Source organism: Lactobacillus sp. W8174 (assembly GCF_016100975.1).
In the GTDB taxonomy this organism is placed as follows: domain Bacteria; phylum Bacillota; class Bacilli; order Lactobacillales; family Lactobacillaceae; genus Lactobacillus; species Lactobacillus juensis.
Genome location: NZ_JACFRN010000002.1, coordinates 139998 through 197668, shown reverse-complemented (window position 1 = coordinate 197668; position 57671 = coordinate 139998). Strand labels below are relative to the sequence as shown.

The 57671-nt window shown below is 37.3% G+C and carries 52 protein-coding genes (2 of these 52 cut by a window edge); 15 read left to right on the top strand and 37 right to left on the bottom strand.

Annotated features, from left to right (window positions below; genetic code table 11):
• The 4 genes from H3U49_RS03930 to H3U49_RS03915 form a co-directional block, all read right to left on the bottom strand.
• Window positions 1-892, bottom strand: the 5' portion of a protein-coding gene (locus H3U49_RS03930) for a C40 family peptidase (RefSeq protein WP_198179863.1). Its footprint begins 11 nt before the window's first position; the window shows 892 of its 903 coding nt (coding positions 1-892); the start codon lies at window positions 890-892; its stop codon lies off the left edge, out of view.
• A gap of 163 nt (window positions 893-1055) precedes the next feature.
• Window positions 1056-1787, bottom strand: coding sequence for a C40 family peptidase (locus H3U49_RS03925; RefSeq protein ID WP_198179861.1), 732 nt, complete (start codon window positions 1785-1787; stop codon window positions 1056-1058).
• A 201-nt stretch (window positions 1788-1988) separates the two neighbouring features.
• A complete protein-coding gene (locus tag H3U49_RS03920; RefSeq protein WP_198179859.1) occupies window positions 1989-2585 on the bottom strand; it encodes a C40 family peptidase in 597 nt (198 codons plus the stop codon).
• An 87-nt stretch (window positions 2586-2672) separates the two neighbouring features.
• A complete protein-coding gene (locus tag H3U49_RS03915; protein ID WP_198179857.1) occupies window positions 2673-3227 on the bottom strand; it encodes a guanylate kinase in 555 nt (184 codons plus the stop codon).
• 94 nt (window positions 3228-3321) lie between these two features.
• Between H3U49_RS03915 and H3U49_RS03910 the strand changes: the two genes are divergently transcribed.
• Both H3U49_RS03910 and H3U49_RS03905 read left to right on the top strand, forming a co-directional pair.
• Window positions 3322-3636, top strand: coding sequence for a DUF2187 domain-containing protein (locus tag H3U49_RS03910; protein ID WP_198179855.1), 315 nt, complete (start codon window positions 3322-3324; stop codon window positions 3634-3636).
• Window positions 3637-3744: 108 nt separating this feature from the next.
• Window positions 3745-5268 (top strand): O-antigen ligase family protein, encoded by a 1524-nt coding sequence (locus H3U49_RS03905; RefSeq protein WP_198179853.1) that lies wholly within the window; start codon window positions 3745-3747, stop codon window positions 5266-5268.
• 186 nt (window positions 5269-5454) lie between these two features.
• On the opposite strand, the gene H3U49_RS03900 is transcribed toward H3U49_RS03905, so the two are convergent.
• Both H3U49_RS03900 and H3U49_RS03895 read right to left on the bottom strand, forming a co-directional pair.
• A complete protein-coding gene (locus H3U49_RS03900; RefSeq protein WP_198179851.1) occupies window positions 5455-6075 on the bottom strand; it encodes an LVIS_2131 family protein in 621 nt (206 codons plus the stop codon).
• A gap of 121 nt (window positions 6076-6196) precedes the next feature.
• Window positions 6197-6754, bottom strand: coding sequence for a hypothetical protein (locus H3U49_RS03895; protein ID WP_198179849.1), 558 nt, complete (start codon window positions 6752-6754; stop codon window positions 6197-6199).
• A gap of 360 nt (window positions 6755-7114) precedes the next feature.
• Between H3U49_RS03895 and H3U49_RS03890 the strand changes: the two genes are divergently transcribed.
• Both H3U49_RS03890 and H3U49_RS03885 read left to right on the top strand, forming a co-directional pair.
• Window positions 7115-8692 (top strand): multicopper oxidase family protein, encoded by a 1578-nt coding sequence (locus H3U49_RS03890; protein ID WP_198179847.1) that lies wholly within the window; start codon window positions 7115-7117, stop codon window positions 8690-8692.
• A 99-nt stretch (window positions 8693-8791) separates the two neighbouring features.
• Entirely contained in the window at window positions 8792-9502 is a 711-nt protein-coding gene (locus tag H3U49_RS03885; RefSeq protein WP_198179845.1) for a C39 family peptidase, read from the top strand.
• A gap of 175 nt (window positions 9503-9677) precedes the next feature.
• Here H3U49_RS03885 and H3U49_RS03880 read toward each other — a convergent pair whose 3' ends face one another.
• The 5 genes from H3U49_RS03880 to H3U49_RS03860 all read right to left on the bottom strand — a co-directional run bounded on the left by H3U49_RS03880 (window position 9678) and on the right by H3U49_RS03860 (window position 14172).
• Window positions 9678-10154, bottom strand: coding sequence for a threonine/serine exporter family protein (locus H3U49_RS03880; RefSeq protein WP_198179843.1), 477 nt, complete (start codon window positions 10152-10154; stop codon window positions 9678-9680).
• Between the two features lie 3 nt (window positions 10155-10157).
• Window positions 10158-10934: a threonine/serine exporter family protein gene (locus tag H3U49_RS03875; protein WP_198179841.1), complete on the bottom strand. Its 777-nt coding sequence runs from the start codon at window positions 10932-10934 to the stop codon at window positions 10158-10160.
• Window positions 10935-10942: 8 nt separating this feature from the next.
• Window positions 10943-12490 (bottom strand): ABC-F family ATP-binding cassette domain-containing protein, encoded by a 1548-nt coding sequence (locus tag H3U49_RS03870; RefSeq protein ID WP_198179839.1) that lies wholly within the window; start codon window positions 12488-12490, stop codon window positions 10943-10945.
• Window positions 12491-12586: 96 nt separating this feature from the next.
• Window positions 12587-12961, bottom strand: a complete 375-nt coding sequence (locus tag H3U49_RS03865; RefSeq protein WP_198179837.1) for a hypothetical protein — start codon at window positions 12959-12961, stop codon at window positions 12587-12589.
• Window positions 12962-12987: 26 nt separating this feature from the next.
• Complete coding sequence (locus tag H3U49_RS03860) at window positions 12988-14172, bottom strand: LCP family protein (protein WP_198179835.1); 1185 nt, start codon at window positions 14170-14172, stop codon at window positions 12988-12990.
• A gap of 147 nt (window positions 14173-14319) precedes the next feature.
• Between H3U49_RS03860 and pepF the strand changes: the two genes are divergently transcribed.
• The gene (pepF, locus tag H3U49_RS03855; RefSeq protein WP_198179833.1) at window positions 14320-16125 is read left to right on the top strand and encodes an oligoendopeptidase F; all 1806 of its coding nucleotides are present in this window, start codon (window positions 14320-14322) and stop codon (window positions 16123-16125) included.
• 126 nt (window positions 16126-16251) lie between these two features.
• Here pepF and H3U49_RS03850 read toward each other — a convergent pair whose 3' ends face one another.
• The 15 genes from H3U49_RS03850 to H3U49_RS03780 all read right to left on the bottom strand — a co-directional run bounded on the left by H3U49_RS03850 (window position 16252) and on the right by H3U49_RS03780 (window position 32709).
• On the bottom strand, window positions 16252-17394 hold the full coding sequence (locus H3U49_RS03850) for an ArgE/DapE family deacylase (RefSeq protein WP_198179831.1): 1143 nt from the start codon (window positions 17392-17394) through the stop codon (window positions 16252-16254).
• A gap of 14 nt (window positions 17395-17408) precedes the next feature.
• Window positions 17409-18158 (bottom strand): amino acid ABC transporter ATP-binding protein, encoded by a 750-nt coding sequence (locus tag H3U49_RS03845; RefSeq protein WP_198179829.1) that lies wholly within the window; start codon window positions 18156-18158, stop codon window positions 17409-17411.
• A complete protein-coding gene (locus H3U49_RS03840) occupies window positions 18151-19647 on the bottom strand; it encodes an ABC transporter substrate-binding protein/permease (RefSeq protein WP_198179827.1) in 1497 nt (498 codons plus the stop codon). Before H3U49_RS03840 ends, H3U49_RS03845 begins: the two co-directional genes overlap by 8 nt.
• A 169-nt stretch (window positions 19648-19816) precedes the next feature.
• On the bottom strand, window positions 19817-21046 hold the full coding sequence (locus tag H3U49_RS03835) for a lactate oxidase (protein WP_045928621.1): 1230 nt from the start codon (window positions 21044-21046) through the stop codon (window positions 19817-19819).
• 171 nt (window positions 21047-21217) lie between these two features.
• Window positions 21218-22015 (bottom strand): metal ABC transporter permease, encoded by a 798-nt coding sequence (locus tag H3U49_RS03830; protein ID WP_046332611.1) that lies wholly within the window; start codon window positions 22013-22015, stop codon window positions 21218-21220.
• A complete protein-coding gene (locus tag H3U49_RS03825; RefSeq protein WP_198180076.1) occupies window positions 22015-22635 on the bottom strand; it encodes an ATP-binding cassette domain-containing protein in 621 nt (206 codons plus the stop codon). The genes H3U49_RS03830 and H3U49_RS03825 overlap by 1 nt, the downstream gene beginning before the upstream one ends.
• A 54-nt stretch (window positions 22636-22689) precedes the next feature.
• Window positions 22690-23823: an SLAP domain-containing protein gene (locus H3U49_RS03820; protein WP_198179825.1), complete on the bottom strand. Its 1134-nt coding sequence runs from the start codon at window positions 23821-23823 to the stop codon at window positions 22690-22692.
• 13 nt (window positions 23824-23836) lie between these two features.
• A complete protein-coding gene (locus H3U49_RS03815) occupies window positions 23837-24736 on the bottom strand; it encodes a metal ABC transporter solute-binding protein, Zn/Mn family (protein WP_198179823.1) in 900 nt (299 codons plus the stop codon).
• A gap of 244 nt (window positions 24737-24980) precedes the next feature.
• A complete protein-coding gene (locus tag H3U49_RS03810) occupies window positions 24981-25706 on the bottom strand; it encodes an LrgB family protein (protein ID WP_034978143.1) in 726 nt (241 codons plus the stop codon).
• Window positions 25706-26140, bottom strand: a complete 435-nt coding sequence (locus tag H3U49_RS03805; RefSeq protein WP_198179821.1) for a CidA/LrgA family protein — start codon at window positions 26138-26140, stop codon at window positions 25706-25708. Before H3U49_RS03805 ends, H3U49_RS03810 begins: the two co-directional genes overlap by 1 nt.
• A gap of 157 nt (window positions 26141-26297) precedes the next feature.
• A complete protein-coding gene (locus H3U49_RS03800) occupies window positions 26298-27035 on the bottom strand; it encodes a LytTR family transcriptional regulator DNA-binding domain-containing protein (protein WP_198179819.1) in 738 nt (245 codons plus the stop codon).
• Window positions 27036-27048: 13 nt separating this feature from the next.
• Window positions 27049-28749: a LytS/YhcK type 5TM receptor domain-containing protein gene (locus H3U49_RS03795; RefSeq protein WP_198180074.1), complete on the bottom strand. Its 1701-nt coding sequence runs from the start codon at window positions 28747-28749 to the stop codon at window positions 27049-27051.
• 302 nt (window positions 28750-29051) lie between these two features.
• A complete protein-coding gene (locus H3U49_RS03790; RefSeq protein WP_198179817.1) occupies window positions 29052-31022 on the bottom strand; it encodes a fructose-specific PTS transporter subunit EIIC in 1971 nt (656 codons plus the stop codon).
• A 17-nt stretch (window positions 31023-31039) separates the two neighbouring features.
• Window positions 31040-31954, bottom strand: coding sequence for a 1-phosphofructokinase (gene pfkB, locus H3U49_RS03785; RefSeq protein WP_198179815.1), 915 nt, complete (start codon window positions 31952-31954; stop codon window positions 31040-31042).
• Window positions 31954-32709, bottom strand: coding sequence for a DeoR/GlpR family DNA-binding transcription regulator (locus H3U49_RS03780; RefSeq protein WP_198179813.1), 756 nt, complete (start codon window positions 32707-32709; stop codon window positions 31954-31956). The genes pfkB and H3U49_RS03780 overlap by 1 nt, the downstream gene beginning before the upstream one ends.
• 284 nt (window positions 32710-32993) lie before the next feature.
• On the opposite strand from H3U49_RS03780, the gene H3U49_RS03775 reads away from it, so the two are divergent.
• A complete protein-coding gene (locus H3U49_RS03775) occupies window positions 32994-34349 on the top strand; it encodes a threonine/serine exporter ThrE family protein (protein WP_198179811.1) in 1356 nt (451 codons plus the stop codon).
• A gap of 179 nt (window positions 34350-34528) precedes the next feature.
• On the top strand, window positions 34529-35548 hold the full coding sequence (add, locus tag H3U49_RS03770) for an adenosine deaminase (protein WP_198179809.1): 1020 nt from the start codon (window positions 34529-34531) through the stop codon (window positions 35546-35548).
• A 102-nt stretch (window positions 35549-35650) separates the two neighbouring features.
• On the opposite strand, the gene H3U49_RS03765 is transcribed toward add, so the two are convergent.
• The 6 genes from H3U49_RS03765 to H3U49_RS03740 all read right to left on the bottom strand — a co-directional run bounded on the left by H3U49_RS03765 (window position 35651) and on the right by H3U49_RS03740 (window position 44862).
• Complete coding sequence (locus H3U49_RS03765; RefSeq protein WP_198179807.1) at window positions 35651-37096, bottom strand: FAD-dependent oxidoreductase; 1446 nt, start codon at window positions 37094-37096, stop codon at window positions 35651-35653.
• A 65-nt stretch (window positions 37097-37161) separates the two neighbouring features.
• Window positions 37162-39027, bottom strand: coding sequence for an FAD-dependent oxidoreductase (locus H3U49_RS03760; RefSeq protein WP_198179805.1), 1866 nt, complete (start codon window positions 39025-39027; stop codon window positions 37162-37164).
• Between the two features lie 29 nt (window positions 39028-39056).
• Entirely contained in the window at window positions 39057-40277 is a 1221-nt protein-coding gene (locus tag H3U49_RS03755) for a nitrate/nitrite transporter (protein ID WP_198179803.1), read from the bottom strand.
• Between the two features lie 30 nt (window positions 40278-40307).
• On the bottom strand, window positions 40308-41792 hold the full coding sequence (locus H3U49_RS03750) for an FAD-dependent oxidoreductase (protein WP_198179800.1): 1485 nt from the start codon (window positions 41790-41792) through the stop codon (window positions 40308-40310).
• 205 nt (window positions 41793-41997) lie between these two features.
• On the bottom strand, window positions 41998-42909 hold the full coding sequence (locus H3U49_RS03745) for a LysR family transcriptional regulator (RefSeq protein ID WP_198179798.1): 912 nt from the start codon (window positions 42907-42909) through the stop codon (window positions 41998-42000).
• A gap of 150 nt (window positions 42910-43059) precedes the next feature.
• Window positions 43060-44862 (bottom strand): FAD-binding protein, encoded by a 1803-nt coding sequence (locus H3U49_RS03740; protein ID WP_198179796.1) that lies wholly within the window; start codon window positions 44860-44862, stop codon window positions 43060-43062.
• Window positions 44863-45063: 201 nt separating this feature from the next.
• Between H3U49_RS03740 and H3U49_RS03735 the strand changes: the two genes are divergently transcribed.
• The 5 genes from H3U49_RS03735 to lepA all read left to right on the top strand — a co-directional run bounded on the left by H3U49_RS03735 (window position 45064) and on the right by lepA (window position 49501).
• Window positions 45064-45477, top strand: coding sequence for a cupin domain-containing protein (locus H3U49_RS03735; protein ID WP_198179794.1), 414 nt, complete (start codon window positions 45064-45066; stop codon window positions 45475-45477).
• A gap of 2 nt (window positions 45478-45479) precedes the next feature.
• Window positions 45480-45797, top strand: coding sequence for a carboxymuconolactone decarboxylase family protein (locus H3U49_RS03730; protein WP_034978182.1), 318 nt, complete (start codon window positions 45480-45482; stop codon window positions 45795-45797).
• A 144-nt stretch (window positions 45798-45941) separates the two neighbouring features.
• Complete coding sequence (locus H3U49_RS03725) at window positions 45942-46910, top strand: asparaginase (protein WP_198179792.1); 969 nt, start codon at window positions 45942-45944, stop codon at window positions 46908-46910.
• Window positions 46911-47022: 112 nt separating this feature from the next.
• Window positions 47023-47685 carry a TetR/AcrR family transcriptional regulator gene (locus H3U49_RS03720; RefSeq protein WP_232347617.1) on the top strand — a complete coding sequence of 221 codons (663 nt, stop codon included), beginning with the start codon at window positions 47023-47025 and terminating at the stop codon, window positions 47683-47685.
• 1 nt (window position 47686) lies between these two features.
• Window positions 47687-49501 (top strand): translation elongation factor 4, encoded by a 1815-nt coding sequence (lepA, locus tag H3U49_RS03715; protein ID WP_198179790.1) that lies wholly within the window; start codon window positions 47687-47689, stop codon window positions 49499-49501.
• A gap of 162 nt (window positions 49502-49663) precedes the next feature.
• On the opposite strand, the gene H3U49_RS03710 is transcribed toward lepA, so the two are convergent.
• The 3 genes from H3U49_RS03710 to H3U49_RS03700 all read right to left on the bottom strand — a co-directional run bounded on the left by H3U49_RS03710 (window position 49664) and on the right by H3U49_RS03700 (window position 52248).
• Window positions 49664-50428 carry a hypothetical protein gene (locus H3U49_RS03710; RefSeq protein ID WP_198179788.1) on the bottom strand — a complete coding sequence of 255 codons (765 nt, stop codon included), beginning with the start codon at window positions 50426-50428 and terminating at the stop codon, window positions 49664-49666.
• 2 nt (window positions 50429-50430) lie between these two features.
• The gene (locus tag H3U49_RS03705; protein WP_198179786.1) at window positions 50431-50973 is read right to left on the bottom strand and encodes a Panacea domain-containing protein; all 543 of its coding nucleotides are present in this window, start codon (window positions 50971-50973) and stop codon (window positions 50431-50433) included.
• Between the two features lie 582 nt (window positions 50974-51555).
• A complete protein-coding gene (locus tag H3U49_RS03700) occupies window positions 51556-52248 on the bottom strand; it encodes a 2,3-diphosphoglycerate-dependent phosphoglycerate mutase (RefSeq protein ID WP_034978190.1) in 693 nt (230 codons plus the stop codon).
• Between the two features lie 158 nt (window positions 52249-52406).
• On the opposite strand from H3U49_RS03700, the gene H3U49_RS03695 reads away from it, so the two are divergent.
• From H3U49_RS03695 to H3U49_RS03685, 3 genes are all read left to right on the top strand, one after another.
• On the top strand, window positions 52407-53204 hold the full coding sequence (locus tag H3U49_RS03695; RefSeq protein WP_198179784.1) for a DUF6612 family protein: 798 nt from the start codon (window positions 52407-52409) through the stop codon (window positions 53202-53204).
• Window positions 53205-53508: 304 nt separating this feature from the next.
• On the top strand, window positions 53509-54279 hold the full coding sequence (locus H3U49_RS03690) for a hypothetical protein (RefSeq protein WP_198179782.1): 771 nt from the start codon (window positions 53509-53511) through the stop codon (window positions 54277-54279).
• A gap of 150 nt (window positions 54280-54429) precedes the next feature.
• Window positions 54430-55401, top strand: coding sequence for a Gfo/Idh/MocA family protein (locus H3U49_RS03685; protein ID WP_198179780.1), 972 nt, complete (start codon window positions 54430-54432; stop codon window positions 55399-55401).
• A 189-nt stretch (window positions 55402-55590) separates the two neighbouring features.
• Here H3U49_RS03685 and H3U49_RS03680 read toward each other — a convergent pair whose 3' ends face one another.
• Window positions 55591-56409 (bottom strand): SLAP domain-containing protein, encoded by an 819-nt coding sequence (locus tag H3U49_RS03680; RefSeq protein ID WP_198179778.1) that lies wholly within the window; start codon window positions 56407-56409, stop codon window positions 55591-55593.
• A gap of 401 nt (window positions 56410-56810) precedes the next feature.
• Window positions 56811-57671, bottom strand: the 3' portion of a protein-coding gene (locus H3U49_RS03675; RefSeq protein ID WP_198179776.1) for a cation:proton antiporter family protein. It continues 969 nt past the right edge of the window; 861 of the gene's 1830 nt are visible here — the last part of the coding sequence; its start codon lies beyond the right edge, outside the window; its stop codon occupies window positions 56811-56813.

Here is a 57671-nt window from a genome sequence, read left to right as displayed (position 1 = left end):
CGCGCTTTGCTACACAAGGATAAAAATATGAGCTGATTGATTGCAACACCACACCTTGTTCAGGAGTTGCAGCACTGACGTACTGGTTATTTCCAACATAGATGCCAACATGATAAGGAGCATCTGGCGAGCCCCAATATAACAGATCTCCAGGCTGCAACTGGCTCATTGCCACTGTTTGCCCAACTTTTACCTGGTCAGTGGTTATTCGTGGTAATTTTATACCACCAGCTTGATTATAAACATATTGCACCAAACCAGAGCAATCATAATTATCTGGACCGTTGCCACCCCAGGCATAGCCTTTACCTAATTGACTTTTAGCTAAATTGACTACAGCCTGGGCACGCTTTGAAACATTGTCAGAAATACTATTATTAGCTACATTAATTGTACTTACGTTATTTTTATTGCTCTTTTTATTAATAACATTGTTTAAACTAGGAACAACTACTTTTTGTTTTTGAACCTTTTGTTTTTTTGGTATTTTTAATGCTTTCTTAGGTTTTATCTGTTTATTTTTCTTTTTTGTTGCAGCAGGTTTTACTTGTTCATGAGCAGTTCTGGCATCAGCTTTAGTTTCCAGGTCCTCAGTGTAGCGAGCTTCAATCCACTCACTATCACCAATCATATACCATAGCTTGCCCTTGCGATCAACCGCTGTTTTAGCAACATTCCACTTGCTCTTATTTTTGGCACGAAAACTTATTAGTTGTCCACCTTCATAATTCGTCCAAATTTTGACATTTTTATTGGGCAAACAACTAATTTGCACCCGCTTGACAGGTTCTTTTAATGTAGCAGCATCCACGGCTTTTTGTGGAGCAGTCACACCAATTCCAGTTAGCGTCAATGCTGCAGCAAGTCCCATTTTCCAAAAGTTACACTTCATCAGATCGGTTTCTCCTTCAAAATAGCAAAAATGTGATCATAAATCAGTATTCAATTTTTATTTTAGACGCTTTAAATATTTAATCAAGTTACACTAATCAAACAGTACTAAAAAAACACTTAGAAATTTTCCAAGTGTTTTAATTTATTCAAAATATCTTCTTTCATTCAAGAACACGTTTTGCAACTGACGGATAGAAATAAGAACTTAAATTTTCTTTCACAACCCCTTGAGCCGGAGTAGCAGCATGAACATATTGATTGTCACCAACATAGATACCTACATGATATGGTGCTGTTGAGGAACCCCAGAACAAAAGATCACCCGGTTTTAAATTTTGCAGGGAAACCTTTTTGCCCTGCTTAACTTGTGAATAAGTTGTACGGCTTAAATTTACGCCAGTAGCCTTGTTATAAACATATTGAGCTAAACCAGAGCAATCAAAACCTTGTGGTCCGTTTCCACCCCAGGCATAAGATTTACCAACCTCGGCTTTTGCCAAATCAGCAACTTTTTCTGCCTGCTTTACACTCTTTTTCTTAATAGTTCTAGCTTGAACTTTCGCAATTTTAGTTCCCGGCTTGACAGTATAACGAGCCTGAATCCATTGACCCTCACCAATTTGATACCAAGTGTTGCCTTTTTTATCAATTGCTCTGCTCAAAACCCGCACCGTTTTACCATGCTTAATTCTTTTACCAGTAAAAGCCGGATTTTCATAATTATCCCAAACATTAATGCCGTATCCAGGAACATAATTGATTTTTAGCTTGTTTGTAGCTGCTTTAACATTAGTAGCCGCAGAACTAGTATTAACTGCATTCGCAATTCCAAAGCCAGTAATAGTCAAGGCCGCAGCAGTAGTAAATTTAACCAGATTACTTTTAACTTTCAAAACCAAAATCCCCCCGTATTAGCATCAAGTTATTTTAAAATTAAGTTCTATTTCTATGTTACAAAATCAATTTTACACGCATATTGTTACAATATGGTTACAATAATAATACCGGTAAGTAAAAAAGCCCTTTCAGCTCACTGTAACTGAAAGAACGTACCTACAATTTTTAAAATTTTAAAATACAGAATCAGAGTTTAATTAGTCTAATATACGCTTTGCAGCGGAGGGATAGAAATATGCACTAAGTGATTGTTTTAAAACACCTTGACTTGGTGTAGCTGCATGAACAAATTGGTTATCTCCAACATAAATGCCAACATGATAAGGGGCAGCGGAAGAACCCCAGAAAAGTAAATCGCCCTTCTTCAATTTTTTTAATGAAACTTTTTTACCTTGTGTTACTTGAGAATAAGTAGTTCGTGGTAAAGTTTTATTTCCAGCTTTTTTATAAACATATTGTACTAATCCAGAACAATCAAAAGAATAAGGACCTGTAGCACCATATACATATCCTTTGCCAACCTGTTTTTTGGCTAATTTAGCTACGGCTGTCCGCTTTTTGGTCACTGCACTGGCACTGACATCATTCACTGTAGTAGCACTAACTACTGTTACACTAGTTGCACCAGTGAAAAACAAAGCTATGACAGTTATTAATCTAATTAATATCTTTGAATGTCCGTGTTTCAAAATTAAACTCTTTTCTAATTCATATGCGAAAATTGTTCGTAAATATAACAAATGATAGTTGGAAATCACTCGTCCTATTTCTTCGACATTTTCTATAATACTCATTCAATGTTACACGTTTGTTTCAAACGAGCTACAAAACGTTAAGAATTTTATTTTTGAAATAGAGACTTTTTTACAAAAGCAATTTAATTAGTTCAGTGTTTTTCTGAGGCCTGTGACAATGGTGAGGAGTTTTTTTTCAGTCTTCTGCCAGTCATCATTAATTAATACGTGGGCATCTTTTTTAAGGTTATCAGGTAACACATTTAGTTCACTGCCGCTTAATCGCTCTTTAATTTTATGAGGGTCATCGCCTCTGTTTAGTAAACGTTCCGCAAGCATTTCTTTAGAGCTGGTAGTAATGTATAAAAAATAAACTTGACTATTGATTGCAGCTAAATATGAAGCAGCTCCCTTAATATCAACAATCAAAGATACTACATCATGGTCCAGCCAGGCATTTTCTAACGCTTCTCTGCTTGATCCATATTGGTATGAGCCGTATTTAACGTGCTCAAAAAAATGTAGTTTTTTAAAACTGGCATCAGTTTCAAAATGATAAGAATTTTCGGCACTTTCTCCCGGTCTAATTGGCCTAGTTGTGTGAGTCAAAACTCTGGGAATATCGAACTTATTTGCTAAATATTCTGAAATAGTTGTTTTACCGGCTCCACTCGGCCCGGCAATTAAAATTAATTTTTGCAAAATCCAAGCTTCCTTTACTTGAAAACAATTCGCTTTTATAATAATATCTTTCTATTATAATGAAACATGGGTAAGAGAGGAAGTAAAATTTATTATGAAAAAAGCAGATGTGAAAGCAGATGACATTCTTAGCGCCAAATCTGAAGAAGAGCTGACCAAGCCATTTCTTGGTAAAGTGGAAAAAATTTACGAAAATTCTGCCCTGCTAAAAATTATTGATTATGATCCGACTGATAAGACTGCAGTTAGTGACTTAAATCAAAAAATAGTAGTCAATTTTAAGAATTTAAAGAGTGTTCCTAAAAAGAAAATTAAGGAAATTCAGGCTTTGGCCAAAAGCGATGTTAAAGTAGAAAAAATCAAAAAAGCTGCTAAAGAAAAAGCAAATACTGATAAGAAGAAAGATTAATAGCTATTTTTAATTAAGAAACAGTGAATAAAGATTCACTGCTCTTTTTTTTTGCTGCGTTTTTGCCTAAAATTAAACCATGAAAATATTTATGATATGGAGAAAAAAGTGAAAGAAAAAGCAAGAACTGTCTTATTTTGGTTCATTTTAATTCAACCTTTTTTAGATTTATATTGGTTTTATCACGGCACTCTAGCCAATATTTTACCATTTACTCTGCCTACCATTATTCGTATTTTAGCTGTGGCAACTTTAGTTTGCCTTTATTTTAGTTCGAAAAATTCCTGGCAGAAACTATCACGGGAAAAGTGGCTGCTATTTTATATTGTTCTTTTAGCCATCTATTCAGCACTGCATTTAGTGCATGTGCAACACTTTACCAGTGTCAGCCCCAACAATTATGGCTACACTGCCAGTGGAGAAATCTTTTATTTAATTAGAATGATGCTGCCCTTAACAGTGCTTTATTTAACTGATGAATTAGATTTTAGTCAAAAACAATTGCAACTGGTGATTGAAGGCATTTCAGGACTGTTTTCAGGTACTATCGTTCTTTCCAACCTTTTTGTCATATCCCTTAAATCATATGAAACGGGAACCATCAGCGCCAACATTTTTGAATGGTTCTTTAATCCAAATATTGGTTATTCGCACATGGCTTCTAAAGGTTTCTTCAACTTTACCAATATGATCTCAGCCGTCCTCTTTATGTTGCTGCCACTTATGCTTTACTATCTTTTCACTTCATTTAACTGGCACACCATTATATTAAATGTAGTGCAGGCTCTGGCAATGATCGAGATTGGCACTAAAGTGGCTACTATTGGTCTGATCGGAGGAATAATCATTGGTCTCATTCTGTTTGGCCTACATAAATATTTGATTAAAGATATAAAAAACGGTGGCAAGGCGTTTTTAGTTGCATGCTTAATTGAAGTAGGATCACTAGTGATTTTACCTTTTGGTCCTGCAATTCAGCGTTACAATTATGAAATTTACCTGGCCAAGCAGTCCGACCACGACTTAACTGATGAAAAAAAGGAACTAGCTACAGGCTTACAAAAATATCCTAGTGGTGAAAAAAGGGCTGATTTTTTACGTTACTTTATCAAGAAAAATTATCAGGAATATGCTCTTAATCCCAAGTTTGTCTTTAAAAGCTATCCTTACCAATACGACCCCGAATTTTGGCTTAAAATTATGAATGAACCGGGCCAAGCGCGAATGGAAAATCGTCACATTGAAAAGGCAATGCTTAATCAGGTAGTGCGGACAAATAATAATAAACTAGATAAATTTTTGGGCATTTCATACATTCGAGAAAACAACATCTTTAATTTAGAGCGCGATTTCGCCGCTCAAATATATTCTTTAGGCTGGCTGGGAATGCTCTTGTTTGTCGGACCATATTTGGCAGTACTAATTTATGGAGCATATAGATGGCTTAGATATAAGACAGCACGAACCTATTTAGCCAGTTCTTTAATTGTTTCCAGCATCTTTATCCTGCTTGCCGCCTTTTCTTCTGGTAATGTAGTCGACTTCTTAACAGCCAGCTTTATTCTCGCCTTTGTCGAAGGTAATCTATTAGTTCAAGTTCGTAAAAAGGAAACAATACAGTTTGTCCACTAATGTAAAATTTTATTTTTTAATAATTTCAATTTAAAAGGCCCCTTGTCAATTCTTTTGGCAAAGAGCCTTTTAAATTCATCAGTTATACTAGTAGTCTCGCCTAATTGCTAGTAACTATCTACTTAAATTTTCAAAGTAAAAGAAGCACACTTTTAAAATTATGCAAGCGCTTTATTTAAGTTAATTCTACTTTTCTTTGATAAATGATGAATCCGGAATCCTAATTAAATAGTAGCGCGTAGCGTTATGCCCAGCGTGCATTCCGATCCCATTCTGCCAAACTTTTTTATAGTCGGCTGTATAGATAGCAACATAAGCACGCTGATATTTACGATCCATTTTCTGCAACTCTTTTTTATCATAGGGAATTTTTGCGGCATTCAAATCCAAGGGGCTTTTGCCATATGCAACGGTAGCAAAATCGCTGGATACCTTAATTTTCTTACCTGGTCTGTAATAGGTAAAAGTCTGAGTACTAATCCTTTTCTTTTTCGAATTAATCGTTACGTAACTCGAATTACCTTCCCCAGTGTTCATGACAATGGGTTCGTAAGTAATGTGCGCTGTTATTTTGCTGGTATCTTCAAGGTCAGGATTATCCAGCATCGTTTTGTTAAAAAGCCAGCCAATACCGACTATTAAAACAACTACTTCAATAACATCGACTAGAAAATTAGGCCAGCTAAACTGCCTGTGCTTCTTGATAATCATAGTAATTCGGCGCTTGCGAATATTTTGCACAACAAAAACTAGATACAGAATAATAATTACCCATAACAAAACTCCAAGTAGATTCCAGCTAACCATAACGGACCTCCTGCTTCTTTCTCCATTATATTGTAAAAAGTATCTTTTGAATAGCTGAGCTTAAAAATAGCATTATTAAAGCAATAATTAAAAACCGTTCCCTATTAAAAAATAAGGATTTCTATTTAGTCTTTTTGGTAGTTTTTTTCTTAGTTTTATCAGTTTTCTTAGCAGCTGGCTCTTTAGTAACCGACTTCTTTTTGATTGAAGTCGAAGGCTTTTGGTATTCACGTACCTGCTTAATTTTTTCCTGCATTGCATTTGTCAGTCTGTCTACAATAACCGTTTCATCTTGTTCAATTTCTTCTTCTGTTGCTATCTGGTCAATTCTAAACCCTGATGCATTTAAATATTCTGATTTAGTTTCAAAATAAATGGCCACAGGATATTCTTTACCTTCTTCGAAAAAATTAGCAATCTTTTTGTAGTTACTATAAGGCAAATTAATAATATTACTTTCTAAAGCAAAGGCAACTGGTCTCTGCCCGCTTATTTCAAGTGCAACATGACTTAATGAGCTATGCTTAAGCGCAGCTCTGGTTTCTTCAACTAATTTAGCCGCTAACTCTTGTATTCTGGCTTTTGACTTACTAATTTCTGCATATTTAACAGTTTCTAAGTCTTCAATATAATCTTGTTTTTCTATTTTTGTAGTTAAATCTGTTAAGCTTATTTTCAAATTAAAAACCCTTATCTAAATTTATCAAATTTTATCAGTCTTTTATACGATACAAAAAGTTTTGTTTAAAAACAATTTTTTTATTTCTTTTAAAAATATTTTTTTAAAAAACACTTTTGCTATTCAATGTTAACAAAAAATGGTCAAATGCTGTTTTTATTCAAAGAAAACCACTGTTTAAGCAGAATTTTTGCCAATATTAAATAACACTTTGCTCTATGAAATTTTGAAAAAGCGCTTTTATAAATTATTATTAAAAAAACTTAACTTTATCTACTTTACAAGCGTTTTCACATAGAGTAAATTTAACATGTAACTAAAAATTTTTCACTAAATTTTTTAACTGAAAGGTAGACGAATATGTCAGATAAAGTTTACACAGATTATTTCTATAATTCCGAAGATTTTGATAAAAATCACGAAATGGGATACAAGGATCTTCACATTCCTGAAGGTGTTGAAGCCCAACCTTTAATTGTTCCACCAGTATTAGAGCCTGATAAACAAGAAAACAATGATGTTTGGTACACAATTGATTCCCAGGAGGGTGACTTCCAATTTTTGCCAGGTAAAAAGACTCATACTTGGGGCTACAACTTCCCAGTTCTTGGTAAAACTATGGTTTTGACCAGAGGTCAACACGTTCACGTAACTTTGAAGAACAGCTTGCCAGAATTAACTACATACCACTGGCATGGTATGGAACTTCAAGGTCCTGGTAACGATGGTGCTTGCCACTCACCAGTTTATCCAGGTGAAGAAAAGCAAATTGACTTTACTGTTAAGCAGCCGGCAGCCTTAACATGGCTTCACGCTCACCCATGTCCATCAACAGCCATGCAAGTTTGGATGGGGCTAGCAATGGGTGTCGTTATTACTGACGCCAACGAAGCTAAGTTACCAATTCCTAAGACATACGGCAAGGACGAGTTCCCAATTATTTTGCAAGACCGTATTTTCCACGAAGATAACCAATTTGACTACAAGGCAGACTATAACGCAATGGGTATCTTTGGCGACACTCCAATTATCAATGGTGTTGTCCGTCCATACGTTGATGTCACTACTCAAAAAGTACGTTTGCTCTTCTTAGGTGGTTCTAACCGTCGTGAATGGCGCCTGCACTTTAGCGATGACTTGGTAATGACCCAAATCGCCGGTGATGACTCATTCTTGGAGCACCCAGTTAAATTGACTAAGGTTTTAATCGGACCAGGTGAGCGTCAACAAGTAGTTGTTGATTTCAGCAATTACAAAGAAGGCGATGTTGTCAACCTTTACACTGATGACTTCAAGTTGGTTGAATTCAGAATTCACAGCTATGAAAAAGATGACAGCGTAATTCCTGACACATTGTTCAAACCATACGATCCAGTTGTTAACCCTAACTCACCAATTCCTCATGTTACTATGGACAACCACAACATGATCAATGGCAAGTTGTTCTCAATGGAAAGAATTGACATGAAGCAGGAATTGATGAATGCTGAATACTGGGATGTAACTAACACTAACGATAAAGTTAACGGTATGTTGCACCCATTCCACACTCACGGTGCCCACTTCTTGGTTGTATCACGTAACGGTAAAGAGCCATATCCAAACGAAAGAGGCGTTTACAAGGACACTATCGAAGTAGCACCTCAAGAAACGGTTCGCATAAAGGTTTACTTCCAAAACACGGGTGTCTTCATGTACCACTGCCACATTATCGAGCACGAAGATGCCGGTATGATGGCGCAAATTCAAATTGTTGATCCAAAAGAACCAGACAAGAAATATCATTTGATGGACATGGAAACTTTGACTAAGGCTTTTGCTGAAGAAAGAGGAGTACCTGAAGACGAAGTCTTCTGCCCAGGAATGGACGTTGAAGGTATGGCAGTTAAGGGTGAAGATCACAGTCTTGATGCTTTATCAAGCGCAACTCACCACTAATTACCGCTTTCAATAAAGAAAAAATAAAATTTAGCAAAATCGCTCATTAATTTGAGCGATTTTTTGCTTTTAATAATCATCCTATGTTTAAATAGGTTTATGAAAAAGAAAAGATTTTCCATTAAAGCAATTTTGATACTACTACTGGTTATTTTTTCTCTAGGTTTAGTTTTTACAATCTTTAACTCGGCTGATTTTAAAGACCGTTATGACTGGTTAACCTTGAAATCATTCCAGAAGCTAGATGTTCCCCTAGAAAATCAATATCCAGATCTGCCTAATGGTTGCGAAGTAACTTCTCTGTCAATGCTTTTACGCTATTATGGTATCAAGGTAAATAAACTAAATTTGTCTGAAAATATAAAACACGTTTCTTCTTATACCGATAATGGCAAATATCGGGGCAACCCTCATGTTGGTTTTGTTGGTTACATGAGTCAGGCAAATGCAGGCTGGTGCGTTTATAATGAACCGCTAGAGCAAGTTGCTCTCAAGTATACTAACCGTATTAAGAATTTCACGAATCATGATTTTATCCAAGTAATAAAATTGGTTTCTGATGGTCATCCAGTTCTAATCATTACCACCACCAATTTTAATCATGTTAGCGACATGCAAACGTGGCAAACAGCTCAAGGTGAAGTCCATGTGACTCCGTCTTCACATGCTTGCGTTATTACCGGCTTTGATAAAAAGGCAAAAATCGTTTACGTTAATGATCCCTTTGGTCATAAAAATAAAGCAATTCCGTGGAGAAACCTGGAAAAAAGTTATAACCAGCAAGGCAAACAAGCATTATATCTAGAATAGAAAAAAGAGCAGATTCAATTAAGAATCTGCTCTTTTTCAAATCGAGGCCCGTTAATAATAACAGGTGACTACTTCTGTTCACATCAGGTTGGTCAACCGCCAGCACTTCCCGTGCCTGCCACTTAAGGCGGACGTCCTCATACAAATACGCATCTCGCGTTTTTGTCGACTCGCACTAATTATTATACTTATCTGAGTGACGTTTGTAAAATTTTTTTATTCTGAAGAAAATTTCCACACACATGTTCGACAAGAGCATCCCCAAAGCAATTGAACCTGTGACTATTATTACTCTTAAAACTGCATCATTTGCACCCCTGAGGTTGCCGGATGTTAATTCACGCACAGCCTGATATGCTGGAACACCTGGCACTAAAGGCACAATCGCTGGGATATAAAAAACTGTAGCCGGGCATTTTTTCATTCTGGCAAAAACTATTCCTAAAATACCAATAGCAAAAGAGCCAAGTAAATTGGATAATAACCGACCCATCGACGCTCTCATTGCCAGCCAATAAATAATCCAGCTAATAATTCCACTCACGCCGGCTAAATTAAGTACCCTGCGCGGGACATTGATTGTTAAAGCAAAGCCAGCCGAAGCAAGGTAGGCAAAAGCAACATTAATTGCTATTTCTAACCAAAAAGGCATTTTTTAAGCTCCTAAAAATTTCAAGACAATACCAACTCCGCCGCCCAATGCAAATGCTGTAAGCAGAGCCTCACAAATTTTCACCATTCCTGAAAGAATGTCACCTTTAAATAAGTCTCGCAGTGCATTTGTCAAAGCAAGACCCGGAACAAGCGGCATTAATGCACCAGTTAGAATATGGTCAATAATCATTTGCGGAAAAAGTTGAACTAAACCGGCTGCAATTACCGTCATAATCAGGGCTGCAACAAGTTCAGCCAGGAATCTTACGTTAGTAAAACGTTTAAAATAATAAAATGAAAGAAATCCAATAGCCCCCACGATAGCCGCGGCCGGAAAATCAATCCAATCATAATTATTCATGAACAATACCATGAGCGTTGCACTTAAAATAGCGGCACCAATTGTCTGCAGCCATATAGGGAAAGTAGGATAACCTCCCTTTGCCATCTTAGTAACTTCGTTTTTAACTTCTTGCAAAGTTATTTTTTTATCTGCAAAAGCTCGCGACAAAGAATTGATGCGGTCAACTAGTTCAAGGTTGATATTGCGCTCATGCACAAGTGTGCTCTGGCAATAGTTACCGTGATCTAAGCTCAGAAAAACACCCGTTGGCACAACAAAAACACGTGGATCCGGTTCACCGGCACTTTTGGCAATTCGCACCATCGTATCTTCAACCCGATACATTTCGCTGCCGCCTTCAATCATTAATTCACCGGCAGTTAAGCAGGTTTCAAGCAAATCTTGGTAAAATAATTCACCTGGTCTAGCACTCATTTTTCACCTCAAAGTTTATTCATAGTCTCAATATCAATAGTTTTATCAACCCAATTGCCTTGGAAAAAATCACGTTCATGGCTCACGATAATCACTCCACCAGGAAATTTGATGATAGCCTGTCTTAACGCATCTTTAGAATCACTGTCCAAATGATTAGTCGGCTCATCCAAAAACAATAAATTTGCCGGTTCAAATAACATTTTTGCTAGTTTGACTTTTTCTTGTTCGCCACCTGACAGTTTTTTTAAAGGACTCATTGCCTGTTGAGCAGTAACGCCTAGTTTTGCTAGAGCCCCTCTTAATTCTTTGGGTTTTATGCGTTCAAAGTTTTCCTGCAAATATTGCAGAGGCGTCATATTGTTATTCGGCCAAGTTAATTCCTGTTTAAAGTAGGCAATTTTAGCAGTTTCAGACAATTTATAGGTGCCAAAAATCGGATCAAGTTGTCCCAGTAATGTTTTTAAAAGCGTTGACTTTCCAATGCCATTAAAACCGGTAATAGCAACTTTTTCATTACCCCCAACCGAAAAATTGAACGCTTCTTTGACTAACGCCTGATCATAACCAATTACTAAATCCTGCGTTTGCAATAAAAGGTTGGCTGCTGTAGCCACATAAGGAAATGCAAAGTGCGGTTTATGGTTATTTTTAGGTGGATTTAGTACATCCATTTTTGCAAGTTGCCGTGCCCGTGATTTTGCGCTTTTTGAACGGGTACCAGCCTTATTTTTGCGAATATAAGCTTCTGTTTTGGCAATCTTACGTTGCTGGTTAGCATAAGCCTTCATATACGTTTCCCGATTAGCTTCTTTTTGACGCATTGCCTGTTTTAAAGTCCCAGTATAACGCGTTATTGTGCCGATATCTATATCAATGATACAATTGGCAATTCTGTCTAAAAAGTCATAATCATGGCTAACTACGATAAAAGCACCGGCAAAATTGTTCAAATAGTCAACCAGCCAATCTATGTGTGAAACATCAAGATAGTTCGTCGGCTCATCTAGCAGCAATACATCTGGTGTTTGCAAAAGCAACTTAGCTAAAATAATTTTTGACCTTTGACCACCTGACAATTGACTCACATCATGATCATATCCCAGCTCTGCCAGACCTAATCCCGATGCAACGCGCTCAATTTCGGTATCAATATTATAAAAATTATTTTCTTCTAAATAGGTTTGCATTTTACCCGCTTTTTCTAGTAAAGAACTATCACCCTCAGTTGCATACTTTTCATACAACGAACTTAACTCTTTTTCTTTACGATAAAGTGGTGCAAAAGCTGTACGTAAAAACTTGCGAATTGTTACCCCCGGTTTCAGCTTGGCATACTGGTCAAGGTAACCTATAGTAATTTTATTTTGCCATTTAATTTGTCCTTCATCAGGTAGTATTTCACCAGTTAAAATTTTAATCAAGGTTGATTTACCAACCCCATTTTGACCAGTCACACCCATATGATCCTCTTTGTTGAGTACAAAACTGGCATTTTCATATAAAGTTTTATCTTCAAAACCTTGTCCCAAATTTTTAACTGTGAGTAAGCTCATTGTGCATCTCCCTAAATATCAATATAAATTGTACAAAATAAAGTAAAACTACCCTCAAATTCTTGCCTTTGCTAACATGCACAATAAAAAAGTGGGCTATTTGCCCACCTTTTCCTTTTTTTCTTGTTCATATTTCTGCAAGGAGTCCAATACTTTAGGCCAATAACGCTTAGGTAAAATCAACTGCAATTTATCATTATATATTGGAAAATCGCTTGCTTTCATTCCAGTAATTTTAGCTAAATCCTTATCAGATAAATGATATTCCCGTGCAATTCGTTTAATTTCAACGGAAGCATGACCACGAAACCATGAAAAAGCAAAGAAAATTAAGGCAAATATACTTGCTGCTAATATAGCAACTGGTAAATTCCAACGAAATGTACGCAAACAAATGAACGCTATCGCAATAAAAGCAATGAAGGCTGATATTGTACTATAAACAGCCAGGAACATAGATTGCTTACGCATATTCTTTATCCTCCTTTGCCCGAACGTTATTGACCTGCAGAATTATCACCACTGGTTCCGGTTCCTGAAGAATTGTTAATTGATTCATCAGTTACTACCGAACGATAAATCTGGTAGTTAGTAAACGGACTGGGATCTTTCCACTTAATATTATTATTCTGCTCATTTAATTTATTGAGTTTCGTTTCATCATTATCCAATACTTTTTTATCCAAGTCAAGATTGGTACGTATCTTGTCCGAAGCCTTTTGCAGCTCCTCAGTTGATGCTACCTGAATAGAGGCTCCATTAATCCAGGCATCATGACCCTGAATATAACCACTGGCAATATTTTGCGAACAGCCTCGATATGTCAGTGCTAAAGCTAACATGTCATTAAATGTAAGGTTGGTTTTGACATATTTTGAAAAAATCTTAACTAACTTGCGGTAATTGGTAATTGAATCCACAGAAACTGCTTTATGGACAACAGCAGTGATAACTTGTCTTTGACGCATTTGCCTGCCGTAATCGCCTCGAGGATCGTCATGGCGCATTCTAACATAGGCAACAGCATGACGACCATTTAAATGTTGCTTACCCTTGTGAAAATCACACCAGTCATATGAGAATTTGAACGGCACTTTAACGTCAACGCCGCCAACAGCGTCAACTAAGCTCTTTAGTGCTTTCATATTTACTTCCACATAATAATGAATGGGGACACCAATTAAAGCTGAAACTGTTTTCATTGATGCAGAACTGCCACCAACACCATATGCTGAATTAACCCGAAACATATTGTACTTGTTTCCAGGATCACCTAATATATTAGTAAGGGTGTCTCGAGGGATCGAAGTCATTGTCGATTTATTTTTTGCTGGATTAGCAGTAGCTAAAATCAAAGTATCCGAATTACCTTTATCATGACGGCCTTCAAGTCCTTGATCAACTCCCAGAATTAAAACAGAAATCGGCTGTCTGTTGGCAATTCGTGCAGATGTCGCATAATTGCCGCCTTCGCCATCTATAGCGCTGTGTAAAGCAAAATACATGTGAGCTAGCCAAGCTAGGCCGCAGCTGACGCACAGAACTGCTACAATACCACAAATCCGAGCGAAAACGCTGCCTTTAAAGGCTTTGGCAGGTTCTGCTAGAGCCATATTTCGATGAAGATTTAAAGAAGAATGCCTTTTATGGTAATCTTCTCTGCGTTTTGAATTTGGATTCATTCCTCTATTTAAGCCCTTTCGTAGTTTTCATCTATATATTTTTAACACTTTCAAACTTGAATTAAAATAATATCAATTATAATTAATAATATCTTATTTTTTAATCTTTAGTATAATTTAATTAAATAGCTAAAAAGGAGATTTTATATGTCGATTCCTAAACGTAATGAAGTCCCAGAAAATCTAAAATGGGACTTAACCAGGATATTCAAGTCTGATACTGACTGGGAAAATGAATATACACGTGTTAAAAAAGAAATACCAGCTTTAAGCACTTTAAAAGAAAATTTTACCACTTCTGGTGCCTCTTTATATAATAGTATTACTCAGATTTTGACTGTTAGCCGTAGATTAGAAAAAGTCTATTCATATGCTACTTTAGCAAGTGATGTTGACACTGGTAATGCTCATTATCTGGGTTATGTAGCCCAAGTACAAGGTCTAGCAAGTCAATTTGAAGCAGCTACTTCTTTTATGAATCCAGCAATTTTAAGTCTTTCAGCAGAAAAACTGCGTGCTTTTGAACGCGATGAGCCTAAACTAAGTAATTATAAGCACTTGCTTGACCAAATTACCAGACTGCGGCCATATACCTTATCTGCACCTGAAGAAAAATTAATTGCAGATGCAGGTGATGCTTTGTCCGCTTCTGAAAATACTTATAATGTCTTAACTAATTCTGATATGGAATATGGCTATACTCAAAATGATAACGGTGAAATGGTTCAACTTTCCGATGGCTTATACTCACTGCTTATTCAATCTCAAAACCGAAAAGTGCGTCAAGATGCTTTTGCTTCCATGTACGCTACTTACGGCCAATTTGAAAATTCCCTGGCAGCAACTCTTTCTGGTGCTGTCAAGGAGCATAATTACGATGCCCGTGTTCACCACTATCCATCAGCTCGTGAGAGTGCAATGAATGCAAACGGGGTGCCAACAGTCGTTTACGATACTTTGATAGATGAAGTTGATAAACACCTCGACTTACTACATGAATATGTAGCTTTACGCAAACAAATTTTAGGCTTAAAGGACCTGCAAATGTGGGATATGTACGTTCCATTAACTGGTAAACCAGCATTGAGCTATACTTTTGAGCAAGCTAAAGCAGAAGCTAAAAAAGCATTAGCACCCTTAGGAGAGGACTATTTAAAACAGGTCGACTATATTTTTAACAATCGCGTAATTGACGTGGTTGAATCACAAAATAAAGCTACCGGAGCATATTCTGGTGGCTGCTATGATACAGATGCATATGAATTGCTCAATTGGGAGGACAATGTTGATTCATTATACACATTAGTTCATGAAACAGGACACTCCGTCCACAGTATGTACACTAGACAAAATCAGCCGTATGTTTATGGTGATTATCCGATCTTTGTTGCTGAAATAGCTTCTACAACTAATGAAAACATCCTGACAGAGTACTTTTTGGCACATATTACCGATCCTAAAACACGCGCCTTTGTTCTTAATTACTACCTGGACTCTTTCAAAGGAACCTTGTTTAGACAAACGCAGTTTGCTGAATTTGAACAACAAATTCACGAAATGGACGCCAATGGTGAACCTTTAACTGCCGATCGTTTAGATGATATTTACGGTAAAATTAATCAACGTTATTATGGTGATGCAGTAGAACCTGGCGGAGAAATTGCTAAAGAATGGGCCAGAGTACCTCATTTTTATTACAATTTTTATGTTTATCAATACGCTACAGGCTTTGCCGCAGCCGCTGCCTTGGCAAACAATGTCGTTCATGGTACTGCCGAGCAACGAAATGCCTATTTGAACTTTTTAAAAGCTGGTTCTAGTGACTATCCTACTGAAATCATGAAAAAAGCTGGAATTGATATGACGAAGCCTGATTATTTAGAAGAAGCCTTTAAAACTTTTGCCAACCGTTTAAGCGAATTTAAGAAAATTGTTCAAAATAATTATGACTAATACTTGCATCTTTTAGTTATAAATAATATAACTGGTATGTAAATAATAATTTCTTACATCAAAAGCCACTCCTATTTTTAAGAAGTGGCTTTTTTCTGTTATAAAAATATTAATGATAGTCAAAAATCAGGCCAATGAGTGCCAAAACCGCCAGGCTAATTCTTGGTATAAACGACAGCCATCTAAATAAGCATTTACTTCTATAAACTCATTTGGTTCATGATCAGTAGTTCCAGCTCCCGGTCCCAGAATAATAATAGGAAAATTCCCAGCTTGAATATATTCTGATGCATCTGTAGCAGCAGTTCCTGCAACAAATTCGCTTGGCCTGCCAATTTCTTGCTCAACAACTTTCTGAGCTATCTGAGCCAATTTAGTTTTAGATTGGTCAGGTAAAGGTACTTCAGGAAAACTATATCTGATTTTTAATCGCGCACCTTTTTCGTTTAACTCAGAAACTATCTGTTCAAGTTCAGTATATATTTGCTCATTGGGATATTTGGGCGTCGTCCTGATATTGCCGGAAAGCCAAGCAGTGTCGGGAACAGAATTAATTTGACTGCCACCCTGAATTTGACTAATCACATGAGTAAAAGAACCTAAAACTGGATCCTTCTTTTGATGACTATCCATTAATTGCTGCGCTGCTTGTGCAAATTCAATCAGTGGCATTATAGCATTTTGACCTTTTTCTGGAGTCGAAGAATGAACGCAAATACCTTTAGAATAAATGTAATAGTCAATAACACCTTTATGGGTCACACGTACGTCAAAGTTGGAGGGTTCACCAATAACAAGTCCGTCTAAATCAGAAGCATAGCCTTCTTTAGTTAACTGAGCTGCCCCATATTCACCGGTTTCTTCACCTACAGAGGCTAAAAGTCTAATACGTCCAGGCAGTTCTCTCTCACTATTAAGTAAATCAAGCATTGCAACAATCATTGCCGCCAGACCGGATTTCATATCGCTCGCACCACGCCCAAATATTTTTCCGCCTTTCAAAGTGGGCGTAAACGGATCAGTATGCCAATTAGCCAAGTTCCCAGCTGCAACAACATCTTCATGCCCTGAGAAGCCTAGCAGCGGACCATGATCCCCAATAGTTACTACCAAATTATCTCTGCCGGAAGAATAAGTAAGTCTGTGAATTTCTACTGGATATCCGCTAAACAATGATGTGATATAATCAGCTATCAGACTTTCATGATCATTTGCCGAATTGATTGCTAACAAGTCAGTTAATATTGTAATCGCCTGTGCTTTTTCCACTTACTTTCTCCCACCTAAGCTTCAAGAACTTTTGCCAAAAAGTCCTGCGCACGCGGAGTTTGTGGCTGAGCAAAAAATTGCTGTGGTGCGGCTTTTTCTTGAATATAGCCGTCTGCCATAAACCAGACTTCATCCGCTACATTTTTGGCAAAGCCCATTTCATGGGTTACAACTACCATAGTCATTCCCTTTTGGGCTAAGTCCTGCATTACTTTTAAAACTTCGCCTACCATTTCTGGGTCAAGTGCTGAGGTGGGCTCGTCAAAGAGCATTACTTCGGGATCCATCGCTAAGGCACGGGCAATGGCAACTCTTTGTTGCTGGCCACCTGAAAGATTGGTTGGAAAGGCTTCTGCTTTATCAGCCAAACCGACCTGATCTAACAGCTCCATTCCCTTAGCTTTAGCTTCACTGTCACTCATGCCCTTGACTTTCATCGGCGCTAATTTAATATTTTCAATAATATTCATATGGGGAAACAAGTTGAACTGCTGAAAAACCATTCCCATTCTTTCACGCAGCTTATCAAGCTGGTCTTCACTTAGAGCAGTTAACTCCTTATCCTCAAAAATCACTTTGCCGGAAGATGGCTGATCTAATAAATTTAAGCAGCGCAAAAATGTACTTTTGCCTGCACCTGACGGGCCAATCAAGCAGATAACCTGACCTTCATTTACTTGAGCATTAATATCTTTTAGGACTTCATTACTGCCAAACTTTTTTTGCAAGTGTTCAACTTTAATTACGGGTTTTGCATTAGTCATGATTCATTTTCCTTTCAAATACTTTCATTAAGCTGGACAAACCAAAAGTAATGATAAAGTATAAGATCATTGTGATTACCAATGGCATAACTCCACGATAAGTGTCAGCCTGGACTACACGCGATTGATAAATCAAATCCTTAACGCCAATTACTGAAACTATTGAACTTTCCTTAATCAGGGAAACAAATTCATTACCCAATGCCGGCCAAATATTTTTCATTGCCTGTGGCATAATAACATAACGCATAGTTGCTGTGCGTGATAGACCTAAAGAGCGAGATGCTTCAGTCTGCCCCACAGCAATTGAATTAATACCCGAGCGAATTACCTCTGCTACATAAGCTGCAGAGTTAAGAGAAACGGCAATTATACCTGACAGTAGAGCCGGAATGTTTACTACTACCCCCAAGCCAAAGTAAATGAATAATAATTGCACCATTAACGGTGTGCCCCGAATAAATTCTACATAAGCTGTCGCAATCGAACGGGCAATTTGGTTATGACCTAAGCGCATAAACGCCAGTATCGCCCCTAATAAGAAACCAAAGAATACTGATATAGCAGAAATAAGTAAAGTGTACCCGACCCCGGCTATAAAGAAGTCTTTATAGGCCCACATTGAATTAGACGCTTTGACTTCCTTTTTTGTCTTACCGGCTGTTAAATATTTTCCAGCTTTGGGTAAATAATCTTTATCAATCAAATCTTTTTGTTTAATCTCTGCTATTGATTTATTAGCAGCTTTAACTAAACTATTGGCTCCTTTATGAAAAGCAACAGAAGTAGCAGATGACTCTGTCTTGAGGCCTGCCGGAATCACCATAATCCCGTCGGTATTTTGCGCAAAGGCTTCGGCTGTCGCCTTATCAACTGAAACTGCATCAACCTTATGCGTTTTTAAGCCTAAAACTAAGTCGTTATATTTATCCATGGTTTTCAGTTTGACATTTTTGGCCTGGTTTTTGATCATTGTGGCCTGCATACTGCCAGTTTGAGCACCAATTGCTTTGCCTGCAAAAGACTTATAATTATGATATTTGCCTTTATCCTCTTTTCTTATCAGTAATTTTTGATCGCTTCTATAGTATGGCTGACTAAAGGCAACGCTTTTAGCCCTCTTAGGTGTTGCGTTCATTCCGGCAATGACCATGTCAATTTTACCAGTTTCAAGGCCCACTAAAAGAGAGTCAAAGTCCATTGGACGCACTACGAGCTTAACCCCCATATCATGAGCAATTTTTTGCCCTATTTCAACATCCATACCAACTATTTTTGATTTGCCCTTAATATTTTTGACAAACTCGTAAGGAGGATAATCTGGACTAGTCCCCATGACTAGCTCACCTTTTTGCTTGACTCTTCGTAGATAATTGTCGGTTCTTTGTTCAGTTTGTCCTTTATCAGCAGCTGCTGCATTCTGGGGTAACAAGGTTAACATCATAAATGCTATCAACAAAGTTTCAAGCAATTTCCACGCTTTCTTCATAATTTTCCTCCATTATTATTTTTATTATGACAATTATAAAGATATAAAAATTAAATTACAACTATTAATTAAAAGCAATCATTTTTTAAGCAATAAAAAAGGCCCTGCATGTCAGTTAAAGCACCTAATATATGCAGAGCACTTTTTACTACTTAAAATTAAAAGCTAATTATGCTTGGGAAGCACCAGTTACAGCGTCTGAGTCATCTTCTTTTAATTGATTCTCAGCTGTTACAGGATATGGCTTAACTCTAGTAGGATCAGTATTTGACTTCAAGTTATCAGCAGTGTAATTAATATGGGTAATCTTGGCGTGTTTAACGTCTTCAATTGTCTTGCAGCCAGTCAATTGCATATCAATTAACAATTCTTGGTTCAATTGTTCAATAACAGATTGCACACCCTTAGCGCCACCAAGAGCAAGACCGTACAAGTATGGACGACCAACACCAACCATATCAGCACCAAGTGCCAAAGCCTTAAAGACATGTGAACCACGACGAACGCCTGAGTCAAAGACAATCGGAACACGGTGGTTTACAGCTTTAGCAATCTCTGGCAACATATCAATTGTTGCAGGACCACAGTCAACTTCACGACCACCATGGTTGGTAACATAAATACCATCAGCGCCAGCACCCATAGCTAAGTAGGCATCTTCTGCACAAACAACGCCTTTAACAAATACAGGTAAGCCTGACATTTCCTTAATGCGTCTAACATCTTCTGGGCCGATCTTTTGAGCTGAAGAAGCATACATCTGTGCTACAGTTTGGCCTTCACCCTTTGCTCCTTGATAGCGAGTAAAGAAGTCTAGTGGAACAGGGTAAGCAAACTTAGTTCTCAGGTTAGCTTCACGAAAGCCTGATACCAAAGCGTCTACGGTCAGGAAAATGCCCTTGTAGCCAGCCTTTTTAACTGCATCAAAGACCATCTTGTTGAAGCCCCAATCTTTACTGAGGTAAAGCTGGAAGAAACGCGGTGCATTTGGAGCTGCTGCTGCAATCTCTTCTACACTCTTATTAGCATAAGTACTTGATGCAAACAAGGCACCTGCTGCAGCTGCACCCTTTTGAGTAGCAATTTCTGCATCTTTGTGTGCGATACCATGGCAGGCAATAGGTGAAATCATTACAGGTGTCTTCAATTTCATACCCATAAATTCAGTATCCAATTTAGGATTATCCATATTGGTCAAAGCACGAGGCACAATCTGAAAGTGATTGAAAGCAGTGGTGTTATTACGCCAAGTCCACTCGTTTTCTGATCCTGAAGCAATATAGTAGTATGCTCCTTCTGGCATAACCTTCTTTGCACGTTCCTCAAGTTCATCGAGGTTAATCATTTTTAATGTTTCGTCACGATCACTTTGGGGAAAACCGTTATAATATGATGTCATTTTTAAGACTCCTTCTTTATTTAATATTTCCAATTTCTATTATACATGTAAATGCTTACAAAAGTTAGTGAAATTTTAAAATAAATGTTTAAATAACGGGATTCCCACTGTATGTTTTTTCACAAAGTCAAGTAAAAACAATAATTAATGTTATTTTTATGTTAATAATTACTACAAGCTATGCTTAATAATATGAGTGAAATATGTAACAAGATAGACCGCAACTTCAATAACAGCTATAAAAAAAGTTACTGGTAGATTCGTAATATAGCCCAAATATAAACCAAGCCAGACGCCGATCAGGGCAAAAAAGACGGACCAGCCAATCATTGCAGGAATTGTTTTACCCAAATAGTTTGCAGTGGCTGGCGGCAGAGTTAACAAAATAAAAACTAAAAGTGAGCCCACAATTTGTGCACCAATTGATACCGACATCGCCAGAGCAATCAAAAAAATAACACTGATAGCACCAGTTTTTACTCCATGTGCCAACGCACCAATATGGTCAAATGAATCGAAATTTAATGAGCGCTGAATGCTAAAAATCATCAATAATACAATTATAGAAAGAGCTATAAGCTGGATCACGCCCTGATGATCGACACCAATAATACTGCCAAATAAAATATTCGTAGCATAGTTGCTGTTAGCCCCAGAAATGGCAAGAAAAAGCACTCCTAAGCCAGTAAACAGAGCAGAAATAGCACTAATTGAGGATTCCTTTTGTTCACTATGAAGTGACAATTCCCCAACACTAATAGAACCCAAGAGAGTGAATAAAAGCATTCCCCACAAAGGTCCAATTCCCAGCCAAACAGCAAATGCAGCACCTGCAAAGCCAATTTCGGAAAGCGTGTGTGCTAAAAAACTAAAATTACGTGCGACTACGTAAACGCCGACAGTACCACAAGTTATCGCAATAAAGGTACTTGCTAAAAATGCATTTCGCATAAAACCATATGCAAACATTATTCATATGCCTCCTTAAACTGGGACATTTCACCATGTTCAATTTGACCATTATTTAAATATAAATAGTTTTGCATATACTTGTGAGCTAATGATATATCATGAGTTACAAACAAAACCGTTATTTTATGCTTTTCGTTCAAGTGTCTGATTAGTTTCATCAGCTCATCTTTTGCGACGGGATCTAGACTTGCTGTAGCTTCATCTAAAATAATCATGTTAGGATTATCAAGCAAGGCCTGTGCTAAATATGCTCTTTGCTTTTGACCCCCTGAAGCTTCCCCCATACGAGTATTTTTAATTTGATAGAGGTTGGTTTCTTCTAACTGCTTTTTTATTGCTTTTTTAGTTTGGCTGTTTTTAATAATCGGTGCATTCAAACCTACAAAAGCTTCAATTGATAATGGATATTCAGCGTCGATATTGCGAAACTGTGGCACATAACCTAGGCGAACATCATCTGCAAATTTAAAAGATCCCGAGCTAGGCGTCAACATCTTCATTAGAATATTTATTAAAGTAGTTTTTCCCGTACCATTAGGACCTAACAGTGCAGTCAATGAGCCCCTTTTTAACTTGAACTTTAAGTTCTCAAAAACATTATTTTTATCAAATCTCATTGAGAGATTATTAACTTCTAAAATATCAGACAATTTGTATTTTTCCTATATTATCTATTTAAAATTGCCCACTTTGACAAATTGATTAACATCAATTGGGTAATATTTACGACCCTTAATCTTAACGCGACCGCCATATGTGCGCACATAATTGCCACGATATAGCTTGTTTGTACCAACCCGTTTGCCTTTGCCATCGTAAATATAGGCATTGTGACTTAACAGACGCAATTTACCCTCAACGTTGCTGGCAACGACAAATTGATTAACGCCTATTTGCAAATACTTTCGTTTTTTAATAGTTTGATTGCCATAAATCGTTAACTTAGTGCCAGCCTTTTTAGTTGGTAAATCAGTTGCCACACCATTTTCATCATAAACCAGTGCATTATGAATCAAGACTTTGGTAGCAACCGGCTCAGGTAAAACAGCAGGCTTTTTAGCAGGTGCAGCAGGTGTTGGTGAAGTTACTGTATTATCATCAACAGGTGCATTATTAGCTGGCGTTCCTTGATCATAATAATATTTAACCAGGTCAAAGAAATCATCCATTGAATAACCCCATTTGGCAAAGTAACCATCTGGATCAGTATGATCAGTACCTCCTAAAAATGTGGATACAGCATGATGAGACCAAATTGTCCCTTTACCATCATGAACAGCGTTGTCAGGTACTAGATTATATTGGTGTAAAATTTGTGCAACATAAATAGCATCATTATTCACGCCTTTGGCAAAATCAGCCAGATTATTTTCCTCACATAGCTCTACCTGAACAAAACGGTTGTTAGCAACAGGACCTGCACCCCATACGCCGTAATCTGGACTTGTCATTTGAATGACACCTGTTTTATCCACAAAAGCATGAACATAAGAATAAATATTCATCCATTCGCGGTTAAAATAAATACATTCATTACGTGCAGTAGCATTGGGTGTTGCAGTTTCATGGATAACAACACCTTCAGGCTTACCGTTGCGATAATTAATTGGATTAGCAGCAGAAAAATCGTTATATTTGATACCCTCTTGCGCTAATACTTGCTCCGCATAAGTTACACCGCCAAAACTATTTTGTTTAGCAGTATCATTAATTGTACTTGCCTGTACTATCGTCGTCTCTGGAGCAGCTACAGTTGCAATACTTGCTCCTAAAGCTAAAACGGCAATTAATTTTTTCATTTTCAACGCCTCATAATAATTACTTTCGGACTACTTCAGCCAGATCCTGATAACTATCATTCATCCAATCAAGATAATTAGTATTATCCGGAATGGTCTCTCTTACTTTTAAGATACGAATATTTTGCTTTTTAGCTAACTTTAGAAAAGTGTCTACTGTAGAACTTGAAGTTTGTTCATTGATCACAAAAAATGCAATTTTCCGTTTCTTAATACCATCAGTCATTTTTTGAACAGCCGCTGGACTCGGATCTGTATTATTTTGGATTGCTTTCTCAAAATCTTTATTTGCGACTTTAATATTGACAGAACTTAATGCATAATCAAAAACTGGCTCACTGACATAAACCGGTTTTTCTACGTGATGATTTAATTTAGCTGAAGCTCTTTTGATACGGGCAATTTCAGCTAAATATCTCTTCGCGTTTTTTCTATAATAATGAGCATGCTTTGGATCCTTTTTGCACAAGCTCTTAACTAAGTAATTAACATACTTAGTGGGCATAGTCAAATCAAACCAAATATGCGGATTATCACCTTTTTTTAAATCCATCAGGTCTTCACCAACGCGAACCGGCTTTTTGTCAACTGAAGAGGCCAATTTATCCATCCAACTGTCGTAACCTAGGCCATTTTCTATTACTATGTCTGCGTTAGATAGAGCCTTAGCATCGTTAGTAGTAGGTTGAAAATCGTGAGGGTCAATTGCTGATTTTTTAATAATTGCTTCTGCTTTGCCATATTTACCAACTATATTTTGGGCAATGTCAGAATAGACATTAGTCGTCGTCATAATTGATATCTTACTGCTTTTGTGTGACTTTTGTGAACATGCACCTAATGTTAAAAGAACTATGCCTAATAAGGTAACTGCAGCAAATAATTTTTTAAATTTAACAAATTTCAATATTGTTGTCATTCCTTTTCGTTTTTAAGTGTAGTTTTTAAGTAATAAGGCAACTTTTTAATTGCAGTACAAAATAAAAGTTACTTACAATTAATAACCATTATACACTAATTAGGGATTGCTTTAAAAGCAACGCCTTATTATAGTTTTGTTACAGTTTCATTGCTTTAAAAAATAAATTTATGGTAATCAAAAAGCACGCAATTAATTCGCGTGCTTTCTGGGTAAGTAAACAAAACAACTATAAAATTATAAACTACAACCCAATTAAGTGGGCAAAAACTGGAACTAACAGATTATCTACTAAAGCTGTGGCCACAACTGCCACTGCAGCAGTTGCTCCTTGCACAGAACCCATTTCCAAAGCAAAAGCTGAGCCAATAGTATGTCCCGCAGAACCTAAACCCAAGCCAGTTCCCAATGGATCACTATTTAAGTTGAACCACTTAACTAATTGTTTGCCTAGGGCGTAAATTACTACAGCATTAAGTATGCAAGCCATAGCTGTAACGGAAGCATTGCCCCCAATAGCTTTTGTTATTGGCATAGCTACTGCAGTAGTAGCAGACTGACTTAGCATTGACTTTATTCCGACAGTATTTAAACCAACCGCTTTAGCGACAAGTGTTATTAAAGCCATTGAAATTAACGTACCGAAAACCAACCCTAAAAGAATAACCAGCCAGTTTTTCTTTACAACATCATTACGCTTATACAATGGTACTGCGAAAGCAATTGTAGCTGGCGTGATGAACCAGAAAATAATATCTCCACCTGGTTTATAAGCTTTAGCATAAACAGTAGCTGTTGAAACGTCAAAGCACTTGGCAAGGATAATTAGAATTGCTATTCCTAATACCATTGCTACAAAGAGTGGTTGAAAAAGGAAAAAACCTTTTGATTTTTTGAACAGCCATTGTCCAGTTAAAAATACAATTAATGACAAGAAAACTCCAAATAATGGATTCGTAATATATTGCATTATTTAACATCCCCTACTTTTTTGTGATTAATAACAGTTAGTTGATTATTAGTTACTTTTCCTATAACCCAACTAAAGAACTTAGTTGTATAAGCAGTGACAACTAATAAAATGATTGTAGAAGCTATTACCACTATAATCAGTTGGATTCCCTGTTCCCGCATAATCTTTAAATTTGCGGCTAATGAAATTCCAGAGGGAACAAACATAAAACCAATTAGTGAGATTAGTGCGCTGCCAAAAGAATCAACCCATTCAACTTTAATTACATGGACGGTTAATAAAAAATATAGCAAAACTAACCCTATTACTGGAGTCGGTACGGGAAAAGACTTTGGCATCAAATCAGAAATTACTTGTGCCACGAACAAAATTGCAGCATAAATAAACATTTGTACTAAAATTGGAGCTGATTTTGTTTTTTCTTTTTTCATAAGATCGATTTCCTTTCTCATTTTCAGCTTTCTTGCTTTCAAGTAATAAGATAATAGCAAATACGATTTTTGTAAGCGATTAAATCGTGAATTGCAAAAAATGACCTGTCAACTGCACTAAAGCAAATTCACAAGTCACAACAAATTAGAACACTATTTACAAACCTAATTTTTGATTTAATTCTTTGCGGTAGGATCGACCTACCTGAACTCTGGAATCATTATTCATAATCAACATCAATGTATGATTAAACCAGGGCTGAACCTCCTTGATATCTTCAATATTTACAATTGCATTTCTATGTACTTGTAGAAAACATGGATCCGTTAATCGTTCCTTTAGCCAAGCTAAGGTCTTGCGTGTTTCGTATTTTTGCTTGCTTGTTTCAATTGTTAGTACACCATTATTAACCGTTGCCGCTATTACTTCCAATTTCTTAATAACCACATTGCGATCTTCAAGTTCAATACTAAGAACATCACTGCCCGCTTTTTGCGCTTGCACAGCATTGTTATTTTGACTGTTTAAAACTTTCACAGCCTTTTGCAGTGCCTGATCAACCCTCTCTTGTTCGAATGGTTTCAGAACATAGTCCAGTGCACCAACATCAAAAGCCTTCACAGCATAGTTATCATACGCAGTAGCAAATACAATCATCGGTGAATAACTCAGTTGTTTCAATTCATCGGCTAACTCAAAGCCATTTTCTTCATTAAGTGAAATATCTAAGAATAGCAAGTCAATTTTATATTTAAGCAAAGTTCCTTGTGCTTCTTTGATATCTTCTGCTTCATAGAGTTTAATATTTTGTTTATTTAAAACTGAACTTTTTTTGATCAAATAAGATAATTCAGTGCGGGCTAATGGTTCATCATCAACTACTAAAATTCTCATTTTTAGCTCCCTCTTAACCTTCAAAATCATTTTTTTCAGCTTGTTTTAGTGGTATCTCGGTTTGAAAAGTCGTTCCCTTCTCACCGGTTTTGATATGCAATTGACTATTAGTGCCATATAGGCCTATCAGCCGTTTATTCAAATTATAAAGTGCTGTACCGCTACCGCCAGATTCACTTATTGGTTCTTGACCCAGCCTTTTTAAAATTTCCGGTTTAATACCTACACCATTATCACTAACTAAAATCTGTAAGTAATCATTTTTTTGACTTAAATTAATGACAATTTTGTTCCCAGTTTTTCTACCTTTAAAAGCATGCTTGATAGCATTTTCCACAAAAATTTGTAAACAAAATGAAGGCAGCAGCGTACTATCAGGCACACTAATTTGATAGTTAATTGTAAATTTATGTGGAAAACGCAACTCTTCTATTCCAGTATAAGCACTAACATACGTTTTTTCCTGCTTAAGTGTAATTTCTTTTGCCTGACCATTTTTCAAGCTTAATCTAAAAAAGGTACTAAGCTGCATTAAAGCTCTATGGGCCTCGCTAACGTTAACCCTCATTAAGGCTCCAATTGTATTAATTGCATTAAAGAAAAAATGCGGATTAATTTGCACTTGTAATGCCCGTATTTCTGCTTCATTTACCAAGCTGGTCTGCTGTTCTGCAATACCAATAGCCAGTTGTCCAGAAAAAATCATAGCCAAGCCGCGAACCAGATTTTCTTCGACCACAGTCATTTCTTGTTCAGCACAAAAGTACAGCTTTAGTGCGCCAATCGTTTTTTTATTCACTTGCAAAGGGCAAACGATTGCGGAAGCTAAGGGACAATCCGGATGAGGACAACCAATTTCTTCTTTTGAATGAGCCAGTTTTTCACGTCCCGAAGCAATAACTGTTTTGGATAAATCAGTTATTACCGGTTCACCCGCAATATGGTGATCCTGACCCGCACCAACATGAGCTAATACATTAACGCGATCAGTTAAGCCTACCGCATCAAAGTTAGTATATTTTTTAATGATTTTACAGACATGCTGAGCAGAATCTGGATCCAGGCCATGACGAAAATAAGGCAAAGTTTTATTGGCCAGTTCGAGGACATCTTTGGTCTGAACCGCACGTAACTGTCGTTCATTTGATAAATAAGTTTTTAAAATTTCAATGAACAAGCAAGAGCCAATTGTGTTTAACAATATCATGGGTACAAAAATTAATTTGATCAAGCCGAAACCATGGAATGCAAAAATAAAGGCCATCTGAATTAGTTCTGCTAAGAAAGATAAAACTGCTACCCAAAAGGTTGATGGGTACAAATTATTTTTCTTAACTTTATCACCTAAAACGCCAATTAAATATCCGATTAGAACTGAACTGACAATATAAAAATAATCCGAAAAGCCACCAAAAATTACACGGTGTAAACCACCCACTAACCCAACTAGAAGTCCTACATAGGGTCCAGCAGTCAGACTGGCGGTAGTGATAACCAACATCCTGGTATTTGCTATTGAGTCAGATTGGGGCAAGCCGGTAATAATCAAAGGAGTAATAATTTCCTTAGAACTCGAAATTTCTACACCAGTGAGATTGGCAATGACAACGAAGAGTGAAAAAATAATAAATAGCCAGATTTGCGATTTTAAGGTTCTTTTTTCAATTAAATCTCTAAAAAAGCGCATGTTAACAAGGAGAAACGCCAGAATCATAATAATACCCAGGCGTTCTGATAATAATATGAATAGATTGAACACGTTTTTCTCCAATCCGTAAACTAAGTTAGAATTTACCTTTTATATCATATAAGTATGACAATTTTTTCAGCTTACGCAATAGTAATCGCATTCAACTGCTCAAAATAATACTTGAAATGGTGAAATCTGCGCCTTAAATTCACAAAATAAACTAGATAAACTTGCTTTAGGCGGATATCTTATGAGTACAAAAAAGCACCAAGCTGCCTATGTAGCTTGATGCCAATTTTTTTAATATTAATAAAAGTTCAACTTGATTATTTATCTTCTTGTTGGTCAACCGGCTTTTTCCACAGACCTAAAATGACACCCGCAACAATGGAGCCAATAATAGTAGCAACGAAGTAAAGCACAATGTGGTTAGCAAGTGGAGATACCCAGAGACCACCGTGAGGTGCAGGAACGCCAATGCGCCATAAGCCGACTAGAGCGCCACCGACAGCAGAACCAATAATACATGAAGGCAAAACGTGTCCAGCATCTGCCGCAGCAAACGGAATAGCACCTTCAGTAATGAATGAAAAGCCTAAAATCCAGTTGGTTAAACCAGCGCGGCGTTCATCCAGAGTGTATTTATTCTTAAAGAAAGTCGTTCCAATTGCGGTCGCAAATGGTGGTACCATGCCCCCAACCATTACGGCAGCCATCATCACAGCTGCAACAGTTGAATGAGGATCATTGGCAAAAGCACCGGAAGCAAAGACGTAAGCAGCCTTGTTGAAAGGTCCACCCATATCAATTGACATCATGGCAGCTAAGATAGTGGTTAAAACTACTAGGTTGCCCGTACCCATTTGGTTTAAGAAGTTAGTAATGGCAAAGTTGACGGCACTAAAGATTGGGTTAACAATGTAGTACATGATCAGGGCAATGAAGAGCAGGCTCAAAATTGGATAAATGAGCATTGGCTTCATCCCTTCAAGAGACTTCGGCAACTTGGCAAACAATTTCTTTAAGCCGACTACCAAGTATCCGGCAATAAATCCTGAAGCCAGACCACCTAAGAAACCGGCAGGAGATTTGGCATTAGTGACCACATTGGCAACATAAGCACCACCGTAGGCACCACTATAAACTGTGGCCATAAATCCGCCGACAAAACCGGGCATTAAAGCAGGCAAGTCACCGATTGATTCAGCGATGTAACCTGACAAAATTGGCACCATGAACGCAAAAGCCATGTTACCGGCATTATTTAAGAAAATGAATGCAGGGGACTTTGGACCACCAGCATAGTTTTCCACAATAAAGGAGATTGCCATTAAAATACCGCCACCGATAACAAATGGCAACATGTGTGAAACACCGTTCATTAAGTTTTTGTAGATTGAACCCCAAACGCCTTCTTTAGAGTTGTCACTTTCTTCATTACTCTTTTCACCATTAGAATGGTAAACGCTGGCTTTTGAGTCTAAAATGTTATCGATCAATTCGTCAGGTTTGTTGATACCATCAACAACTGGGCGAGAAATTAATAGCTTACCATCAAAGCGAGGCATGTCAACTTTCTTGTCCGATGCAATGACAACACCTTGAGCACGGCTGATCTCAGCAGCTGTTAATTTATCTTTGACACCTTCTGAACCGTTGGTTTCAATGCGCACATCAACACCGCGCTTTTTACCGGCCTTGATCAAAGCCTCTTGAGCCATATAAGTGTGGGCAATACCGTTAATACAAGCAGTAACGCCGACAATCAAAGGTTTTTCTTCCTTATTAGATTTATTTGTACTTGCAGCCTGCTCTTTTTCAGCTTGTTTGTCTTGATCCTTTTGTTTTTCAGCATCTTCAAAAAGCTGAATTACTTTTTCAGGAGTTTGCGCCTCTTTAAGTGCGCTAACAAGGTCAGGATCAATCAACAAACCGGATAATTTAGCTAAAGCTTCAAGGTGAGTATTATCAGCACCATCAGGTGCGGTAATCATAAAGAATAAATGAACCGGTTGACCATTAAGCGAATTGTAATCAATTCCTTTTTCGCTTTTAGCAAAAAGCACGCGTGCCTTGTTAATTGTCTTATTACGAGCATGGGGCATCGCAATTCCATCACCAATACCGGTGGTAGATTCATTTTCACGTGCCCAAATTGACTTAATGAATTCATCTTCGTCATTGACGATGCCGGTTTTGACTTCCAAATCAGCCATTTCCTTAACAGCATCTTCTTTATTAGTCGCTTTAAGCGACATAATCATGGATTCAGGAGCCAAAATATCTTTAATTTTCATTTTAAATTCTCCTCAAATTACGAAATTTCTTCAACATTAATTTGCGGCAAGACCGCATCAATCTGACTTTTAACAGCAATATCTTTAGTAAAAGCTGTGGCAGCACCACAGGCCATACCAATACGGAAACTTTCGGCCGGGTCCTTTGTCTTTACATAAGTACCAACAAAGCCAGCTGTCATTGAATCTCCAGCTCCAACCGAATTAACGGCAGTACCAACCGCTGCTTTGGCATGATAAAAGTGCTTAGGTGTAATTAAGTAGCCGCCTTTACCAGCCATGGAGACCATAACATTTTGTGCACCCATGTCAAGCAATTTGCGCGCACACTCAAGCATCTCCTGATCCGAATCAAATGTAGTTTTGAATAAATCAGCTAGTTCGTGATGATTTGGTTTAATCACCAGCGGTTTATAACTCAAAGTGTCTAGCAAAGCCTGACCAGTAGTGTCAATTACAAATTCTGCTCCTGCTTCTTTAATAATAGGCAAAAGTTCTTTATAAAAATCAACTGGCAAGCTTGGTGCTAAAGAACCACTCAAAACCACAATGTCACCTTTTTGCAAATCGCTAAGGCGTGCTTTAAAAGCGGTTATTTCCTGATCTGTAATATTAGGACCAGCGGCATTAATCTCTGACTCCTCTTCTGCATGTACTTTGACGTTCACGCGAGTCACATCAGAAATAGTGACAAAATCATTAACTATGCGACGCTGGTTTAGCTGACGTACCAACTCTTTTCCCGTAAAGCCACCAACAAAACCCCAGGCAGTATTATCTATATCCAACTGGTTAAGAATTTGGGAAACATTAATTCCCTTGCCGCCTGCCAGAAACGTGCAGTTATCAGCACGATTAACTTCACCACGGTTAACCTGCTCTAATTGAATTACATAATCCAAAGCAGGATTAACGGTAACCGTATAAATCATTAGCAAATCTCCTTCAAATTAATTTTAGCGGGCAACATTTTTTTATCTTTTGCACTTAAAGAAGTAGTAAGAACTGTTACATCCTTTACTTGTGCAAAAGTCGCAAAACTACGCTCACCAATTTTAGAAGTATCGGTCAAAATGTATGCCTGATCGGCCTGAGCAATCTCTATTTTCTTAATTGCTGCTTCTTCAGTATCGGGTGTAGTCAAGTTCCCCTGGCAATCAAGTCCATTGGTGCCAACGAAACTGGCAGAAAAGTTCATTTGCTGCAACTGCTTTAGAGCTGTTTGCCCCACCACAGCATGAGTATTTTCTTTAATCCGACCACCTAAAAGTATAGTCTCAATTCCATGATTAAGGGCACAAAGTGCAGTTTCTAAACCATTTGTGACAATCGTTACTCCTGGAATCATGGCAATAAAAGGAACCATTTCATAAGTTGTAGTACCTGCGTCAATAAAAATATAGTCATCTTTATGGACATAGTTTTTAACAGCATACTGAGCGATTAGCTTTTTATCATTATGATTCATAGAAAAACGAATGTGTTGAGACACATCATGAGTGAAGCTTTTGATCGACTGCGCACCACCATGTACCCGTTTAATCAGACCTTTTTCTTCCATCTGGTTAAGATCACGCCTAATTGTTGATTCGGACGTTGAAGTCATTGAGCAAAGGTCACTCACTCGACACAAGCCATGCTGGTTAACGTAGTCTTCAATCACTTTTTGCCGTTCCTGCGTTAACATACATTTCACCTCCAGACAGTATTTTATTCGCTTTAAAAATTAAAAGCAATCATTTTCAATCATAATTCATCATTTTCTTGCAAAAACGTTCATTGATAGTGAAATAAAGATAATCATAGCCGACGTTAGCGACAATTTACGATAGAGAAGCTATTACATAAAAACAGGCAACGTAACAGCCACAGTTTTTTACATGTCCATTTTAAAACTGTCAAATTGGTCCAACCACGAGTGTGGTAAAATTAAAATATTACAATATTAAAAGAAAGGCTATAAATTCAGTCATGAAAGACAAGCAGTCACCAGCACCATCATCCAAGATCTCTAGCAAACACCACATGAGAATCCACTGGAAACAATTTTTCAAAAGTTCAGATGATACTTTAGTCAAAGATATTACATTGGTAGAAAAAGGATCTTTAGTCGGTAGAGTCGGCATAATGCTACTACAATGCGGAACGGGAGCCTGGCGAGTGCGTGATTCAATGAATACAATTGCAAGAGCACTCAAAATAACTTGCTCGGCAGATATTGGTTTAGTAACTATTAGCTATACCTGCTTTGATGTTGACAATAAATCTTATTCACAAACACTTTCTTTACCTGCAACAGAAGTAAATATGAACAAGCTCAACGAGATGGAAGATTTTGTCCGCAAATTTGAAACTGAAAATGAACATTGGACAATTGGAGCAGTTCATCATAAGTTAAATCAAATCGAACGTCACACTCAAAACTATCCTTTAATTGTTTCCGCTTTGAGCGCCGGCCTGGCCTGTGCCAGTTTTATTTTTTTACTTGGTGGTGGCCTGCCAGAAATGTTTTGTACATTTTTAGGCGCTTTTGTTGGTAACTATTTACGCCAACTAATGGGTAAAAAGAAAATTACTCTTGTTGCCAAAATTACTGTCGGTGTGGCTGTTTCCTGCGCCGTGTATTTCATATGCTTTAAATTAGGAGCAACGATTTGGGGCTGGAGCAATAATCATGCCTATGGCTATATCGGTTCAATGCTCTATGTCATTCCCGGTTTTCCCTTTATTACATCTGGCCTTGATATGTCGAAACTTGATATGCGTTCAGGACTTGAAAGACTGACCTATGCTATATTAGTCGTCATGATTGCATCAATGGTGGGCTGGGGCATGGCTACGATGCTCAACTTATCGCCGGGTGCTATGCCAAAACTAAATCTTAATCCGCTTTGGTTAACAGTGTTCAGAATAATTGCCAGTTTTTGCGGTGTTTTTGGCTTTTCAATTATGTTTAATGCTAAATTATCAATGGCAACAGTGGCGGCACTTATTGGTGCGTTAGCAAATACCCTGCGTTTAAGTCTAGTTGAATTTAATCATGTGCCAGCCGCTCTAGCAGCATTCACCGGGGCCTTATTAGCAGGACTAGTTGCTAGTTTTGTACGTGATAAAGTTGGTTTTCCTCGTATTGCAATCACCGTTCCTGCAATCGTAATAATGGTTCCCGGTTTATACATGTACCGCGCTGTCTTTAATTTTGGCATTACTAACATTAATGTTGGTGCTTATTGGATTATGGATGCTTTGATGATTATTACTGCCCTGCCAATCGGTTTACTTACCGCTCGCATTTTAACAGACGCAAAGTGGCGCCATTGCGACTAAAATACTTAACTGGAATTTTTAATTATTTTACCTAGCTAGATCTTCAGTTAGGTATTTTTTCAGGAACATAAACTTCATTAGTCATTATTTTTGTTCGTTTTTTACTCTATTTTTATTATTAAAATTGTGCTAAACTAAGATAGCAAATTAAAAATAAGAACATTATTAAGGAGGATTATATGAGTTCAGTCGTTACACCAGAATTTACTCGTGGCCTGCCTAAAGCAGAATTGCACTTGCATATTGAAGGCACTTTAGAGCCAGAATTGAAACTAAAATTAGCTAAACGCAATCATGTCGATATAGGTCAAACGACCATCGCAGATGTCAAAAAGACTTATAATTACCATGATTTAGCATCATTTTTAGCTGTGTATTATCCGGCAATGAATGTTTTACAAACTGAAGAAGACTTTTACGACTTGGCTTGGGACTACTTAACTAAGGCAGCTGCCAATAATGTGCGGCACGTTGAACTCTTTTTTGATCCCCAAGCTCATACCAGTCGCGGCATTCCCTTTGAAGTCGTTTTAAACGGACTTTATCAAGCTACGATTGATGCCAGAGCTTTAAACGTCGACGCTCATCTAATCATGTGCTTTTTACGTGATTTTTCAAAGGAATCAGCTAGAAAAACACTGCAGGAAGGTCTGAAATACAAGGATAAAATTATTGGCATTGGACTTGATTCTGATGAACACAATAATCCTCCTCTAAAGTTTGCCCGCCAATTTGAAGACGCAGCCACTGCTGGACTGCACATTACCACTCACTGTGATATTGATCAAAAAGATTCAATCGAACATATCCGGCAAGCTCTAGAAATTATGGAAGTTGAACGTCTTGACCACGGTACCAATATTGTGGAAGATCCAGATTTGGTAGAATTAGCAGCCAAAAGACAAATTGGCTTGACTTCTTGTCCATTGTCTAACACTTATGTATCACCAGAGATGAAGGGTAAAGAAGTAATTGACCTTTTGAATGCAGGAGTCAAAGTATCAATTAACTCGGATGATCCTGCCTACTTTAAAGGCTATATTAGTGACAATTACTATGCTTTAGCGCAAAAATATCATCTTAGCCAAGATCAAGTAGTACAACTAGCAAAGAATTCTTTTGAAACTTCTTGGATAAGTCAAAGGCAAAAGCAATTATATCTAGATGAAATTGATCAATTTGTAAAGGCAAACGCATAATTTAAGAATTCAAGCAAAAAGGCCAGCTCTTATTAAATGAGTTGGCTTTTTCGCTGGTATAATGTTTTATTTTATTTCTTAGAAATTATTTTTTTGATTATTTTACTTCTGAGCCGCAATTGCTTTAATTGCATTGCGTCCAGAAAAGATGCAATATCCCGCATGTGTTCCCGGAATATTAACACCGTAAGTGTCACCATAAAGAACTGCAGAGCCATCGCCACCAATAGCATACAAACCTGCAATAGGTCTGCCTTTAGTATTCAAAACTTCGTTATTGGTGTTTACGCGTAGTCCATCACCTGTAGTGTATGCACCTACACCTAATTCGATAGCATAGAATGGGCCGTCTCCATCAACTGGCAACATGTATTTGGCCGGTTTATGAAAATCAGTATCTTCACCATTTGCAGCCATTTCATTATAATGCTTGACGTATGCCACTAAGTTGGGAGTATCAATTTCTTGAGCTAATTCTTCCAGCGTTGCAGCTTTATGCAGGTATTCACGACCTTCTTTTTCAGCTTGGGCAATATCATCACGCAAAGTGGGATATCTGTCTTCTGGAACAAATGGCTTCATGGATCTTGGATAAGACTTGTCAGTAAAGTCATCCAAGATCTTTTGGCTAAAGATGCAGAAGACGCGGTCTTGACGGTTCATTGAATTGCCTTCATTAGCCCAGTTGACCACAGCTGCACTTTCGTCGACAAAGCGCTCGCCCAGTTCGTTAACCCACATTTGCGGTTGATCACAAACTGAACTCCAGATAGCAGTACCCCACAATTTAAATGATGGGACTGTCTTATCTTTCAGCTGACCGCCAAACATCATTGCCATTCCAGTAAAGTACTTCTTAGCACCTAACTTCCAAGCAAGTCTCAAACCATCTCCAGTGTTTTTACCAGAGTTAACTGGAATAATATTGTCTGGATTTTGGTGAGGCGTACTTTCTAATAGTTTTTGGTCATTTAAATAACCACCGGTAGCAAGCACAACATTTTTGGCAGTAACTATTTTAGTAACTTTTTCAACCACATTGGTCAGTGTTACAGCAAAAGTGTGGTCAGAATTTTGCTTTAAGTCAGTCACTCTAGTTAGGGTAGCTATTGTGATGCCTTTTTTCTTAGCATACGGTTCCAAACCATTGTGAATGGCATCATGACCCTTGCCTTTAAACAAGTGCCAAGTTCTAGCTCCAGAACCTAGATTTGCTACCATTTCAATTTCAGCACCATGGTCTTCGAGCCAGGAAACGTTTTTGCCAGCATTGGCAATGTATTTTTGCCACATCTTGCCGTCTGCTTTGTAGTGTGAATAAGTTAACTCTTCTTTGAGCAAATCATCCTTATCAAGTGTTGCATTATCCTTTTTTTGCATTTCGGAATCAGCAGCAAAAACTCCTTCAACATAATTACCAGTACCGCCTGTTGTTTTACCTTTTTCAACAAGCAAGGTTTTCAAATTATTATCAACAGCTTCATCTGCAGCAGCAAAGCCTGCAAGCCCTGCCCCTACAATCACTACATCATATTTTTCTTGTGTCATAATTTATTCCTCTAGTAAAAAATCATGTACAAATCAGTTAATTCATACATGATTTTTGCCGTAATCTACTTACCGACTTTGGCAGTTTCAGCAGCATCGATTCCGGCTAGTCTACCAGAAATATATGCAAAGCCTAAAGTACCACCTTCAAAATCAACGTAGGCCTTACCATACATTCCTGAGGCATCGGCACCAGCTACATAAAGGTTCGGTACTGGTTCACCATTTGGAGCTAAAGCATGCATTTTTTCATCAATGGTTGCACCACCAAGAGTGCCCAAATTACGAGCGATGAATTTCACAGCGTAAAAGGGACCCTGCTCTACTGGAATCATTCTCTTAGTATCAGAGAAGAACAAATCGTCTTCGCCTTTCTTCTTAGCGTTATTGTATTGCTCAACTGATTTGGCCAAATTATTTTTGTCAACACCCATCTTTTCAGCTAATTCTTCGATAGTGTCAGCAACAAAAATAACATTGGTTGAAGCCAGTTTATTCAATAATGAAGTAAAGTCGGTCTTTTCGTGTTCATGTTTGATACTTTCTTCAGTATCAGTTGGGAAGTTAAATTCCATGTAAAACTGACGATGGTTCTTCCACTTGCCGTAATGATCTTCAATTGCGACAGTTCCGCCTTCTTTAATCTTATCCAGCATTGCCTGGTCAAAGACAACAAATTCAGTTTGTTGTGGTTGTTCTGACAATTCTGCACCATGAACAGCGAAATCAAGTGCATGAGTTTCACTGGCATAACGTTGACCACGGTTGTTAACACGCAAGTTAGGAAAATCAGCTAAGGCATTGACAGGCATCCAGTTTGGACCAACAAGTTTAGCCATTTCGCCAATATCCTTGTCACTAAAAGTTTGCCAGAAGTAATGAGTAGAACCATTAATATGGTGAGCAGTACCTGCATTCCAGGCCATGTTCAAGCCATCACCAGTGTTTTGCAAAACTTGACCTTGGGTGCTGACATCGCCAAGATACTTCTTGCGCATTTCAGGACTGCCACCAAAGCCACCAGTTGCAATGACAACTTTCTTAGCATTAACGTGAATGGTTTCTTCATCGCCTTCAGCAATTAAACCAGTAACTTTGCCTGCACTGTCTTGCAGCAATTTTTTACCGGCAAAGCCAAAGTACATCTTGCCACCGATTGACTTGAATTTTTCAATTAGTTTGGTTACGGCCTTAGTACCGCCTTCTTGATAGCCATGAAGAGTAGCTGGCATGCCAATATGGTCATAACTACCGCCTGTACCAGCATCAACCAATTTCATGATTGCGCCGTTTTCATTCAGCCAGTCAACCGTCTTACCTGATTCGTCAATAATGCGGCGTACAAGAATTGAGTTCATGTAGCCTTGAGAAGCATCCATGTATTCGTCATAGAGCCACTTCTTAGATACAACTGCATTTTGATCTTTTTGTTGTTGACTGTCACTGGCAAACATACCACCAGCAAAAGTAGTTGCACCAAGTGGAGAAATGGTTTTTTCAAACAAAGCTACACTTGCACCATGTTGACGAGCTGCTAAAGCAGCTGCCACACCAGCACCACCGGCACCAACTACTGCAACATCAACGTCAATAGTTTCTTCCTTCTTGCCAGCAGTTTGACCACCATTTTCTTTAAGGGCGTCAAAGTCGACTCCTGCCTTGTTCAGAGCTTCTTTAACGCCTTCAATAATACCGTGTGAAGTTTCAGAAGCACCAGAAACAACGTCAACATCGACTGATTGCTGATCCACAATTTTTTGCGCCATTTTCTTAAATGCGTTATCAGCCAAACTGTCGGGAGTATATTTATCTAACGGTTTAACATTTACTATCTTGTCTGAGTCAACCTCTACTTCAAGGTTGATTTGACTTTCCTTACCTTGACCAGAACCGGTATACTTTCCTGGGTTCTCGGTTATTTTTTTTGTCATATAAATGACCCCTTTCACTTTAAAAAATCTTATTCAGCATGACGACGAGCAGCGTTTGCGTCTGGTAAAACTGCCAGTACGATAATTTGCACTACAAATACAAGACCTTGAATAATAAAGGTTAATGCATAGTTCTTACCGGCAATTGAAGAAATAATAACTGGAAGGAAGAATGATAATAGCAGTGATACTGTACCAACAAGTCCACCAGCACTACCAGCGTTCTTAGGACCGATCTCTGGGAATGTAATTGGCATAGCCTGCATAATAGGACCAGTCATAGCGCCAAATACGCCGCCAAGGATTAGTGCAATGCTTAATGGCATTCCTAATGGAATATACCAAGTTATGGCCATCAACAAACCACCAAGAGCAGTAATAACAATCATCATTGGTTTAGCCTTTTTGGCCTTATTAATAATTGCGGGGCCAAAGAGTGAACCTGCTAAACTACCAATAGTAGCAACAGAAGCAACCACACCAGCAGCTGCAGGAGTCATTCCTCTGGCGGCAAATGCTTGCGGCAAAATGCCGGAAAAGGCTTCACTCGCACCCATACCAAAGCCAACAGCTAAAGCAACATACCAAGTTTTCTTACTTTTAGCAGCAGCCTTGAAGAATTCAAATGATGACTCAGATTTGCCTTGTTCTGTTTGAGGTTGTGGAATTTCTTCACCCTTAGGAGTGTCTTTAACAAAGATTATCCAGCAAACAGCTAAAACCAATAGTACAGTTGATGAAAAGATATATGCCTTTTCAACAGTTGGGAACAAAGAACTGGTAGCTTGGGAAAGCATAATTCCGACACTGGCAGAAGCAAAGAAAACACCCATAGCTGTATTAGTATCTTGTTTAAACCAAGTACCAAAGATTTTCAGAGTATTAGCATTTAGCAAAGCCATATAAACTCCGAAAAGTAACAGGGTTATAAACATTGTGATGAAGTTATTAGCAAAAAGGCGACCATATGCACCAAGTACTGAGATAACCAAACCGACAGAAACAATTTTCTTAGCTCCGAATTTATCAGCAAGAGAGCCGGCAGGAATACTTAAGAAAACTGCAATAAGCATTGGTGCCATTAATAAACTTTGAAATTGTGCTGGTGAAATATGCAGTGCTGGCATAATTTGAACAGCTAAAGCAGAAATCTGAAATTGAATGTAACTACTAATTGCGTCAAGCAAAGCAGCTATTGCTAAGATTACCCACCTATAATTTGAAAGTTTAGGTAACTGTTTTTCATCCATAATATATAAAAACTCCTTTTATGATAAAAACTAATTTTCAGCAGCATATTGTCCGGCTAAACGACCAAAGGTCTGGGCGTGACTGCAAGTAAGGCCAGGAATTCTATCTGGATAACTGCCCCAGAAGAAGCCACCACTGGCATTACCGGCTGCGTAAAGGTGAGAAATTGGATCACCATTCTTGTCAATGACTTCCATCTTAGTATTGATCCGTAGTCCATCCAGAGTAGCAAGTAAACGACCACCCATGATGACACCATAGTATGGCGCTTTATCTACTGGGAATAATCTGAACTTCTCTTTACCAAAGTCGGTATCAACGCCTTTTTCACACATCTCGTTATAACGTTTAACACTGTTAACCAGGTTATCTTTTGGCAAATTCAATTTTTCAGCTAATTCTTCAATCGTATCTGCTTTCTTAACCAGGCCGTCGTCAATTCTGCGTTGAATTTCTTCTTTGTTTTCCTCAGTATTGTAAATACCAGGCCAGCCTAAACGAGAGCAGCCTTGAGTATCAAATTGTGCCAAGTGATCCATAGTATCTTCAGACCAAATCTGTGCTTCCAGGTATCCTGGTTGCTTAGCCATCGCATTAATATCAAATTGGTAAGGAACACTTTCGTTGCCGAAACGCTCACCTTTTAAGTTAACTTTTAGTAGTGGATAAGCACCCATCCAGAAGTAGCCTGGATCTTTAAAGTCAATGACATAATGGTCTTCAGCCTTAGTGCCAACAGGAACTGCACCACGGTCAAAAATGATTTCAGCTGGTTCCTCATCGCGAGCGGCGCCGACTTTAAGACCAGCAAGAATACCTGAGCCATCATCACGAGGTCCATCTGAATAAACATTCTTCTTGTAGCCAAGTGGGTCCCATTTCTTCATTAATTCAACATTGGCACCGTAACCGCCAGTACAAATGATGACACCCTTATTAGCTTTGTACTCAGTCTTTTCGCCACTTCCGCGATCACTGGTAATTACACCAGTAACTGCACCACTATCATCTGTCACTAATTCTTCTAATCTAGTGTTGTATTTAAGGGTTACTCCTAATTCTTTAACTTTATCAATTACCCAATCGCCATAATGAGCCCAGCCATTATCAGGTGTTGCAATTGCTAACTCAGTATTGAAAGCAGTATTAACGACAGTTTCATAGTGGGCATCTTTTTGTGGTCTCAAAACGCCACCATTTGGTTTCAAAATATTATCTTCAAGCCAATTGGCAGTTTCATCTGCATGATTTGCCCAAGTCCACAATAAGCGTTCATCAACGTTATCTTGGAAGAACAAGGTTAAAAAGTTCATTAGTTTAGCTTTATCAACTTTAATTCCTGCTCTTCTTTGGGCGTTACTGTCCAGCGCAGCAAAGAATGAACGGAATAAAAATCTTGAACTTCCTTGCTTGTCAATCAGGAGAACTTTTGCTCCCTTTTCAGCAGCGGCACAAGCTGCCATAGCGCCAGCATTGCTGGCACCAGCAATAATGACATCATAAGTATTTTCCATTTTTATACCTCACTTCTTTAAACAAATCCTTTAACCGTTTTCATAATACTATGAATCAAGTGAATTTATGCACCATATTTAGAATTAAGAATTACTAAATGGAATACAGAACATAACAGTTTAAAAAGGCAAAATAAAAAATGCTTGTAAGATCAACGTTTAAGTGCTGATTACAAGCATTCCAAAAACAACTTTTATTTGTGCATTACTTATTTTTATCCTCAGATAAATATTCGTTTATTGCTTTTTTTAATGTACTGGCCACTTTTTCAAGTACAGAATCATTAGTAAAACTTTCCATGTATGCAATTCCATATGGTGAAATATCATGATAATCAATAGGAATATATTTAATTCCCTCCGATTGATAATCTGCAATGAAGTTGGGCAAAATGCCATAACCCCAACCACCTCTAACATAAATATCCATGGCCAAAAAATCTTGTACAAATTTGATATGTTCCATGCCTAATTTATTGATCAAAGTAGTTTGAAAATTCAATTGCACATTTAAGGAACTATTAGGATCAAGTAAAAATACATCACGATCAATTAAATCTGAAATAGAAATCTTAGATTTTTCTGCTAAAGGAGAACCCTTGGGACAAGCTACAACTACTTTGCCCTGAACCATTGGTTCGAAGCGAATATCTTCAACGACATCAACATCTTCTCGTGCAATTGCACATAAATCAACGTGATGGTTGAGAAGTTCACCAATAGAATTATTGAGTACAAAGACAAACTGGATGTTCAAGTTACTACCAGATTCACGCAATTTTCGCAAAAAAATGGGCAGAATTTTTTGCTCAAACGGTGTATCGCAGACTCCTATTCTTAAAAGCGTTTCAGGATCATTCTTTTTGCTTTGCAAATATGCTACCGTGTAATCCATATCATCTACCACATTGCGCGCAACACGATAGAAATACTTGCCAGCGCTCGTTAAGGAAATACGGTGATGAGCACGATTGATTAAAGTTACCCCCAGTGTATCCTCAAGATCCTTAATATTTTTAGAAACTGCCGACTGGGAGAAATTTAAGCGCTCTGCGGCGATAGTAAAACTGGAATTATCTATGGCCTTAATAAAACAGCGTAATTGAGTAAAATTCATTTTATTACCTCATCAAATCAACTAAAAATTTTCTTCCTATGTATATTATACTAAAAATTAACGTACTTAAAAAAGACTGTCCTATTAGTTACTGCTTTGAGCTATACAAAAGGGTCATTTAATTTTAATGACCCTTTTTAGCAATACTTACTACTTTATTTTACTTAGCGCATCCCTAACTGCGTCTTTGAGACCACGTGATGAACTCGAAGCACCACTGACTGCATCAACATCAACGGTATCTTCCTGAACCATCTTAGCAGGCAGAGTCTTAATAGCTTTCAAACCATAGTCATCTGACTCAGCCTGTTTCAAAACTTCAATATTCTTTAGGTTCTTTTGCTCATCAACAGTTACCCTGACAACTATTTCATCACCCATGCCTTTAGTAGATTTACCAATATATTGGTTCTCTCCTGTTTCATAGGTTTCATGTTTAAGATCTGAAGTTAAATGCTTTTCATGCATAGTAGCACCGCTTGCTGCATCGGTTGCTTCATCAACCTTTGGTTTAGCCGCATTTTCTCCAGCAATCTTGCCCCAAATCAAACATTCTGCCAAGTTATTGCCGCCTTGGTATTGGTTAGCACAGATACCGCCAAGTTCACCAGCAGAATAAAGATTAGGGATAGCTTTGCCTCTGGTATCCAAAATTTCCGCATTCTTATTTCTTCTTGGACCACCCTGAGTGTTAAGCATTGTCTGCTCCAGTTTGACGGCATAAATTGTATTACCGTCAAACGCACGCAAAGTAGCTGGATCTCTTCTAAATTCGGGATCGTCTTGTTCTTGACATGCTTTATTAAAACGATTGAGAGTATCAGACAAAACTGCCGGTTCAACCCCAATTTTATCGGCTAATTCGGAAACAGAGTCAGCCTTGATAACATTTTCTGTGTACGGCTTGTAATCGCCAATAATTTTATCATTATCTAATTCATGCTTTTTCGTTTCATCAAAAATCAAGTATGGGTGTTCTTGGTTTAGTGGTACTTTCCATTGACCATGATTCTTAATGTGACCGTGGCGGTTTTCTTCAATTTCATTAAAGTATCTGGTACCGTCATCACCTATAACAAAAACACTACCGTTAGAAACAGCTTCATTTTGAGCTCCCAGCATTAAACGGCCACGTTGACCTTTCGGCACTGCAAAAGCCATGCCATGAAGCAGGCCTACAGATTCATAATTATGTAAATGCCAAAAATCAGCGCCAACTTCCTGGGCCATTCTCAGCCCATCACCTTTGTTATAAAGGCTGCCTAAAGGTGCCAGCTTTTTGGCGCCAATAAAGTCTTCAATCATTCTTTGGTTATTTTCAAAACCGCCGGTAGTCAGCACGACACCATTTTTTGCTTGAACCTTTAATAGTTTACCATCGCGTTTAATAACCACGCCACAAATTTTTTTGCTTTCCGGATCTTGAACTAGTTCTTCTGCAGGTGTCCCATACAAAACATCAATTTTGTCTTGTCGCTTTACTACCTGCTTCTTTAAAATCTGCCATAAGGCAGCATCAAACCAATGTTTAGTTACAGAGGTTAAATCATAGGACTCTGAACCTGGAAATTCCGGATATTCTATGATAGTAATACTTTTATCAGTGGCATATTCCTTAGCACTATTTGGCTTAACACCCAAATATTTAGAAACATATTCAGGAATGTGCACCATACCGTCAACATAAGTATCAATCATATCTTCGTCAAGTTCCATTGGCGCCGTTAGTTTTTGATAATACTTTTTCATTTCATTAAAGTCATCGCCAGAACCAATTAATTGAGCCGAATAACGAGTATTACCGCCTTCATGACCCTCTGGAGCCGAATCAACCAGCAGTACTTTAGCATCATGGTCAGCTGCAAACCGTGCTGCAGTAGCGCCAGCACCGCCAAAGCCTAAGACTACAACATCATAATTTGCATCCCATTCAAAGTTTTTATGATAAATCATATTAATCTCCTTAATAAAATCGCTTTCATTTAACAAGTTAATTTTATCACGTTACTTTTTAACAAAATAATAAATTCACAAATCAATAACTAATTATTAATAAATATAATTTAACTCATATTTACTGTTAAAATAACTTGACTTAAAGCACACATTAAGTACTAAAGTAATCATATAAATAAGGTAAAAAGGAGAATCAATATGGACAATCACAAAGATGATGTGCAAAATGGTATTTTTGCTTTGGGTGAAAAGAATACTGCTTATCAAAAATATTTTATTGGCCAGAGTTACCTGCAAAGCTTGGTCAATGATCCTAAGATTAACGTAAGCGTCTCAAACGTTAGTTTTGAACCGTGTTGTCGCAACAACTGGCACCAGCATATGGGCGGTTTTCAAATTTTATTAGCTACCGCTGGCGAAGGCTGGTATCAAGAAGAAGGCAAGACTGCACGTAAATTACATCCGGGAGATGTAGTAGTTGTTCACGACGGTGTTAAGCACTGGCATGGTGCTACCAAAAATAGTTGGTTTGCGCATATTGCTATCACTGCGGGAACACCAAAATGGTTGGAGCCAGTCACAGATGAAGAATATGAAAAATTGGAGGATTAAAAATGAAAAAGCAAACAGCCGGTAGAGATAACTTAGGTGATTTTGCACCTAAGTTTGCGGAATTGAATGATGATGTTTTATTTGGTGAAGTCTGGTCAAGAGAGGACAAGTTGTCTGCTCGTGACCGTAGTTTAATTACCTGTGCCGCATTAATGGCACAAGGAGCTTTTCCTCAACTCAAATCACATATGATTATTGGAAAAAAGAACGGCATTACGAAAGACGAAATGGTCGAACTGATTACTCATTTGGCATTTTATTGTGGCTGGCCGAAGGCTTGGTCTGCTTTTGATTTGGCAAAAGAAATTTTCACTGATTAAAACCTTTAATTTAAAGCAGCTGGCCTTTTTGTCTGGCTGCTTTTTTATGTCTAAAATCTATGGTCTTTAACGGTTTCTGCATCCCTAATTTTATGCTAACCTGTAAAAGTATTAATTAAAGAAATTACAGGAGCAAAAACCTATATGAGTAAAAAAATTCTGATCTTACATACTGGTGGCACCATTTCAATGTCAGAAGATGAAAATGGCAAAATTAAGCCTAACAGTCAAAATCCCTTGGCTGACCTCTCTTTAAACGTTAATGACGATGTCCAGATAGTTACTGAAGAAATTTTCAACTTGCCTTCTCCTCATATGACACCAGAGCGCATGTTGCAACTTTCTCTGCGGATCCGCCAAGCAGAAGCCGAAGGCTTTTTCGGGGCAGTCGTGACTCACGGCACAGACACCCTGGAAGAAACAGCTTTATTTTTAGATTTAACCATTTCCAGTAAAATGCCTGTGGTAGTAACTGGAGCTATGCGCTCTTCTAATGAAATTGGCAGCGACGGGCTGTACAATTTCAGAACCGCAATCATGGTAGCCAGTTCTGATGCTTCTATTGGCAAAGGTGTTGTAGTTGTGATGAATGATGAAATTCATTCTGCCCGTTATGTTACGAAGACCCATACTACAAATGTTGCTACTTTTCGCACAGCCACATTTGGTCCTATAGGCGTTGTATCTGAAGGCCACGTTAATTACGTGCAAACCATCAATCCCCAGCAACACTTACCAATTGACCACATTATTGCAAATGTTTATTTAGTAAAGGCCTATGCAGGAATGGGACCAGAGATCTTTCAAGCTTTAAACAAGCCATCAACAAACGGGTTAGTAATTGAAGCTTTAGGTGCCGGTAACATGCCACCGCAAACATTACCTGAATTGCAAAAACTGCTTGATAATGGAATTCCCCTGGTATTGGTTTCCCGTTGTTTTAACGGTATTGCTGAACCAGTTTATGATTATCAAGGGGGCGGTGTCGGATTAGCCAAAATGGGCATTATCTTCTGCCGCGGTCTCAATGGACAAAAAGCCAGAATTAAGCTCTTAGTTGGTTTAAGTGCTGGTCTGAAAAATGAGCAATTAAAGAAATACATTAATAATTAAATCAGCAATGAAAACCATCTTCATATAAAGATGGTTTTTTCTTGCAAAAATTGGTAATTATTTGTAAAATGACCGTTGGTCATTATTGAATGAAAGGAGTATATCTGCCATTATGTATGTCTTGACTCCCAAAGAAAAAGAAGCAAAAAAACAGCTAATTGCAGCTGCTGCCAGCAAGTTATTTCAAAAAAATGATTTTAACCAAATATCTATGGCGCAAATTGCCCGTGAATCTGGCGTTGCCAAAGGCACACTATTTAATTATTTTAAAACTAAAGAAAATATCTTTATGTACTTATTGCTTTCTGGTTACCAAGATTACCTCACGGAAGTTCTTCAGCGTTTTCAAAAAACTAAAAATATCACTTCTTGGGCTGATTTTTGCTCTTTTATACTAGAGCAAAACCATTTGTTAATTAGTCAGAGAACTGATTTATTACGGCTTAACGCGCTACGTGGTCCAATTTTAGAAACTGCCGCTGACAGAGAACAGACATTGGCTGGTCGCGAAAAACTCTACGAAATAAACAGGAAACTGGGACAAGCAATAGCCGAAAGAATTCCACTGCTTAGCGTTAAGCAAGCCAGTCACCTTTTCATCATTCAAAGTGCAATTATTAGCGGACTAATGAATATGATGAACCTGGATGAGTTTCACCATGATCAATTACCCGTTGATTTTAAAGTTTTTCAAATCGACCTCGAACAAGAAGCCAATCAATTAATGCTCTTTTATTTACAAGGCTTAGAGCAAAAACTGAAAGGAGCAAAATAAAATGAAACTTGCTAATATTAGAAATTTTGCCATAATTGCTCATATTGATCATGGTAAATCAACATTAGCTGACAGAATTATGGAACAAACTGATACTGTCAGCAAAAGGCAGTTAAGTGACCAACTTTTGGACAGCATGGAAGTTGAACAGGCTCATGGTGTAACAGTCAAATCAAGGTCAGTGCGTAACTTTTATCAAGCGGACAACGGTCAGGAATACGAATACAATTTAATCGATACCCCAGGGCACGTTGATTTTACTTACGAAGTTTCTAAAAGTCTGGCTGCCAGTGATGGCGCTATTTTACTAGTCGATGCAACTCAGGGTGTACAAGCACAAACCGTAGCCAATTTGCGTTTAGCTTTAAAACATAATCTGACTATCATTCCGGTGATTAACAAAATTGACAATGCAGCGGCAGACGTAGAGGCAACGGAGGCACAAATACGTGCGCTGCGTCCCGAATTTGCTGATGTGGATATTTTAAAAATTTCTGCTAAAACAGGAGAAAATGTTCATCAAGTATTAGAAGCAATTTATCAAAAAATTCCAGCCCCTCAGGGAAAACCCGATGCAGCACTTAAGGCACTGATTTTTGACTCACAGTATGATTCCTACCAGGGAATTATCGCGGATGTCAGACTAATTGATGGTCAGTTAAAGAACCAGCAAAAATTGCAGCTAATGCAGAGCGGCAACACATTTAATGCGCAAGCAATAGGGATTTTCACACCAAACATGCAGCCAGTAAAAGAATTAAATGCGGGAGAAGTCGGCTATATTGTGACTGGAATTAAAGATGTCGCCAGCGTCCAGGTTGGCGATACCTTAACCACTGCAGAAAATCCTACTAAAAATGCCATTCCCCACTTTAAGCCAGCACAATCAATGGTTTATGCCGGTTTTTATCCTAAAGGAGATACCAGTTATGAAGCTTTAAAACAAGCTATTAGTAAGCTAGCTCTCAATGATTCCGCTTTTCATTACGCTCCCGAACAGTCTGAAGCTCTTGATGCTGGCTTTCGCTGCGGTTTCTTAGGCATTTTTCACTTGCAAATAATCCAAGAACGACTGCGCGATGAATATCATGTGGAAGTATTAACCACTGCACCGAATGCAACCTATCATGTTTATCTCAAGCAGCCTCAGCCTAAGCAGGAATACCTCACTATCACCAATCCAGCGAAATTTCCTGACTTTTCTGAAATTGATTACGTCACTGAATCTTATGTCAAAGCAGTTATCACCACGCCCAATGAATATTTAGGAGCAGTCATGAAATTATGTGACCAGCATTTTGGGGAAATGGTTGACTTGGACAATCAACAAGATTTAGTCACATTAACATACAAACTGCCTGTTTCTGAAATTGCCTATGACTTTTTCAACAGCTTAAAATCAATTACTCATGGGTTTGCTACGCTTGATACCGAATTTCTGGATTACGAACTGGTTGATGTAGTCAAAATTCAAATTCAGATCAACTATGCCGCTGTTGATGCTCTCGATATTATTGTGCCACGCCAAAAAGCCGATTTGATCGCCCATAAGTTGGTCAAAAAATTAAAATATACGGTTCCACGTCGTCTATACCCGATGCCGGTGCAAGCAATGGTGGAAAATAAATCAATTGCGAGAGTTGACGTGCCGCCTTTACGCAAAAATGCAGCTGTGAACGGTGAAAAAAGAAGCATCTCAAAAAAGCAACAACTTTTACGCAGACAAAGTTTAAATAAAAGACAAGCTGTTAAAAGCGATATTAAGTTGCCCCAAAGCGTTTTCGATGCCATTTTAAACATTAATGAACCGGATTAGAACACATACCAAAAAGTCCCCTTATTTAGACTTATAATCTCTAATAAAGGGGGCTTTTTGATTAAACTATTCAAATAAAAGCTCTAGTCTAGTGCAGCAATATTCTCTAACTGTAGTAACTAGGTAACTGAATTTTGGTATAAAAGATACTTCTTGTAAAAGTTAGTCTAGCCAGTTTATAAGTTCTTTTTTTATTGCCTTTCTACTTACTTTCTTTTGAAACAATTCTTCTAAAGAGCAATTAAAGTCCTTTACTTTTTGATATTCTATTTCATTTATCTCGTCACGAGATTTACCCTTACTAGGAACAGGACAAACCAAATGATGTGGATCCAGCAGAAAAACAATTAACCAGCTTTCTTCTTTTTCACTATTGATATTTTCCACATCATATACGGAAAAAGCTCTAAATTTTCCTTTACCTGCCCCATCACTAACCTGAGTGTATTCATTAGTGATATAAGATTCATATATCGCATACCTTTTAAAATCAATGTTAATGCAGGCACTAAAGATTGCATTAATTCTCTTTCCATTTTTCAAAGACAAATTAATCAATCTCAATTTGTTATTAACTACTTCAGAATTACAAAAAATATTTTCAATGTTAATCCCAATCGAATCATTATAATTCTCCATTGAGCCATAAATATAATTTGTAAAGAAAAGATTTGCTATTTTTAGACTGTTTAAACAACAATGTAAGAAGGCTACTTTAGGCTTTATTGATTGGGCATTTAAAGGAAACTCAATTTTTTTGACAGTTGAAGAAAAATCTAAGCCATCAAGGTTAGAATCACTGTTCACTTTTTGTTCATCTGTTAAAAAGCTCAGACCATTAAGCTTTTTATTAGATTGGGATTTCTTATCTTGATTAAAAAAGTTCAAATTGTTAAAAGACTTATTTGAACTTTTATGTTTCTTCATTTTTACTCACCTATATAATTGATATAATCCTGTTTTATTTGGTTACTATCAATTTTACAGTGTTGCTCATTTTCGTTATACGCATCTTTCCAAGCCTTGTCTTTATGAGATCTCTGAACTAAACCGAAATCATTTACTTCATTAATCTGATCTACTAAATTATTAATAAATAATAGAACTTCTCTCTTTTCGGATTCACCTGTAGAAATTTTATCTTGAATTTCTTTTGAATTAAGTTTTTTAATTTCATCGCCTTTATAGGCCGCATATACTTTATTTATGACTGGACCGTATCTCCATGCTTCAAAGTCAGGTTCAAACAGCTCTGGAGGATAAGCACCATCTTGCAGATCAAACTCGCTTTGATCATCAGTACTGTACTGAATATTGCCGTATGTAGCTGAATAAAAAGCCCACAAAAAATACAAGGTTTTTTGAATTTTCAGCGGTGTAGGATTATCCAGTCTATGTTCTAAATACCCAGCTAAATCTAATACGTTGTCAAAAACAAATTTTGCGGTTTTTTTATCAGCAGTTTCGGTCATATGTATGCACCCTCTCCCCTTCAGTAAAACCAAGAAATCTAGATTTCTTGGTTTTACTATAACACTATTTTGCCCGAAATTAGTGTGATTTAAGCAAATTTATACAAAACTTACGTTCTGTCTATATTTTAAAAAACAATTCAAAAAAATTGCGATATATTTAGTCAAAGCACTAAGTAAATTACCATTTATTTGTTATCTTTCTAGTTAACTCTACTTTTACTTAGCAAAATGCGTGAGGACAAAATTAAATAAATCAATTTAAACCTGATAGCATATTATGCTACTATGTTAAAGAAGTTATCTTTAGCTATTATGATAAAAATGGTTTGTAAGTTTTTACATATCTTGTCTAATAGGAATCCGTAAAACTATCAGAAAAGATATTATAAAGAGGAATAAAAATGAAAACTGAAACAGAAAAATTGCTTGATGAATTAACAAAAGATGACCCAAAATTAAAAGAATATGCTGAACAATATGGTCGGAAGCTTGACCATGCTGTCAAAATTCACAAATAAACTATGGCTACTAAAAAATTCCTAACCGTGAAAGTTAGGAATTTTATTTTTTAGCTTAAAATTAGTCGTCTAATTTTTCTTTGTTAGTGACATTCAACTTGTCATCAAAGGTGTAAACTACTGGTTCACCGGTCTTCATTTCCAAGTTCATAATATCAGCATCAGAAATGTTTTCGATGTACTTAGTCAAGGCACGAAGTGAATTACCATGAGCTGCAATAATAACGTTCTTGCCAGCTAACAAGTCTGGAGCAATGTGGTCTTCCCAGAAAGGCATAACTCTTTCCAAACAAACCTTTAAATTTTCAGTCCGAGGAATGATGTGGGGATCAAGATCGGCATAACGACGATCATGAACTTGGCTGTATTTAGAGTCATCCTCAATCTTTGGTGGCAAAACATCATATGAACGACGCCAAATGTGAACTTGCTCATCACCGTATTTATCAGCAGTAGCTTTCTTGTTTAAGCCTTGCAAGCCGCCATAATGACGTTCGTTTAATCTCCAGCTCTTAGTTTCGGGAACCCAAAGTTGGCCACTTTCTTCTAGAGCATAGTGTAGAGTCTTAATGGCACGAGTTAAAACAGATGTATAAGCTTGATCGAACTGCAGACCATGTTCCTTAATTAACTTACCTGCGTTCTTTGCTTCTTCAACGCCTTTTTCTGATAAATCTACATCAATCCAGCCAGTAAATTTATTTTCAAGGTTCCATTCACTTTGTCCGTGACGAATCAAAACTAATTTTGACATGAAATATCTCCTTTGCAAATTAAATGTTTCACTTACTATTTTACACATTTACATTTTGTTTTCATAGGGTTTAGTGCTAAAAATCGTTTTTTAAATACAAGTTTTACGATACAATAGATATAATGATGATTATAAGAAAAGAGAATATCTAACTCACTATGAAATTCAAAAAAATATTAATGGGCTTGAGCTTAGTTGCAGCGCTTGCTGCAGGCGGATGCTCCAAGCAGAAAAAGCAAAGCGAACCGATTTTAACTAAAAGCCAAGTAATTAAATGTTCACAGAAATCATTTAAGAGCGGACAAGCTAAGCAGATCGTAACCCTTGGTACCGATACTTCCAAGCAAATTGTTGCTACAACTGCCCTTTTTGGTGGCAATCCTACCGTATTTCAACTTAACTACCAAACGCAAGCTAAAGGTAAAACACAATCTTCGCAAGAATGGGTTGACAATTCCAATCACGTTTATATTAACGGCTCAAGTGACTGGTATAAAGCGGATTTTAACAAATTAACCGGGCACTCTTACGCTGATTTACTCGATTCTATAATTAATAATTCAATGTTAATGGATCCACCTAAGGCTCTGACTAACGCTTATAAAATGACTAGAAAAGGTCACACTTATACTTTAAAAGCGAACATCACAGACCAGAAAACGATGAAAGATGCATTAGATCCAATATTTACTACCAATACTCAAAGTCCCAAGCAAAAAACCATCTATCATAAATTAGTCAAATTGGGCAAAATTAAAGGTATGACTGCAAAACTTGTGGTTAAAAATAAAAAGATGTATAGCTTTCAATATCTAGTTAAAATTAGAGTAAATAAACTAATGCAATTCAGTGCTGGACAAAGTTATGGCAACATGGGCAGCAAAGACTTCTTAAAGATACCTACCAATGCCCTTAATGCCAAACCACTGCCTAAAACAAACAAAAAGAAAAAATAGTTCTAAGTAAAATATAACGGTTACTCCGAAACGAAAAATTTCGGAGTTTTTGTTATACAAAATACCTAATATAGTTGATGACCCAGTGGTAAAACCCTGATTTGCAAAACCTAATTTATTTTAAAAATCAAAAAATCATACTCTCATTAATGTACAAAACAATTCTCATCATTTTTAAACTCTATTGCGTCAAGACTACTGTTGTTACGGTGAAAAATCGGACAAGTTTTTATATCAACTTGACTAAAAATGCTATATAATTTCCTTAAGGCAAAATAAGAATATTAAAAAGGAGATGTCCACAATGAAATTGAAGAAATTTTTAACGGCTATGTTATTGTCTGCCACTTTAGTTGGTGGTGGTCTAACTCATGCAAAAACAGTCGATGCAGCATTATCAAAAAAGCAGGCTATTGCAATTGTTAAAAAGAAAGAGAGCAACCAAACTAGTGGCCAATATACTACCAGTACAAAGATTAAAAGTGGTAAGCAAAAAATAAATTTCGACTCTCATGGTGCTTTTACCACCAAGCCTGAACTAGTTCAAGCCACTACCAAAGTAAAATCTGGCAAACACGCTGAAACAGTAGAGCAATGGATTGATATGGACGCAAAACGTGTCTACACCAAAGCAGATGGCAAATGGCAATATACACCTATTGCAGACGCTGATACTGCCAAAACTGATATAAAAAAATATAGCAGCGATCTGAAGAAATTTGCTAAAAGCATCACTACTGATTTGAGCAAAAATGCCAAACTTAGTCATAAAGATGGAGTTTATACCCTCAAAAGTAATGTCAATATTACTAAGGCAAGTAAATTTCTGAACAAAATTTTTAAAGACTATAAGGTAGATCTCAAGTCGTTCAAAAAGCACGTTAAACTCAGCAAGTGTAATGTTACTTTTAAAATCAAAGATAAAAAAATAACAAGCACTGCTACTTCTTTTAAAATGAACTACGACAAAAAAATGCCAGCTTCATTCAACTTTAGAATCTTTGGCTTCGGTAATTTCGACTCTTTGAAGTTACCAGATGAAGTCAAGAACGCCACTCCAGCTTCTGCAAACTAATTTGAGCAATAAAGTAAAGGTCTTTATATGAAAACAACTATTTTTAGTAAATATTTAACTATCATAATTATGGTGCTTTTAGGTTACTTAATGAGATAAAATGACTATAGAGTCGTTTAAATATTTTCATTAGTAATCGGAGGTCCAAAAATGAAATTAGGAATTATTGGCAGTGGTAAAATTGTTCACGATTTTTTAACGACTGCTGCTAAAATTAAAGGCCTTGAACTTGCAGCAATATCCACTACTCAACGTAGTCAGCCTATTGCCAAAGACTTAGCTAAACAATACAACATTAAAGAGGTATTTGCTGATAACGGGCAGTTGTGTCACGATGAAAATGTCGATACAGTTTATGTAGCCGTGCCTAATTCTTTACATTATGAAATCGTAAAAGAAGCTCTTCTTGCAGGCAAAAATGCTATTTGTGAAAAACCATATGTAGAAACTGTTGCTCAAGCTGAAGAACTTAAAGAAATAGCTGATAAAAATGGTTTAATCATTGTTGAGGCCATCACAAATATTCACCTGCCAAATTTCAAAGCGATTAAACAGCAATTAGCTGAAATTGCACCTATTCACATTATTTCTTTAAACTATACGCAATATTCCAGTCGCTATGATGATTTTTTGCAAGGAAAAATTGCACCTGTATTCGATCCTGCTAAAGATGGTGGAACTCTCACGGATTTGAACATTTACAATATTCACTTAGCAGTTGGTTTGTTCGGTAAGCCGGAAAAAGTGCAATATTATCCAGTAATGCAAAAACAAGTTGATACTTCGGGCATACTTAATTTAGTTTATCCTGATAAACAAGCAGTTTTAATTGCTGCAAAAGACAGCTATACTACTCCCAGATCATTTATTGAGGGTGAAAAAGGAACCATCTACTTTGATGGTTCAACTGGTGTTATTAAAAGCTTCATGGTTGAACACAGACATGGTGATAGCAGTAAGTTCAACTTCAATCAGTTTGATCATCGAATGGCAAGTGAGTTTACAGACTTTGTGAAAATTATTGATACCCACGATACACAGAAAGCAAATGATTTGTACGAGCATAGCATAGCTGTCATGGATGTATTAGCTAAAGCAAAGCAATCTGTTTCTAATAATTAATATTAATGACTAAAAAACGCAATCAGTTCTCCAGTTGAGAAAGTTGCGTTTTTTTGTATCAAAAAAGAGGCCGGAGAATTTTGAAAAACCTGTAAAAGCAAGTTTTTCAAAAAACTTCTAAGACCTCTTTAATTATGATATTAAATTTACTCAATAATTTAATATAAAAAGCAAATTAATGATTACTCATTACTTAGAAGGGGTTGAGCTAGCTGAACCGTTGGATCCGGTTGAACCAGTTGAACTGTTGGAACCAGTAGAACCGTTTGAGCTAGTTGAACCATTTGAACCAGTAGAACCGTTTGAGCTAGTTGAACCATTTGAACCAGTAGAACCGTTTGAGCTAGTTGAACCGTTAGAACCAGTAGAACCGTTTGAGCTAGTTGAACCGTTAGAACCAGTAGAACCATTTGAGCTAGTTGAACCGTTAGAACCAGTTGAACCATTTGAACCAGTAGAACCATTTGAACTAGTTGATGGGGTTGAAGTTGGTGTTGTTTCAGTCTTCTTCTTAGCTAAAGCACTTGCTTTAATGTATCCTGCTGAAGTTGAGTAGTACTTCTTGCCCTTAATTTTGACAGCCTTACCAAAGACTCTAACCTTTTGTCCCTTGCGAACCTTACCGTTCTTCAAAGCCTTGCCACTTCTGGTAACTAAAACTGTGTTCTTAGCTACTTTAGCAGCCTTACCAGTAACATTAACAGCCTTAATATATTGGTTCTTGCCAATCTTGTAGTAAACCTTGCCTTTAACAGTCTTTTTGCCAAGAACTGTTACTTTTTGACCAACTTTAACTGTTTTCTTAGTTTTAACTACTTTCTTGCCCTTTAGCTTGTAAACAGCAGAATTGGCGCCAACCTTCTTGGTCTTAGCGGCCTTCTTAGCTGCACTAACTTCAGTTGGGGCACTACTTAAAGCGTTAGTTGGTAACTGATTAACACCAACAGCTAATAATGTTGCACCAGCTACGGAAACTATCATTTTCTTATAAAAATTATTTTTACTCATTTTTCTGAGCCTTCCTTTTTCCATTGACAAATTCGACGCCCCTAGCTATACAGACTTAAGAACGCTATAACTCTTATTGAGTTACATAGGATTTATTTTAGCACTATAAACACCCAAAAAAAAGACTAGAGTTTTAATAAATTATTATTTTCTGTCATACGTGTTCGCAAAAATTATTCTAATTTTTGCTCTTTTAATAGTAAGTGTTTTGTATATTACAATTAAGTAATTTGCTTTTTAATAATATTAAATTATTTCCTATAGTTTTACAATTTATCAAAACGTGTCAGTCAAAAAGGACTAACTCTTGTGCTATCCTTTAAGTTATTCCGTAGTTAAATTCTAATAAAGTGTCTCAAATTCAGTTATCATAACAGCAAACCGCTTTTTAATTGATAAAATTACTTATTGCCGATAACTCTGCGAATACGATCAGCAACCTGATACTTAGCAGTAAATATCAATTCGTCTCCCATTTCAATAACCGTATGTCCATGCGGGACCAGCCATTCTTGTCCTCGGCGAATACGACTGACAGTGATGTCACTTGCTATATCCCAATCCATTAATTGAAGGCCTGAATACTGCCTGTTGCGGACAACAACAGAATAGACCGCATTTTTGGTATCGCTCAGCACATTATAAACAGCGGGCGATTCTATCAGTGCTCGCAGCAATGAAGAAGTAACATTGCTTAAGTCAAAGACTTCCATGCCGTTGCTGCGCAATTGTTCCACCTTGGCAATGTCAGCACGCTTTTGACAAATAATAATCCGTTTGAAATTACCTTTAGCTTTTGCCAGTTGTCCCAGTCGTAAATTGGTTTCGTCAGATCTCATAGCCGCAACAAATATATTCCCGGTAAAAACATCAGATTGACGCAGATTTGCTTCATCCAGTTTTGGCAATAATTTTAAATCCGGCACACGACTCTTATAAATATTATAGTGTTCATTACTAGTAGTATACATTTGAACTGAATACCAATTATCATGCAAATCAAGCATAACTGGAACTGTTAAAGCATTGGTGCCTATAATTACCACTTTTTCCTTGATACGATCCTCAGCTTTTAACTTAAATATTGCATTAAAAAGTATCGGACAAAAAATGCAAACTATTACTGCAGCCAAGATAAAAACATCTGATTGCAAGCGTGTAATAACATTTAATTTTCTGGCCACTGCTAAAGTTGGTAAAACAATGGTGATCGTAGTCGCGGTCAAAAAGCCACCCGCAAAACCATTTCTTAAACCAAACTT

Coding starts and splice junctions, on each gene's coding strand:
- H3U49_RS03920 (WP_198179859.1), bottom strand. CDS start 2,585: ATGAGTATTATAGAAAATGTCGAAGAAATAGGACGAGTGATTTCCAAC.
- H3U49_RS03910 (WP_198179855.1), top strand. CDS start 3,322: ATGAAAAAAGCAGATGTGAAAGCAGATGACATTCTTAGCGCCAAATCT.
- H3U49_RS03900 (WP_198179851.1), bottom strand. CDS start 6,075: ATGGTTAGCTGGAATCTACTTGGAGTTTTGTTATGGGTAATTATTATT.
- H3U49_RS03890 (WP_198179847.1), top strand. CDS start 7,115: ATGTCAGATAAAGTTTACACAGATTATTTCTATAATTCCGAAGATTTT.
- H3U49_RS03885 (WP_198179845.1), top strand. CDS start 8,792: ATGAAAAAGAAAAGATTTTCCATTAAAGCAATTTTGATACTACTACTG.
- H3U49_RS03880 (WP_198179843.1), bottom strand. CDS start 10,154: ATGCCTTTTTGGTTAGAAATAGCAATTAATGTTGCTTTTGCCTACCTT.
- H3U49_RS03875 (WP_198179841.1), bottom strand. CDS start 10,934: ATGAGTGCTAGACCAGGTGAATTATTTTACCAAGATTTGCTTGAAACC.
- H3U49_RS03870 (WP_198179839.1), bottom strand. CDS start 12,490: ATGAGCTTACTCACAGTTAAAAATTTGGGACAAGGTTTTGAAGATAAA.
- H3U49_RS03865 (WP_198179837.1), bottom strand. CDS start 12,961: ATGCGTAAGCAATCTATGTTCCTGGCTGTTTATAGTACAATATCAGCC.
- H3U49_RS03860 (WP_198179835.1), bottom strand. CDS start 14,172: ATGAATCCAAATTCAAAACGCAGAGAAGATTACCATAAAAGGCATTCT.
- pepF (WP_198179833.1), top strand. CDS start 14,320: ATGTCGATTCCTAAACGTAATGAAGTCCCAGAAAATCTAAAATGGGAC.
- H3U49_RS03845 (WP_198179829.1), bottom strand. CDS start 18,158: ATGACTAATGCAAAACCCGTAATTAAAGTTGAACACTTGCAAAAAAAG.
- H3U49_RS03840 (WP_198179827.1), bottom strand. CDS start 19,647: ATGAAGAAAGCGTGGAAATTGCTTGAAACTTTGTTGATAGCATTTATG.
- H3U49_RS03835 (WP_045928621.1), bottom strand. CDS start 21,046: ATGACATCATATTATAACGGTTTTCCCCAAAGTGATCGTGACGAAACA.
- H3U49_RS03830 (WP_046332611.1), bottom strand. CDS start 22,015: ATGTTTGCATATGGTTTTATGCGAAATGCATTTTTAGCAAGTACCTTT.
- H3U49_RS03825 (WP_198180076.1), bottom strand. CDS start 22,635: ATGAGATTTGATAAAAATAATGTTTTTGAGAACTTAAAGTTCAAGTTA.
- H3U49_RS03815 (WP_198179823.1), bottom strand. CDS start 24,736: ATGACAACAATATTGAAATTTGTTAAATTTAAAAAATTATTTGCTGCA.
- H3U49_RS03810 (WP_034978143.1), bottom strand. CDS start 25,706: ATGCAATATATTACGAATCCATTATTTGGAGTTTTCTTGTCATTAATT.
- H3U49_RS03805 (WP_198179821.1), bottom strand. CDS start 26,140: ATGAAAAAAGAAAAAACAAAATCAGCTCCAATTTTAGTACAAATGTTT.
- H3U49_RS03800 (WP_198179819.1), bottom strand. CDS start 27,035: ATGAGAATTTTAGTAGTTGATGATGAACCATTAGCCCGCACTGAATTA.
- H3U49_RS03795 (WP_198180074.1), bottom strand. CDS start 28,749: ATGATTCTGGCGTTTCTCCTTGTTAACATGCGCTTTTTTAGAGATTTA.
- H3U49_RS03790 (WP_198179817.1), bottom strand. CDS start 31,022: ATGAAAATTAAAGATATTTTGGCTCCTGAATCCATGATTATGTCGCTT.
- pfkB (WP_198179815.1), bottom strand. CDS start 31,954: ATGATTTATACGGTTACCGTTAATCCTGCTTTGGATTATGTAATTCAA.
- H3U49_RS03780 (WP_198179813.1), bottom strand. CDS start 32,709: ATGTTAACGCAGGAACGGCAAAAAGTGATTGAAGACTACGTTAACCAG.
- H3U49_RS03775 (WP_198179811.1), top strand. CDS start 32,994: ATGAAAGACAAGCAGTCACCAGCACCATCATCCAAGATCTCTAGCAAA.
- add (WP_198179809.1), top strand. CDS start 34,529: ATGAGTTCAGTCGTTACACCAGAATTTACTCGTGGCCTGCCTAAAGCA.
- H3U49_RS03765 (WP_198179807.1), bottom strand. CDS start 37,096: ATGACACAAGAAAAATATGATGTAGTGATTGTAGGGGCAGGGCTTGCA.
- H3U49_RS03760 (WP_198179805.1), bottom strand. CDS start 39,027: ATGACAAAAAAAATAACCGAGAACCCAGGAAAGTATACCGGTTCTGGT.
- H3U49_RS03755 (WP_198179803.1), bottom strand. CDS start 40,277: ATGGATGAAAAACAGTTACCTAAACTTTCAAATTATAGGTGGGTAATC.
- H3U49_RS03750 (WP_198179800.1), bottom strand. CDS start 41,792: ATGGAAAATACTTATGATGTCATTATTGCTGGTGCCAGCAATGCTGGC.
- H3U49_RS03745 (WP_198179798.1), bottom strand. CDS start 42,909: ATGAATTTTACTCAATTACGCTGTTTTATTAAGGCCATAGATAATTCC.
- H3U49_RS03740 (WP_198179796.1), bottom strand. CDS start 44,862: ATGATTTATCATAAAAACTTTGAATGGGATGCAAATTATGATGTTGTA.
- H3U49_RS03735 (WP_198179794.1), top strand. CDS start 45,064: ATGGACAATCACAAAGATGATGTGCAAAATGGTATTTTTGCTTTGGGT.
- H3U49_RS03730 (WP_034978182.1), top strand. CDS start 45,480: ATGAAAAAGCAAACAGCCGGTAGAGATAACTTAGGTGATTTTGCACCT.
- H3U49_RS03725 (WP_198179792.1), top strand. CDS start 45,942: ATGAGTAAAAAAATTCTGATCTTACATACTGGTGGCACCATTTCAATG.
- H3U49_RS03720 (WP_232347617.1), top strand. CDS start 47,023: ATGTATGTCTTGACTCCCAAAGAAAAAGAAGCAAAAAAACAGCTAATT.
- lepA (WP_198179790.1), top strand. CDS start 47,687: ATGAAACTTGCTAATATTAGAAATTTTGCCATAATTGCTCATATTGAT.
- H3U49_RS03710 (WP_198179788.1), bottom strand. CDS start 50,428: ATGAAGAAACATAAAAGTTCAAATAAGTCTTTTAACAATTTGAACTTT.
- H3U49_RS03705 (WP_198179786.1), bottom strand. CDS start 50,973: ATGACCGAAACTGCTGATAAAAAAACCGCAAAATTTGTTTTTGACAAC.
- H3U49_RS03700 (WP_034978190.1), bottom strand. CDS start 52,248: ATGTCAAAATTAGTTTTGATTCGTCACGGACAAAGTGAATGGAACCTT.
- H3U49_RS03695 (WP_198179784.1), top strand. CDS start 52,407: ATGAAATTCAAAAAAATATTAATGGGCTTGAGCTTAGTTGCAGCGCTT.
- H3U49_RS03690 (WP_198179782.1), top strand. CDS start 53,509: ATGAAATTGAAGAAATTTTTAACGGCTATGTTATTGTCTGCCACTTTA.
- H3U49_RS03685 (WP_198179780.1), top strand. CDS start 54,430: ATGAAATTAGGAATTATTGGCAGTGGTAAAATTGTTCACGATTTTTTA.
- H3U49_RS03680 (WP_198179778.1), bottom strand. CDS start 56,409: ATGAGTAAAAATAATTTTTATAAGAAAATGATAGTTTCCGTAGCTGGT.